This is a genomic window from Paraburkholderia piptadeniae (assembly GCF_900007165.1).
In the GTDB taxonomy this organism is placed as follows: domain Bacteria; phylum Pseudomonadota; class Gammaproteobacteria; order Burkholderiales; family Burkholderiaceae; genus Paraburkholderia; species Paraburkholderia piptadeniae.
Window position 1 is genome coordinate 1 of the sequence record NZ_CYGY02000085.1, and the last position, 57,069, is coordinate 57,069.

Here is a 57,069-nt window from a genome sequence, read left to right on the forward strand (position 1 = left end):
TCGCTATTTCAGCGTGCCGCGGGCATTCGCGATGCGTTGGTTTGCTTTGCTCTTCGCTGGCATCCGCGATGCGCCTCGCGGCGCGGGCGTTGCCCCTGTGCGGGGCGGCACCTACTTTTCTTTGCAGCGGCAAAGAAAAGTAGGCAAAAGAAAGCCGCTCACACCGCCAGTGCTTGACGGTTACCCACGGGCTCTCGACGTCCCCGTGCTTCGCGCTGCAAGGTGCGGGCCTATGTTGGCTGCCAACGCTCTGGCTAAACGCCTCACCCGCTTCATGCACACGTGGCACGGCTAAGGGTATCGAATGCTTCAGCGCCGCATGTCGGTAGTGAATGGAGGTTGCTGTGTCGTACAGGGCAACACCCGCACTTGTAGCGCCGTCGCGGAGCGAGGGTGTCCTGAGCGGTGCGAATGCCTACACACAGTTTGCCGCAAAGGGGCGCGGGGATATTCGATGTTGCGGGCCGCAATTCAGGTGCATGAAGCAGGGGAGGCGTTCAGGTAGCGCGCTGGCAATGAACATGGGCCATGTGTGTTGCCGGTTGAAGGATGGTGACGTTGAGAGCCCGTGGGTAATCGTCAAGCGCTGGCGGTGTGAGCCCGCTTTCTTTTGCCTACTTTTCTTTGCGGCGGCAAAGAAAAGTAGGTGCCGCCCCGCACAGGGGCAACGCCCGCGCCGCGAGGCGCATCGCGGATGCCCTCGAAGGGCAAAGCAGATCAACGCATTCGCAGACGCCCGCGATAAGGGAAAAAAAACCAACAGCGTCGCAGACAACAAAAAAAACTCAAACCGCCAAGGTCTCCTCACCCGCAAGCCGGTGCGAATGCACCCTCAGCAACTCGACGAAGCGCTGTGCCGGTTCGGCCAGCGCTTCATCCTTGCGCGTGAGGATGCCGAAGCCCGCGAGGCTCTTGCCGATCTCGACGGGTAGCGCGACGAGCAGCTTGCCGCGCACGTGATCGCGCACGACGGACTCCGGCAGCATCGCGATGGCGTCGTAGTTCTCGAGCAGTTGCAGCGTCGCGAAGATCGACGCGCATTCCGTCAGGTTCGCGGGCGTGCCGAGACCCGCGCGCGCCAGCTCTTCTTCGAACAGCATGCGCGCCGGACTCGTGATCGGCTGCGCGACCCACGGCCAGGCCATCAGCTCGGGCAGCGTGATCGACGTACGCTTTGCGAGCGGATGCACCGCGCGCACGACCAGCACGAGCGTCTCCCGCGCGAGCGGCTCGAAGCTGAAATCGTTGTGCTGCAGCGGATCAGTCAGACGTCCGAGCGCCAGATCGATTTCGCGGCGATGCAGCAACTGCACGACCTGATCGCTCGTTTCGCCGAGAATGCACACGTGCAGCAGCGGCCTTTCGGTTTTCAGCGCGGCGACGGCCATCGCGAGCAGATCGGGCGCGGCGCCCATGATTGCGCCGACGGTCAACTGCCCATGGCCGCCTTTGCGCTTCATGTCGAGGTCTTCGGCAAAGCGCGTGAGGTCCGCGAGCGCGCGCCGCGCGTAAGCGAGCGTGACGACGCCGAGCGGCGTCGGCTGCATGCCGCGCGCGTTGCGTTCGAACAGCAGAAAGCCGAGCGCTTCTTCGATGTCGCCGAGCATGCGGCTCGCGCTCGGCTGTGCGACGTTGATGGCGTCGGCGGCCTGATGGACGTTGCGGGCGTCGTCGAGGGCGACGAGCAGCGCAAGATGCTTGAACTTGAGCCGGTTGACGAGGGCGACGGTGGCGGCGTTCTGGCTCATGAGAGGTCGGCAGTATGGGACGGTCAGCGATTCGGTTTGCGTATCGCCCAATCCCAACAACGGATTGAGATGCTATCGACGCCCGAATTATAGTCGCATCGAGACGCTTCCTCAGAGAGCGCAACGTATAAATGAACAAGAGTGGAGACACGCCCGGCATGGAGACAATCGCTTTCCGGATGGTGCTGAACCCCGGCATGCGCGACGAGTACGAGCGCCGGCATCGGGAGATCTGGCCTGAGCTCGTCGATGCGCTGCATCAGGCGGGCGTGCGCGACTATCGCATCTTTCTCGACGAAGGCACGCAGCATCTGTTCGCGATCCTGACGCGCATGGCCGATCATTCGATGGAACGTCTTCCCGATCTCCCCGTGATGCGCAAATGGTGGGATTACATGGCCGACATCATGCAGACGGCGCCCGACCATACACCGCTGCAAGAGCCGCTCGTCCCTGTATTTGAATTGCAGCATCCCTTCAACTGATTCGCGACGCTCGCCGCGCACATGCGCCGGCGACGAAGGACGCGCCATGAAAGTTGTCGACCCGCACATTCACCTGTGGGATCTGAAGACGCATCACTACCTGTGGCTCGCCAATCCGGGCGTGTCGTTCGCCGGCGATGCGCGCGATCTGAAGCACGATTATCTGATCGCCGACCTGCTGAAAGACGCGGGCGATATCGAGCTGCTCAAGTGCGTGCACGTCGAGGCGAATCATGATCCCGCCGATCCCGTCGAGGAGACGCGCTGGCTGCAATCGGTTGCGCAGGCGCCGGGCTCGCGCTCGATGCCGAACGCTATTGTCGCGGGCGTCGATCTGTCGGCGAAGAACGCTGCACAGATTCTCGAAGGACACGCGGCGTTCGCCAATACGCGCGGCGTGCGGCAGATCCTCAACGTGCATCGCGACAAGCTGTATGACTATGTGGGCCGTCATTTCATACGCGAAGCGGCGTGGCGCGAAAACTTCGGGCTGCTGCGCCGACACGGAATGTCGTTCGACATGCAGCTCTATCCGTCGCAGATGGACGAAGCGGCTGCGCTCGCGAGCGAGCATCACGACACGCAATTCATCGTCAATCACGCGGGCATGTTCGTCGACCGCGATAGCGTCGCCGGCTATCGCGCATGGCGCGATGGGATGCGAACGCTCGCGCAATGTCCGAACATCGCGGTGAAGATCAGCGGCCTCGCGATGTTCGATCATCGGTGGACAGTGGAAAGCCTGCGCCCTTACGTACTCGAAACCATCGACACGTTCGGCGTCGAGCGCGCGATGTTCGCGTCGAACTTTCCGGTGGACCGGCAATTCGGTGCATATGGCGACTTGTGGCGCGCGTATGCGTCGATCGTCGGCGCGGCGAGCGACGCGGAAAAAGACGCGCTCTTCGTGCGCAACGCCGAACGGCTCTATCGCATCTGAAGCATCGGAGCATCGACGCATCCGACAACAACACGCGGTCGCAGCATGAAGGAGGAGAGGGTGCAGCTACACACTCAGGAAGTGCCGAGGCTGGAACTGCGGCATGCGAGCAAATCGTTCGGGCGCGTGCGCGCGCTGTCGGACGGCGAGCTGGTGCTATGGCCCGGAGAAGTGCACGCGCTGCTCGGCGAAAACGGCGCGGGCAAGTCGACGCTCGTAAAGATTCTTGCTGGCGTGCATCAGCCCGATACGGGCGAGCTTCGCATCGACGGCATCGAGCGCCGCTTCGCGACACCCGCCGAAGCGCGCGACGCCGGACTCGCTGTCATCTATCAGGAACCGACGCTGTTCTTCGATCTCTCGATTGCCGAGAACATCTTCATGGGACGGCAGCCAGTCGATCGCTTCGGGCGCATCCAGCACGACGCGATGCGCCGCGAAGTCGACAGCCTGCTTGCGTCGCTCGGCGTCGATCTGCGCGCGGACCGCCTCGTGCGCGGTCTGTCGATTGCCGACCAGCAGGTGATCGAGATTGCGAAGGCGCTGTCGTTGAACGCGAACGTGCTGATCATGGACGAGCCGACAGCCGCGCTGTCGCTGCCCGAAGTCGAGCGGCTCTTTGCGATCGTGCGCAAGCTGCGCGAGCGCGACGTCGCGATTCTGTTCATCACGCATCGGCTCGATGAAGTGTTCGCACTGACGCAGCACGTGACGATCATGCGTGACGGCGCAAAGGTGTTCGATGCGCCGACTTCGGAAATGACGACGGAATCGGTTGTCGCGAAGATGGTCGGGCGCGATCTGGAAACGTTCTATCCGAAGGCGGACGTGAAGCCTGGCGACGTGCGGTTGTCGGTGCGCAACCTGACGCGCATCGGCGTGTTTAAGGATGTGTCGTTCGACGTGCGCGCGGGCGAAATCGTCGCGCTCGCGGGGCTCGTCGGCGCGGGCCGCAGCGAAGTGGCGCGCGCGATCTTCGGCATCGATCCCATCGACTCGGGCGACGTGCATATCGCGGGCAAGCGTCTGAAGACGGGCAATCCCGCCGCGGCTGTGCGCGCGGGTCTCGCGCTCGTGCCCGAAGACCGCCGCCAGCAAGGGCTCGCACTCGAACTGAGCATCGCGCGCAATGCGTCGATGACGGTGCTCGGACGGCTCGTGCGCCACGGCCTGATCACGACGCGCAGCGAAACGCAGCTCGCTACGCGCTGGGGCACGCGGCTGCGGCTGAAGGCGAGCGATCCTTCAGCGCCCGTCGGCACGCTGTCGGGCGGCAATCAGCAGAAAGTGGTGCTCGGCAAATGGCTCGCGACGGGCCCGAAAGTGCTGATCATCGACGAGCCGACGCGCGGCATCGACGTCGGCGCGAAGGCGGAGGTGTATGGCGCGCTGTCCGAACTCGTGCAGGAAGGCATGGCCGTGCTGATGATTTCGAGCGAGCTGCCCGAAGTGCTCGGCATGGCTGACCGCGTGCTGGTAATGCACGAAGGCCGCATCAGCGCCGAGATCGCGCGCGCCGACGCGAGCGAAGAGCGCATCATGAGCGCGGCGCTCGGACAATCGGCGGCAATTCTGGGGCGCGCAGCATGATCCGGCATTCGGCTTCTTCACACGCGTCTTCACACGCGGCGCCCATCGGGCACGCGCCGCTGCAACACGCGCGCACGGGGCGCGGTGGCTTCGTCGCGACGATCGCGAAGAGCCGCGAGACGACGCTCTTTATCGTGCTGATCCTGCTGATACTGGGCACGTCGCTCGCGCGGCCGCAGTTCCTGAATCTGCAGAATCTGCGTGACGTGCTGCTCAATGTGGCGATCATCAGTTTGCTCACGGCGGGCATGACGGTCGTGATCCTGATGCGGCATATCGATCTGTCCGTTGGGTCGACGGTCGGGATCAGCGCGTATGCCGTCGGCAGCCTGTACGTCGCGTTTCCGCATATGCCCGTGCTCGTCGCGCTTCTTGCGGGCGTCGCGATCGGGCTCGTCGCGGGCGGCATCAACGCGCTGCTGATCGCAGTGGGGCGCGTGCCGTCTCTCGTCGCGACGCTCTCGACGCTCTACATCTTTCGAGGCGCGGACTACGCATGGGTGCACGGCGGCCAGATCAACGCGACGAGCCTGCCGGATGCGTACTCGCGTCTCGCGACGGGTACGCTGCTCGGGATTCCGACGCTCGCGCTGATTGCAGCCGTGGTGCTGCTCGCGCTGTCGTTCTATCTGAAGCATTTCCGCGCGGGACGCGAGCATTACGCGATCGGCTCGAACCCTGAAGCGGCGCGGCTCGCGGGTGTCAACGTCGAACGGCGCGTGATGTCGGGCTTTCTGCTGTCGGGCGCGATCGCCGGGTTTGCGGGCGCGTTGTGGCTCGCGCGCTTCGGCACCGTCGACGCGAGCACCGCGAAAGGGATCGAGCTTCAGGTCGTGGCGGCCGCCGTGGTCGGCAGCGTGGCGATCACGGGCGGCGTCGGCACGATACTAGGCGCGACGCTGGGCGCGCTGGTGCTCGGCGTGATCAGCATTGCGCTCGTCGTGCTGCACGTGTCGCCGTTCTGGGAGCAGGCTATCGAAGGCGCGCTGATCGTCGCGGCCATTGCCGCCGATACGCTGCTCGCCCGCTCCGTCGCCAAACGCATGATGAGGAAACGCGATCATGGCTAAACCCGATTCCGCGCTGCTCACACGCAAGCGTGAAACGCCGTTGCGCTGGGAAACGTTGCTCGTCGTCGTGCTGATCGCGTCGCTCGGGCTCGGGCGCGTGCTGTCGCCCGTGTTCCTGACGGGCGCGAATCTCAGCAACGTGCTCGCCGATCTGACCGAGATCGCGCTGATGGCGCTGCCGATGACGCTGATCATCGTCGCGGCGGAAATCGATCTCTCCGTGGCGTCGGTGCTCGGCGCATCGAGCGCGCTGATGGGCGTGCTGTGGCACATGGGTCTGCCGATGCCCGTCGTGATCGCGCTCGTGCTGCTTTTCGGCATGCTTGCGGGGCTGCTCAACGGGCTCGTGATCGTGAAGCTGAATCTGCCTTCGCTCGCGGTGACGATCGGCACGCTCGCGCTGTTTCGCGGGCTCGCTTACGTGTTGCTCGGCGATCAGGCCGTCGCGGATTTTCCGGCCGGCTATACCGCGTTCGGCATGGACACGCTCGGCGGCACGTTCGTTCCGCTGCCGTTCGTGATCGTGATCGTATGCGCGGTGCTCTTCACCGTTTTGTTGCAGGCGACGGCATTCGGCCGCAGCCTGTATGCGATCGGCGCGAACTCGACGGCGGCTGCGTTCTCGGGCATCGAGGTCGCGAAAGTGCGGCTGCGTCTCTTCGTATTGTCGGGGCTGGTGAGCGCGCTCGCGGGCATCGTCTACACGCTGCGCTTCACGAGCGCGCGCGGCGACAACGGCGAAGGCTTCGAGCTGTCGGTGATCGCGGCCGTGCTGTTCGGCGGCGTGAGCATTTTCGGCGGACGCGGATCGATGGTCGGCGTGCTGCTGTCGCTGTTGATCATCGGCGTGCTGAAGAATGCGTTGACGCTCGACGATGTATCCAGCGAAACGCTGACCATCGTGACGGGCGCGCTGCTGCTCGCATCGGTACTGATTCCGAACGTGGTCGCGCGCTGGCGCGCGATGCGCGACCGCAAGCTGATTGCCGCGCAAACGAAGGCCCTACCGTAGACGAAGGTAGAAGAAGGTAGAAGAAGCGTCAGACGGACAACGTGTTCAATCGACAAACCCGGACCGCACAAGTCCGATCCACCACCAGGAGACAACACATGAACAGACCACTGCGTCACGCGGGAGCGTTGATGCTCTGCGCGGCCTTGCTCGGCATCAGCGCCGCGGCGGGCGCGGCCGGCATCAAGTCCGGCCTGAAGATCGCGTTCGTGCCGAAGCAGATCAACAACCCGTACGAAGTGATCGCCGACGACGGCGGCATGGCCGCGATCAAGGAATTCAACGGCGCGGGCAAGGTGGTGGGACCGTCGGACGCGGGGGCTTCGTCGCAGGTGTCGTACATCAACACGCTGACGACGCAACGCCAGGACGCGATCGTGATCGCGGCGAACGACGCGAACGCGCTCGTGCCGTATCTGAAGAAGGCGATGTCGCAAGGCATCAAGGTCGTGACGTTCGACTCCGACACGGCGCCCGAGGGCCGTCAGCTGTTCGTGAATCAGGCGAACGCGGAGAGCATCGGGCGCGGCCAGATCCAGCTGGTGTCGAAGCTGATGGGCGGCGAGGGCGAGTTTGCGATCCTGTCCGCGACGCCGAACGCGACGAACCAGAACACGTGGATCAAGTGGATGCAGGAGGAGCTGAAGAAGCCCGAGTATTCGAAGATGAAGCTCGTGAAGATCGCGTACGGCAACGACGACGATCAGAAGTCGTTCGTCGAGACGCAAGGGCTGTTGCAGGCGTATCCGAACCTGAAGGCGATCGTCGCGCCGACGTCGGTGGGCATTGCGGCGGCGGCGCGGTATATCTCGTCGTCGTCGAGCAAGGGCAAGGTCGCTGTCACGGGCCTCGGCACGCCGAACCAGATGCGCGCGTTCGTCAAGAACGGCACCGTGAAGGCGTTCCAGTTGTGGGACCCGGGCCAGTTGGGCTATCTCGCCGCTTATGCGGCCGCCAGTCTCGCGTCGGGTGCGATCACGGGCAAAGAGGGTGAATCGTTCGACGCGGGCAAGCTCGGCAAGCGCACGATCGGCCCGCAAGGCGAGATCATTCTCGGGCCGCCGACCACGTTCGACGCGAACAATATCGACAACTTCAATTTCTGACGCGTTTCAGTTTGCTTGACGGAAGTAAGGCCGCTTGCGCGATGCAAGCGGCCTTTTTCTTTGCTGCGCACGTTGTGAGCGCGGCGAGCCGCGCAGCTGCATCAGGCGAGCCCGTGTTCGTGTGCGTATTTGACGAGATCGGCGTTCGTCTCCAGGCGGAGCTTCTTCATTGCCGTGCTCTTTTGCGTGGCGACCGTCGAGATCGACCGGTTCACCTGCCGCGCGATGTCGGTCAGCGATGCGCCTGCCGCGAAGTGCCGTATCACTTCCAACTCCTTCTTCGTCAGCATCGGCTTGCCGCCTTGCAGCGCGTCGCCGCCCACGCGACGCAGCAGGCGTGCGCGGATCTTCTGCGAAAAGTAAGGCCGTCGATGGCTGGTCACTTCGCGCACCGCGGCCTGGAATTCCGCGATCCCCTCGGTCTTGTCGACGATGCCGGACACACCGGAGCGGGACAGCCGGATCAGCGTGTCGTCGTTGTTGAGCATCGTAAACACGACGATGGGAATGCGCGGGCATTGCCTGCGCAGGCGAGCGATCAGGGCGAGTCCATCGGCATCGCGCTGCGTGCTGTCCATCGAAAAGTCCGTGACGATCAGGTCCCACTGGCCGCTGGACAGCGTCTCCAGCAGCTCCATTCCCGACTTCACGGCCGCGTTGACGGTAAAGCCGGGAAGACTGCTTAGCGCGTTGATGACAGCATGTCGGATCACCGGGTGGTCATCGGCAATGGCAATCCTGAACTCGCGTGTGGCGTTCATGATAGTAAGGCGGCGCGGGCCCTGCGGCCGCTGCATGCGGAAGATTTGAGATGAAGACCTGCTGATCGGTGGTGACTCGTCTGCAGTTCTGAAGTGACGCGGATTCTATATCGCCGTGTGCCGACGAATCAAACGTATGTCGTAAGGATGACGAAAATATACACGGATGAGCCTGTTATATCGCAATCGCTAGAAATTTCGAAGAAATCCGATACCGAAATGCATCAACGATCAGCATAATTTCGTCGGACGGTTCGAGGCACTTTCTGGTTGTGCAGATGCCGTCAAACAGTTTGCTGCTTCCCGATTCTATTTGTGAGAAAAAGATATGAAAGTCAAAAAGTCAGGACTGCTGATCGCGACGGCTATCGCTGCGGGCGCCGCGCTGCCGACGGCTTCGTTTGCGTCGGATGGGACGATCACGTTTACCGGCAACATCACGCCCAACACCTGCACGATCAGCGGTAACGGCGGTGGCCCGTCGTTCACCGTGCAGCTGCCGCCCGTGTCGGTGGGGTCGTTTACCGCCAGCAGCCCGGTTTCGGGCAAAACGCCGTTCAACATCGCTCTGACCAACTGCACTCCGAGTACGGGCTCTGCCAGCGTGTACTTCGAACCGGGCGCGAGCGTCGATCTGTCGACCGGTCAATTGAAGAACATGACGGGAACGGCGACGTACGTCCAGGTTCAACTGCTGGACAGCAACGAGCAGAAGGTGGTCATCGGTGCGGGCTACAGTCCGAGCAACCAGACATGGGTTTCCATCGTCAACGGCAGCGCAACGATGACCTACAAGGCTGCGTATGCAATGACGGGCACGGTCGGCGCGGGTACCGTGAACACCACGACGATGTACTCGATCGTTTACCAGTAAGCAATTGCAGTCGCAGGTTCATACCTGCGTTCCTTGCGGCCGTCATCTGGTTGAGGGGCGGCCGCGAGAAATCCATGGTGAACTCAGGTTCGCCGGTCCATGCGAGTGAAGTGAGATGGCGGTGCGGAAAAAGCTGGCGGCGGTTTTGACGGTGGTCGCGTTGGCGGCCGGTGTATCGAGTGTTCAGGCGAGCGTGGTCATTAACGGGACGCGTGTGGTTTATCCGTCCGACGAGCGCGAGGTGACGGTCAAGCTCGTCAACGAGGGTGCGGGCCCGGCGTTGGTTCAGGCCTGGCTAGATACGGGCGACCCCGCGACGCTGCCCGAAGATGCAAAGGTTCCGTTCAGTCTGTCGCCGCCGCTGTTCCGTCTCGACTCCAGGAAGGGGCAGAGCTTGCGTCTGGTGTACTCGCAAGAACCATTGGCGCAAGACAGAGAAACCCTGTACTGGCTCAACGTGCTCGACGTGCCGCCGGTCGTCAACGGCCCGGCCGCAGAAAAGAACAGTCTGCAGGTGGCATTTCGCACGCGCATCAAGGTATTTTTCCGGCCCGCGGGTCTGCCGGGCAACTCGCGCGAAGCGCCCGCGCAAGTCACCTGGAAATTCGTCAAGAGCGCCAAGGGTGGATACGCGCTGCAGGCAACCAATCCCACGCCCTATTACGTGACTTTTGCGCACGTTGGCGCGATGGCTGGCGGCAAGAAGTGGTTCAACGAAAAGGGCGGCATGGTCGATCCGGGTTCGACGGCGGAGTTCGAGATCGAAAGTCCAGCACCGTCGGTAGCCGTACCCGAAGAAGTCGACTATCGCTTCGTCGACGACTACGGCGCGGGCGTGGATGGCATTTACCGCGCGCCTGGCGCCCGATAAGCCGGCAACACGATTACACAGACCTTGGCGCACTGCACTTGTGCTGCGCCGGGACGAGTGTGCGCAGCGCATTTGTGCAGAACGAACAACGAACCAACCATGCGTACCAGAGAACAGTCCACTTTTGCATGTGAAAGTAGCAGGCCCGCCGTCAGGCGCAGCCACGCGCTGATGCTTGGCGCGCTTGCCGCGTCGGTGTCGGCCGTGGGTCACGCGCAAACGTCGACCGTCCCTGACGTTCGGTTCAACGACGACTTCCTGATGAAGCCACGCGGGCGGAACATCGACATTTCCCGCTTCGAGCGTGGCAATCCGATTCCTGCCGGCGACTATCCCGTCGACATTTACGTCAACGGTAACTGGAACGGCAAGGGGCTGGTGCGTTTCATTGCACAGGAAGGGAAGGACAGCGCCGTTCCTTGCATCGACAAGGCATTGCTGCAGCGCCTTGGGCTCAACTTCGACGTGTTGCCGGACGCCACACGCGCCGAGATTCAAAGGGCGGGGGCGGGAGCGTGCGTCGATCTTGCGGCCATCTCCGAGAGCGCTTCGTATCAGTTCGACATGTCGGATCTGCGCTTCGATGTCAGCTTGCCCCAGGCTATCGTGCTGCGTGCGCCACGAGGTTATGTGAGCCCGGAACTGTGGGATGAAGGCGTGCCGTCCGCGACGCTCGGCTACAACGCGAGCACGTTCCATTATTCAGGGCATGGTAATTCGGGCACGCAGTCGTTCATTGCGCTGAACGCGGGCATCAATATCGGCAGCTGGCATTTTCGCCAGCAGTCGTCATTGCAGCAGGCGACAGGCCATGGCACGACGTATCAGGACATCGCGACATATCTGCAGCACGATATTCCGTCGCTGAAGAGTCAGCTGATTCTCGGTGATTCGTATACCGACGGCGCGGTGTTCGACAGCATCGGCGTGCGCGGCGTGCAGCTCATAACCGATGACCGCATGCTGCCCGATTCGCTCCGGGGTTACGCGCCCGTGATTCGCGGCATCGCGACGTCGAATGCGCGCGTCACGGTAACGCAGAACGGCAACCGTCTGTATGAAACGGTCGTCGCACCGGGGGCGTTCGAAATCAACGATCTCTATGCGACCGGTTATGGCGGGAATCTGCTCGTCACCGTGACGGAGGCTGACGGTAGCCAGCACAGCTACACAGTTCCGTATGCCTCGGTGACGCAGTTGCTGCGTCCGGGCGCGACGCGCTACAACCTCATCGGTGGCGTGATCCGCGACGCGCAGATCGATCATCATAACGCGCTCGTGCAAGGCACGATTCAGCGAGGCATCAGCAACGCAGTCACCGGGTATGCAGGCACGATCCTCGCGGACGGATATATCGCCGGACTCGTCGGCGCGGCCTTCAATACGCCGTTTGGCGCATTGTCCGCCGACGTCACCGAAGCTCAGGCGAGCGTTCCTCACAGTCATCAGGGCACGACGGGGCAGAGCTTCCGTATCGGCTACAGCAAGTTCCTGCCGCGGACGGATACGAACCTGGCGGTGGCGGCGTATCGCTATTCGTCGAGCGGCTTTTGGACTTTGCGCGATGCGATGCTTGGCCGCGACTCGTCGCTTTCCGGGCAGGATCCGGCGCGTGTCGATCGTCAGCGCAATCAGATTCAGGTGACGCTCAATCAGAGTCTCGGCGAGAAAGCGGGCAACCTGTACGTCGTCGGCTCGACCGCGGACTACTGGAATCGGCGTGGCACGATGACGCAATTCCAGCTCGGCTATAACAACACGGCGCGGCTGTTCGAAACGCCCGTGAGCTACAACCTGTCGATGGGGCGTCAGTCGAATGGCGTAAACGGTCAGATCAGCAATCAGGTGTACGCGAGCGTGTCGGTGCCGCTCGGCAAGTCGCCTCGCGCGCCGCAGCTCACGACGAGCGTCGTGCACGACAGCAATTCGGGCTGGTCCGAGCAGGCCATGCTGACGGGTTCTGCTGGTGTGGACAGCCAGTTCAGCTATGGCGTCTTTGGCTCGCATATGCCGGGTTCGACGACGGGCGGCGGCAATGCGCAGTATCGCAGTCCATATGCGACGTTCGCGGGCAGCGCGAGCGGGGGCGCCGGCTACGCGCAGGCTTCCGCAGGCATTCAGGGTGCGATTGTGGCCCATCCGGGCGGTGTAACGCTTGCCAACTATCTTGGCGACACGATTGCCGTCGTCGAGGCAAAAGGCGCCGAGGGCGCGCGCGTCACGAACGGATCGGGCGTGCGCATCGATAGCCGCGGCTATGCCGTCGTGCCTTATCTGGCGCCTTACGCTCTCAATACCGTCGACATCGATCCGAAGGGCATTCCCCTTGACGTCGAATTCAAGGCGACGAGCCAGCAGATCGCGCCGCGTGCGAACTCCGTGGTCATGGTGCGTTTCCCCACGGTGATCGGACGGTCCGCCGTCATCTCCACGAAGCTGCCCAATGGCGCGTCGTTGCCGTTCGGCGCGACGGTCACGGACGACAAGGGCAATGCCGTCGGCGCGATCGGTCAGAACAGTCAGCTGTTCGTGAGCGGCGTCGCGGACGAAGGCACTCTGATTGCGAAGTGGGGCAGCGAGGCGGACCAGACATGCGAGATCGCGTACCGCTTGCCGCCGAAGTCCGAGGACAGAGGCGCGTATGCACATGCAACGGGTGTGTGCGGTGACGTCGGTATCGCATCGAATGGCGCATCGAAGCAGGCGGCTGCGTCCAAGCCCATTGTCGTCGAAAGCAAGCCCGTCGCGGCGATGGACGGTGCGCAGTCCGCCGGACATGCACCCGCCGCCGCGACTGCCGCGCCCAGCGCGCAGGAAGCTGCGCGCCGCACGTTGCCGGCGACACCGGTTGAGCCGGTGGCCGCAGCAACCGCGATCAGGCCTGTCGCTCTGGCGCCGACCTTCCCGACGCTCGCGCGAGCGGCTAACGCGCCGCTGCGCGTGCCGACAGAGGTCGTCAAGCGCACGTCGGCGTGGGACGACTGGCAGCCGAAGCCCGCCATCTCCACGGGCGAAAGCCAGCCGCCAGTCGATGCGGCGCCCGTGGTCAGCACGAGCTACGCGGCGCCCGCCATCGAAGAAACAGTGGCGTCCAATGTCGCGACGACCGACCAGACGGACGGCGCCGGGCGCCTGATGCAGTTGATGAGCGCTGCGCCAGTGACGATGAAGGCACGCGTCTCGACTTTGTCGATGGTGTCGATGGACAGCGGAGCCGGGCAATGACGCGGCGTTGCGCGGGATTGTACGGATGTCTGAATGTTTGCGATGCAAACATCGCACAGGCGGATGAAATCACAGAGGTGAATGAAATGCACGGATATCTGTATCGGGTGGCGCGAGCTACGTCGATGGCTGCTGCTTTCGCAGCGACAATAACCTTCGCGAGCAGTGCGCTGGCGAGCGGGCCTATGGTTGGACCGTTCACGCAGCAGTTCATGGCGGGCGGCGCAAACCCGCGTGGTCCCATCGTCACTCAGCGGGCAATCACGGCGGCACCTGTTGGCGCTTCTGCGGCGATTGCGAATCAGCCTGCCAATGCGGCTGCTCAGTCTTCACAACAGCAAGGCGGTAGGCGGGGCGGCGGGAGGGTGTTGTAATGCGTGCGTTTTTCTCGTACCTGGTCGCATGTTTTACGCAGAGAGAGCGGAAGGCGAGGCGGCTCGGGCTTGTTGCGCGCCTTCTGGTCTGTGCGTTGCTGCGCCGTTGGCGCACACGCGGCCACCTGCACGGCAAATCCCACGGCGTCCTTTTTGATGGCCTTTCCCGCCGCGATCGTCGTTCCGCGAGATCTTCCCATCAATTCCCCAATACCCGATGCATCGTTCAGTGTCAGTACCACAGTGCCGGCCGACGGAACGCATGGAGTCACATGCACGTTTACCGGTTCCGAAACCGTGCCCGCCGTTTTCACGAACTATCAAGGTGGTCTCTCGTCGGGGAACGTAACGCCGATTGGTAGTACAGGGATTGGCTACACACTGGTGTCGAACCTTGGCAGCACCTATGTGACGGGCACAAAGAACCTGGGCGCTGCCGTCTTCGCGACAAACTCGACATGTCTCGCGACGCCTTGTTACCTGACGTTGGGACCCACTGTGACAATGCAGCTTGTCAAATTGCAGCAGACGCTCAGCAACCCTATGCTGCCGGGCGGCGAGTATATGGACGTCACGATTGGCGGACTGGTGTCCACGACGATATCAGTCTCAAGTCCTATTCAGATCACCAGCCAGACCTGTTCGGTCACCACGCCGTCGATCAACGTGGATCTCGGAAGTGTACCCGTCAGGAAGTTCACAACGGTGGGGTCGTCGTCTGATCCGGTGAATTTCAACATCGGAGTCGATTGCACCGGGCTGACCACAAATCTGAATATCACGTTCACCGATGCGTTCAACCCGTCGAACCGGACGAACACGTTGCCGTTGAGTTCGACATCGATCGCCAGCGGCGTCGGCATCCAGATCTTGCGCAACGGGGCGGCTGTTTCATACGGACCTGATTCGAACATCGCTGGCACGACCAATCAGATCGCGATCGGACAGGTGACGGGCACCACAACCACAATCCCGCTGACCGCGCGCTACGTGCAGACAACATCAACCATCCGCGGCGGTTCGGCAAATGGAGCGGCCACGTTCACGATGTCGTATCAATAGCGATGGCCCATGGGACAAGCATTCAAGAATTGACAGGGATAGCAATATCGCTGTTGGTGTTAGCAGTAGAAGTAGTTGTGTCTTTTCATAATTTTTTTAGTAGGTAACAGAAAATGCAAAAAGTCGAACGTAACGTTTTGGAGCAATCGAAGATCGCAGGCGGTTGCTGCAAGTGCTGCAGCAAGCCGAAGACGCCGCCGGCACCGCCGGCAGGCGGCGGCAACAACAATGGCGGCAGCACGCTGTAATCGCCGATTCGGTGCATCTCGGTCATCTTTGACCTTGTAGCGCTGACATAGCCCCACGCCCCGAGCGTGGGGCTTTTTCGCTTGTTTGCCTGCATGTCGCGCAGACTTGCATCGATCCACGCAATAGCTCGCCGTTCACCGAACGGCTGTTATCCGATCCCGATCGCAGAATCTCTCACTTTATGATGTCGTGGAAGTCTCCGCTCGAGTGGCCTGGCGCCGTTCGGCGCCGCCTGGATCGCGCTTTCAAAAGCATCGGTCGTTTCGCACTTCGCGCGATGATGTCGCGCATTCCGCCCGGCGCGATCGAGCCGCTCGCCAGTGCAATCGTGTTCTGTCAAAAGTTATACAGTCCCAACATCCGCTGGAGCGGGATCGAGCGCCGCGAGTTCGCGCTAGATGTGATGAAGAAGGGCGGCCTGAGCACCCGTCGCCTGCTCGCAGCCCGCACCCTGGAAAAGCTGGTCGACCAGCGCCTTCACTTCGGCCGTCAACGCCGTTTCGCGGAAGCATGGCCCGACCTTCAACGCGTCGCCGGCACGCTTGCGCAGACCATCGCGCGACTGAAGAGCGAAGCGCCCGGACGCCCCATCATCGTTTCGCCGTTTCACTATGTGTCGCAGTACGCGAACATCTACGTGATCGACGATCTGCGCGCGAAGCTCGGCCTTGCGCGCATCGGCGTCGTATCCGGTGTGCAGCGCGATCTCTACGGCAGCGACGACGCGATGATCCCCAACGTGGATGTGCTGTACACGTATAGCCAGGACAATCGCAGCGGCCTTGGCCTGCAGGTCGCGCGCTCGCTCAGGCGCAATGGCGTCGTCGTGATCTTCGCCGACGTGCCGCCGTACACGTTGCATCGTTATCCGATGGAGACCGTCGGCGTGTCGATCTTCGGCCGCGCGGCGCGCATCCACAACGGCGTGTTCCGCATGGGAGCGCCGCTCGACGCGATCGTGTTGCCGTTCTATCTCCGCTTCGAGCGTGGCAGGTTCGACGGTACTGTTCTCGAGCCCATACGGCTCGCCGATCCCGACGCGCCGCAACGCGTCGCGCGCCAGATCGAACAGGCGCTCATGACCAATTTCGAGCGCTCTCTCGTCGCGGGGCATCCTTCCCTGTATGCGTTTGCGCCCGCGAAGTAGCACGTAAATAGCTCTTAGAGAATCAATGCGGGCTGTACCAGTCGCGCAGAACACTATGGAACCAACCCCTCTTCCTCAATTCAAGGACGTGCCGTGGCGATGGATTGCGTACTTTGCGTCAGGCATCGTCGTCGCGGCCGTCGCATTCGGATTTCTGCATCAGGTCGAACTCAAGCAGGACGTCCAGTGCGAAATCGTCTCGCCATCCGACGTGAAAGTACAGGGCTTGAACGGGCTCGTGTCGTCTGTCTATGTGCGTCCCGGCGAGCGTGTGATCGCGGGCATGCCGCTTTTCAGCGTGCAACGCGACCTGTCGCTTGCGAGCGATGGGCGCCAGCGGCCCATGTTCGACGAACAGATGCGCGATGAGCAGATCCGCACCGCCGATCAGCAGTACGAGCAACGCAAGGCGCAGTTGGGCGCGCAGCTCGACGCGTCAAATGCGACGGCCGAAAGCCGCCGCGCCGAGGTGGCCGCGCTCGACGAGCAAGTCGCGCAAAACCGGCAACTCGTCGCCGAGGCACAGCGCAAGCTGAGCCGGCTGCAATCGGTGTCCGACTACGTGAGCGCCGATCGCATCGAGCAGGCGAGCGCCGACATGCATCAGGCGAAGGTTGCGGTCGCGCAAGGTGTCGCGCGGCATGAGCAACTGAACGGCGAAATCGCGACGCTGCGCAGCACGCAAAGCGATCTGGCAGCACAGCTGAAGGAGAACGATGCCAGGCATGCTCGCGATGTTCAGGACATCCAGATGCGCTTCGAACAGACGCGCCAGAATTCCACGATTTCCGCGCCGAAGTCGGGTGTCGTCACGTTCTCCGCACTCGTGGCCGGTCGCACGCTGGACCCTGCCGATGTTGCGCTCGTGATTTCCACCGACGACAAAGGCGCGCTGCGCGCCGCGCTGCGCATCCCGTCGCGCCGCCGCGGCTTCGTGCAGACAGGACAGACGGTGCGTCTCAAGTTCGACGCATATCCCTACGTGAAATTCGGCACCTACGAAGCGCGCATCGACGCAATCTCGCAGACCTCGGTCCAGTCGCCGATGTCGCCATCGCTTGCGACGGCGATGGGGCAGAAGGACAACGGCGACGGCGATTTCATGGCGTGGGCGACTTTGCGCGGCAAGACGTTCGACTACGGCAAGCAGCACTTCGACATCCTGCCCGGCATGCGCGCGACGGCGAGCATCGTCGTCGAGCGCAGAACGATTGCGGAGTGGGTACTTGAGCCGTTGTTTCGCATGATCAGAGGTTGAAGGAATGCGCACGATCTATCAAAACGAAGTCGCGGAATGCGGCTACGCGTGTCTTGCGATGGTGCTCACGCATCTCGGCCGCGCAACCGAAGTGCGCGAGCTGTCTGCGTATCGGCCCATCTCCGCGAACGGCCTCTCGTTGATGGACCTCTATGACATGGCCACCGAGTTCGGACTGGCGGTGCAGGCCTATCGTTTCGGACTCGAAGACGTGCCAACCATCAGGCGCGGCTCGATCCTTCATTTCGGCGGCGCGCATTTTGTCGTCTTCGAGAAGTGCGGGCGTGGCTATGTGCAGGTCATCGACCCGGCGACGGGGCGGCGGCGTATTTCGATGGACACCTTCGCGGCCGCCGTGTCGGGCTTCCTGCTCGAATGTTCGCCGACACCCGGCATGCCGCGCGTGAAGGTGAAATCCCAGGTTCCGAAAGCACTGGCGCGCGTGCGTGCGCTCAATCCGGATCTGCGCAGGCATCTCGCGAAAGTGATGTTCGTGATGCTCGGCAGCCAGTTCGCGATTCTCGCGGCGCCGTACCTCGGCAGCCTGGTGCTCGACTATGTCGTCGCGGCCGACAACGTCGATCTGTTGAACGTGCTTGCGCTGACGTTCGCGGGCATTTTTGCCGTCGGGGCGTTGAGCCAATACGTGGAAACGCGGCTGATCGAACTGCTGCATCAGCGCACGCAGATCAACACGACGGAAGGGCTGCTGGGGAAGCTATTGCGCAATCCGATGTCGTGGTTCGAAAAGCGCCATGTCGGCGACGTTTTTGCGCGTCTCAAGGCACAGGACGAAATCAGCGTTCAGGCCGTCCGCACTTTCACGCATATGTGCGTGGACACGGCCGTCGGCGTGCTCGCGCTCGCGCTGATGCTGATCCAAAGCCCACGGTTGACGGCCTTCGCGCTGGCGATCTTCGTGGTCTATCTGTCGATTGCGCTGGGCATGTTCGCTCGGATGCGCGACAACCATGCGCTCGTGCTCGAAACTTCCGCGCGCTGCGACGATGCGCTGATCGAGACGATACGCGCCGCGTCGCTGATCAAGCTCGCGCAAGGCGAGACGCGGCGAACGGCAATCTTCATGACGAAGTATCGCGAGTATGTCGCGGCGCTCTTGACCGACAACCGCTTGAGCAGCGCGCGCGATGCCATCCTCAAAGCGGTGCAGTACGCCGATACGCTCGCGATCACCTGGTTTTCCGCACGGCTGATGCTGGGCGGCAAGGTATCGGTCGGCGTGTTCTATTCGTTTTTGATCTACAAGTCGCTGATGTCCGAGCGCTTTGCGCGCACCGTCAACGGCGTGTTCTCGCATTTCATGCTCAGCGTGCCCGTGGCGCGCGTGGACGATATCGCCGAGTGTGAAGAAGAGCGCTATACGCCGGCCGCCGATACGAATCGCGCAACGGAAGTGCGTGCGTTCGAGCGCATCGACGTGCGCGATGTCACGTTCAGCTATGGCGTGTCCGATCAGCCTGTGCTGAAGAACGCGAGCATTGAGATTAACGTGGGCGACAAGATCGCGATCACGGGGCCATCGGGCGCGGGCAAGTCGACGCTCTTCAAGCTGCTTTCAGCCGCGGAACCTCTTCAACAAGGGCATATTTCGCTCAACGGCATCGCATGGCCGAACCTCACCGTCGACGAAATCCGCCGTCACGCAGCGCACATGCGGCAGGGCGATCTGATCCTGCACGGCTCGATCGCGGATAACGTGTCGCTGTTCTCGGGCAATATCGACGAGGCGCGCGTGCAATCGGTACTCGAAGACGTGGGCCTGTGGAACGACGTGATGCGTTTGCCGATGCGCACGCGCACCGTTATCAGCGACACGATCGCCAACATCTCCGCGGGGCAGCGTCAACGCCTGTTGCTTGCCCGTGCGCTCTATCAGCAGCGCAGCCTGTTGCTGCTCGACGAGCCCACGTCGAATCTCGATCCTGCATCCGTCAAGCACATCGGCGCGCTGCTGCAGCGCCTCGATTGCACGGTCGTCGCGATTACACACGACATGTCGCTTGCCGCGAGCTTCGGCACGCGCTACCGGCTCATCGACGGCGCGTTGATGCGCGAGCCGTCAAATCATGGTCATATCGAAGTGGAACCGTTGCATGCGTAGTTTCAAACACTCAATCGGGATGGCGGCAGCACTCTGTTTGCTCAACGCGAGCGCAAGCGCTCAGGCCACCGATCTCGTCACCGTCGTGCAGCAGGCGCTCGGGCGCGATGCCGATCTGGCGCAGGCGCGGGCCGCTCAGGTCGCTTCGAAAGAGGCGGTGCCGCAAGCGCGCGCAGCTCTTTTGCCGCAGATATCCGGGGGCTGGGGACGCACGTACAACAGCATCGCGACGCAAGGTTTCCCGCGCACGTCGTACTGGCAGAACGGCTGGACCGTGTCGCTCACGCAGCCGATCTTCGACTGGACCAAATGGGAGGCATACAGGCAGGCCGACTACGTCGAGGCGTTGGGCGCGGTCAATGTGGACTTCGCGCAGCAGACGGCATTACTGCGCGCCGTGCGCGCCTACTTCGACGAACTCGCGGCGGAGGACGAAGTGAAGCGCGCGTCCGACTACGGCGCCGCCGTCGATGCGCAGATCCAGATTCTGCAGCGCAACCGCGTGGCCGGCGAGGCGACCGTCATCGACATGCGCGAAGCGCTGACGGCGCGCGAGCAGGTCACGTTGCAGCAGTCGGAAGCGCAAAGCGCGCTTGCCGCGAAGCGCCGCGCGCTGGAACAGGTGACAGGCGTGCCGTTCGGCGCGCCGTCGCGTTTGCCCGATACGCTTGCGCTGCCGCGTCTCGCACCCGAGGACGCCGATGCGTGGGCGAATCAGGCAAAGGATCATGGCTATCCGGTGCAACAGAAGCAGCTCGAATGGCAAGTCGCGAAATTCGATGTCGGCAAGGCGAAGGGCGAGCATTATCCGTCCGTCTTTCTGACGGGCAGTTATACGCCGTCGGGCGCGGCATCCGGCTACGCACGACCGACGACGACGGCAACGGGTATGCTCGCCGTGTCGATACCGCTTTACTCGGGCGGGGCGACGCAATCGAAAGTCAGGCAAACCGAGGCGCTGCAGGACGAGGCGATGCAAGCGCTCGTCGGCGCGACGCGCACGGCCGACGCATCCGCTCGCGACAACTACGCGCGCTATCAGCAAGGCCGCGCACGCGTGGACATGCTCGTGCATCTGCTCGCGTCGTGCCGCGAAATGCTCGCGGCCACACGGGTCGGCTACAAGGTCGGCACGCGCACGAGCACCGATGTCTTGCGCGCGATCGATACGCTGTATTCGACGCAGCGCGATCTGCTTGCCGCACGCTACGACGCCGTCGTCACGTTGTTGCAGCTAAAAGGCGATACGTCGACGCTGAGTCTCACGGATGTCGTCGAGATCAACACGATGCTTCGTTGAACTTCAACTGTTCGTCAAGAACTGTCAAAAATGAAGGGGCGGGGGGAAAGGCGTCAACGCTTTGTCAGGCGAGGCGTTTAGAGCGATGACCTATCAGGTCGGCGGCCCGTGAGCCGTTTAATCAACGCAAGGTTTTGAGGAATCAAGTCAATGAACAAGCACATCATCGCTGCCGCCCTGGCAGGTCTGTTCTCGGTCGCCGCATTCGCGCAGGCATCGGCTCCCGCCGCCACGGAACAGGCACCGGCTGTTGCATCGGCGCCCGCCGCAAAGCATCACGCAAAGAAGCATCACGCCAAGAAGCACCACGCTCACAAGGCAGCGCCGAAGGCAGCCAGCGACGAAGCAGCATCGGCAGCGCAGTAACGAGCGCGCCACGCTGAGGCTGAAGGGGGAAGCGCGCGAGCGTCTTCCCCCTTTGTACTTGCGTCAGATGCGCGTTGGGCGCTGGTCCGCGAACGGACCGAGTCGGCTCGCAAACCGGCGCGCGCATTCGAGTCCAAACGCGGTCGGACGCATGCCGCGATCATGAACGACGTCGAAACCCATCCGCCACGCGGCGATCCGTTTGCCGTAGCACGTCAATGCGTCGAGCGATTGCATCACGAATACGATGGACGACAGGATGCCTTCATACAGCGCTCCTGCCGTCGCGTGATCGTCTCCGGCAAAAGCATCATAAATGGCGGCTTGCCAGTCGAATGTATCGGGTGCAACGATCAGTCCCGCACAACCGGCGCGCAGATTGTCGACTAGCTCCTGTCCGCCGCGTCCATTGAAGACGGGCAGTGGACCGCCTTGTTCCCGCAGGCGTTCTATCGTCGATTGAATGACTGTGGCAGGACCTTCGCCCTTTAGCCACTGGAATTGCGGGCACTGCGCCGAAAGCTCGACGAGCGACTGTACCGACAACCCTACGCCCAGATACTCAGGTGCGTTCTGAATGCCCACGGGCACGCGCACGCGCTGCATGATGTCGGCAAAGAAATCGAAGTAGAACGATTCGGGTTTGTCGCGCGCGGAAGGCGGCTGAAGGATCAGCGACGACGCGCCGTGTTCCACTGCGTAATCCGCCAGCGCGAGATGCGCATCGACGGTATCGCCCGTGATCGTGACGGCCAGAGGAACGCGTTCGTCGATGTGTGCGCTAGTCCATTCGATAAAGCGCCGCTTCTCTTCAAGCGACAGACGGTTCACTTCAGTCGCAAGGCCAAGAATCACGATACCGCTTGCGCCCGCTTCGATCGTGCGATCGATCTGCGTGTGAGTCGCGCATCGGTCGAGCGCGTTGTCGGCGTCGAAATACGCGTAGAGCACGGGCCATATGCCGCGCGGCGAAAAAGAATCGAGGCGTGACGTCATGATCGATGCCATATCAATGCGATTCGCGCGGCACGGGCGCGCCGCTTGCGCCGACGAGGAAGTCGAGATCGGCGCCCTGGTCGGCCTGCAACACGTGCTCGACGTATAGCCGGTAGTAGCCGCGCGCCGGCGGTTCAGGCGCTTGCCATGCGGCGCGGCGCCGTTCGAGTTCTTCATCGGATACATCGAGATGCAGGCGCCGCGCGTCGACGTCGAGTTCGATCATGTCGCCTGTCTGCACCAGTGCGAGCGGACCACCTGCCGCCGCTTCGGGCGACACGTGCAGCACGACTGTTCCGTAGGCCGTGCCGCTCATGCGGCCATCGGAAATGCGGACCATGTCGGTAATGCCTTTTTGCAGGACCTTTTTCGGCAACGGCATGTTGCCGACTTCCGCGAAGCCCGGATAGCCTTTCGGGCCCGCGCCTTTGAGCACCATCACGCAGTGCTCGTCGATGTCGAGCGAGTCGTCGTCGATTTTCGCGTGCAGTTCTTCGACGTTCTCGAATACCACGGCGCGGCCACGATGTTTGAGCAACGAAGTCGTCGCTGCCGATGGCTTGATGACGGCGCCGTTCGGCGCGAGATTGCCTCTGAGCACGGCGATGCCCGCATGCGGCTTGAACGACTCGGCGAAGGTCGTGATGACTTTCTGATCGTAGTTGGGCGCGTCGCAGACGTTGTCCCAGATCGACTTGCCGTTGACGGTCAATGCATCGCGATGCAGAAGACCTTGCTCGCCCAGTTGACGCAACACCGCGGGCAAGCCGCCCGCGTAGTAGAAATCTTCCATCAGGTACTCGCCCGACGGCTGCAGATTCACGAGGCACGGTACGCTCGATCCGAGTTCCCAGTCTTCGAGCTTGAGATCGACGCCGATGCGCTTCGCGAGCGCGATCAGATGCACGACGGCATTCGTCGATCCGCCAATGGCAGCGTTCGTGCGGATCGCGTTCTCGAAGGCTTCGCGCGTGAGGATCTTGTCCATCGTCACATCGTCGCGCACCATCTCGACGATGCGCCGTCCCGCGAGATGCGCGAGCACCTGGCGGCGCGCATCGACGGCGGGAATCGCCGCGTTGTGCGGCAGGCCCATGCCGAGCGATTCGACCATCGACGCCATCGTCGATGCCGTGCCCATCGTCATGCAATGGCCGCGCGAGCGGTTCATGCACGATTCGGCATCGATGAATTCCTGCTGGCTCATCGTGCCCGCGCGCACTTCCTCGGACATCTGCCACACGCCCGTGCCCGAGCCGAGCGTGCTTCCGCGATAGCGGCCGTTAAGCATCGGCCCACCTGATACCGCCAGCGCGGGCAGATTGCAGGACGCCGCGCCCATCAGCAGCGCAGGCGTGGTCTTGTCGCAGCCGACCAGCAGGATCACGCCGTCGATCGGGTTGCCGCGTATCGACTCCTCGACATCCATCGAAGCCAGGTTGCGGAACAGCATCGCCGTGGGCCGCAGATTCGATTCGCCGAGCGACATCACGGGGAATTCGAGCGGCAGGCCGCCCGCTTCGCGCACGCCGCGTTTCACGTACTCGGCGAGCTCGCGAAAGTGGGCGTTGCAGGGCGTCAGTTCGGACCACGTATTGCAGATGCCGATGACGGGGCGGCCGTCGAATTCGTCGTGAGGAATGCCCTGGCTTTTCATCCACGAGCGGTGAATGAAGCCGTCCTTGTCGTTGCCGCCGAACCAGCTCTGCGAGCGAAGTTTGCGCATGATGTCTCCTGGGTCTGCTTCGTTTTGCCTGCTTCTTCGTTGTCCTGTCGCTGCAAGGTGAGCTTAGCCGATTCCCCGCGCGATGCATGCACCGATGCCGTAGCGGCTCGCATCACGAAGCACGGCAGTTGCATTGCAGCAGAGCGCGAGCGAGGACAAAACCGTATCGACACTGCTGCTGTCCTGTGGCAAGGCGCGGCCGTACAAGCCGCACGACGCAACGCCTGAATCGCTGAACGGACGCGGACCTTTCCACAAGCGACATGCGCATCCGCTCATCACGCACTGCACCATCGTCACAAACCCTTGCTGGGCAAGCCTCGCGGCCATCCTCTAACGGCCGTTCGCTTTTGCGCGTGTCGTATTTCCGCAAGCGTCTGTCGCAATTAGTCGGCTAGCCGGGGTTTTTTCTGGCAACTATGTAGTCACACTGTGCGGGCCGGCGCCTGCACCACGAGGAGATGGACTCAATGAAATCCCCAAAGGTCGTGGTCGAAGGTTTATGTAAGGTTTTCGGGCCCAACCCGAAAATGGCTCAGGACATGCTCTCGCGAGGCGCGTCGAAAGACGAGGTGTTCGCCAAAACGGGGCATGTCGTGGGCGTTCACAACGCGTCCTTCGACGTGCAGGAAGGCGAGATTTTCGTGCTGATGGGCCTGTCGGGTTCCGGCAAGTCCACGCTGATCCGTCTCATCAACCGGCTCGTCGAACCGACGGCCGGCAAGGTCATCATCGATGGTCGCGATGTGGCGGCCATCAAGCGGTCCGAGCTGACGTCGCTGCGCCGCACCGACATGAGCATGGTGTTCCAGTCGTTCGCGCTGATGCCGCAACGCACGGTGCTGGCGAATGCTGCGTTCGGACTCGAAGTGGCGGGCATGGGACGCAAGGAGCGCGAGAAGCGCGCGCTCGACGTGCTCGAGCAGGTGGGCCTCGCGACGTTCGCGGGCAAGCTGCCGGCGGAACTGTCGGGCGGCATGCAGCAGCGCGTGGGTCTTGCGCGTGCGCTTGCCGTGAACCCGTCGCTGATGATCATGGACGAAGCGTTCTCCGCGCTCGATCCGTTGAAGCGCAAGGAAATGCAGAACGTGCTGCTGGAGCTGCAAAAGAACCAGCGCCGCACGATCCTGTTCGTGTCTCACGATCTGGAAGAGGCGCTGCGCATCGGCAGCCGCATCGCGATCATGGAGGGCGGCCGCGTGGTGCAGATCGGCACGCCGCAGGACATCATCGCGAATCCCGCCGACGACTACGTGCGCGCGTTCTTCGAAGGCGTCGATACGAGCCGCTATCTGACGGCGGGCGATCTGATGCAGGCGAACGGCGTGCCCACCTTGCGCGATCTCGACCAGACGAGCGTCGCCGAGTCGCTGAACGGCAGCGCCGAATACGCGTTCGTGCTCGATGCGGAGCGGCGCATTCGCGGCTTCGTCACGCGCGATGCGATGGGTAACATGAGTAACGGGACACCGTCGCTCAAGAAGATCGAATGCATTTCGCGCGGCGCGCCGCTCGAACATGTGGTGTCGCGCGTGTGCGCGAGCACGACCGCGCTGCCTGTGGTCGACGACGAAGACCGCTATTGCGGTTCCGTCGATCAGGCGGCAGTTTTGAAAGTCATTACGCGCAATCGAGGTGGTGCCCATGTCTGAGATCATTCCACTCGGCCGTTGGGTCGACCAGTCCGTTCACTATCTGCTCGACCACGACGCGAGCACGTTCGATTCGATCGGCAAGGCGATCGAGAGCTTCGCCGCGATGATCGAGCATGGCCTGCAAGCCATTCCGATGTGGGCATTGATGGCGTTCTTCATCGCGATCGGTTTGTGGCGCGTGGGCTGGCGTTTCGCGATATTCGCCACCGCTTCGCTGTTGCTGATCTACGCGACCGGCTTCTGGGACCAGACGGTCATCACATTGGGCCTCACGTTGTCGTCGACGCTGATCAGTCTCGTCTTCGGTATTCCGCTCGGCATCTGGGCCGCGAAGAACAAGCACGTGCAGATGGTCGTGCGCCCGATTCTCGACCTGATGCAGACGATGCCCGCCTTCGTCTACCTGATTCCTGCCGCGATGCTGTTTGGCCTGGGCCGCGTGCCTGGGATTCTCTCCACCGTGATCTTCGCGATGCCGCCCGCCGTGCGTCTGACGAGCCTCGGCATCAAGCACGTGAACCGCGAAATCGTCGAAGCAGGGCAGGCGTTCGGCTGCACGCCGTGGCAGCTGCTCTACAAGGTGCAGTTCCCGAACGCGCTGCCATCGATCATGCAGGGCGTGAACCAGACGATCATGATGGCGCTGTCGATGGTGATCATCGCGTCGATGGTGGGCGCCGGCGGTCTGGGCAACGACGTGCTCGCGAGCATTCAGCGACTCGATATCGGCCTCGGATTCGAAAGCGGTTTGTCCGTCGTGCTGCTCGCAATCATTCTGGACCGCATCACCGAGAGCTTCGGCCGCTCGCCCGGCTCGGCTGCCGCGCCGCGCTTCGCCGGTCTGCGCAGCGTGATGCGCGTGCGCCGCGAACAGGCGGTGGTCGCGCAAAGCTAAATCGCAGTCGTATCGACACTGGCGCCAAATCTCCGGCGCGCCTGCAATACAACCAATAAGTGATCGTCCCGCGAGAGCCTCAGGGCTCTCGCGGTGGCCGAACACATTCTTCTTTGTGCATCACGGAGCGCAACGTGACGTCTATCAGGGCCGAAGCGGCGTTGTCGAATCTTGCGCATGTGGGCTTTCTGACGTTGCCCAGTTTTTCGATGATCGCGTTCACGAGCGCGGTCGAAGTGCTGCGAATGGCGAACTATGTGTCGCGCGCGCAGCACTATCGCTGGTCGGTCCTCACGCATGACGGCGTGCCCGTGCGGGCGAGCAACGGCATGACGGTGAAGCCGACTTGCTCGCTCGAAGAAGCGGGTATGCCTGATGTGCTGATCGTCTGCGGCGGCACGCAGATCCGCAACGCGGTCGATGCGAACATCAGGACCTTGCTCGCGGATGTCGCCGCGCAAGGCGTGCCATTGGGCGGCATCTGCACGGGCGCGTATGCGCTGATGGCGGCGGGGCTGCTCGACGGATATAGCTGCGCGGTGCATTGGGAAGATATGTCCGTGCTGCACAAGGAATATCCGCACGTGCGCTTCGCCGACGAACTGTTCGTGATCGATCGCGACCGCTTGACCTGCACGGGCGGCACCGCGCCGCTCGACCTGATGCTGAATCTCGTCGGCAGCCGCTTTGGCCAGAACCTCGCGGCGCAGGTGTCGGAGCAGTTCATTCTCGAACGCATCCGCAGCGCGAGCGATCCGCAGCCGATACCCGTCGATGCGCGCGTCGGCTTTTCGCGCGCCGAACTGATCGAAGTCGTGCGGCTGATGGAAGCGAATATCGAAGAGCCTCTATCGCTCGAAGAACTCGCGCGGCTCGTGCAACTGTCGCAACGTCATTTGCAGCGCATGTTCAAGGTCTATCTGAACGTGTCGCCGACCCACTATTACCTGTCGCTGCGTTTGCGGCGTGCGCGCGATCTGCTGCGCACGACGGACGCATCGATTGCACGCGTGACGGCCGTGTGCGGTTTTCACTCGCCGTGTCATTTCAGCAAGGCTTATCGCGCGCAGTTCGGCCATGCGCCGAGCGTCGAACGACGTCAGGCGAGCTAACAGAATTATTCCGAGGAGAATGCAATGAAACGCAAGCTGATGATGGCGGCTGCCCTGCTGGGCACGGCCGCCGCGACCGCGCACGCCGCCGATCCCGCCGTGTGCCGCAACGTCCGTTTCGCCGACGTCGGCTGGACCGACATCGCCGCGACGACGGGCCTCGCGTCGACGATCTTCCAGGGACTCGGCTACAACCCGACGAAAACGATTGCGTCCGTGCCGATCACGTTCGCGGGCATCAAGAGCAAGCAGATCGACGTATTCCTCGGCTATTGGGCGCCGACGATGGACCCGATCATCCAGCCGTTCGTGAAGGCAGGCTCGATCAAGGTGCTCGCGACGCCGAACCTGACGGGCGCGAAATACACACTCGCCGTGCCTGACTATGTGTATAACGGCGGCCTGAAGAACTTCAGCGATATCCAGAAGTACGCGGACAAGCTCGACGGCAAGGTCTACGGCATCGAGCCGGGCAACGACGGCAATGCGCTGATCAAGAAAATGATCGACGGCAACCAGTACGGGCTCGGCAAGTTCAAGCTGGTCGAGTCGAGCGAGGCGGGCATGCTGGTCGAAGTGAACCGCGCGATTCGCGAGAAGAAATGGATCGTGTTCCTGGGCTGGGAGCCGCATCCGATGAACGTGCAGATGAAGATCGACTACCTTGCCGGCGGCGACGATGTATTCGGGCCGAACTACGGCGAGGCGAAAGTCTTCACTGCCACGCCGCCCGATTACGCGCAGCGTTGCCCGAATGCGGCGAAGCTCGTGTCGAACCTGCAATTCACGACGACGATCGAGAATCACGTGATGGTCCCGATCATGAACAAGGAAGACGCGAACAAGGCCGCGCTTGAATGGCTGAAGGCGAATCCGCAAGCGCTGGATAAGTGGCTCGCGGGTGTGCAGACGATCGATGGGAAGGATGGATTGCCGGCCGTGAAGGCTTATATCGCGGCGCATTGAGTCTTGTTGTCTGCGACGCTGCCTGGTTTCTGTTCTTTTTGGATTGCCGCTGTAATTCGCGTGGCGGTCAGCGTGTTGTAGTTCGTCGCGCAGAGATGGCACCTGTACAGGTTGCGCGCAGTATTGCCTCCCTTGCGAACGCGTAGCTTGCGCTTCGCGCTACCGCATTGGGGGCAGCACATCGGGTTCGTGTCATCGACCGAGCGCAGCCATTCGAGAATCCCGTTGCCTGTTCATGCAGTTCGGAAAGCAGATGCCGCAACGGGTCAATTCCTTGCAGAACCTCGTCAACCTTGTTGGCCGGAATGCCCGGATTGGGATTCATCTTGCGCGGCGTTCGCACGTGAACTGTTGCGGACCCGTCCTGTTTAACCGTAACGTCCGTTTTCATCCGGCGAGACTGGAGATGAGGTGACAGCCGCACCTTGCCTTGTGCCCGTGACGGGCGGCGGGCACGCCTGCATCTGTGACGTTTTCGTCGCCTTCCAGAAGGAGGTTAGGGTTGATGTCGAGATGAAGCGGGCACGTGACCGCATCGCCCTTGCGGGCCACGCGACGGCCGCCGTAGCGCATGGTTTCGGAGGCGGTGATGACTTCGCCGCCGTGGTCGGTGGAGTCACCAAGGCGAATAAAATCAATCATAGAATCGACCCCGTCGCTTGTTGACCGCCGGGAACGGGTCCACGAGGTCAGATGAGCGCACCCAGCCGGTAGTGACCCGTCCATAGGAGTCAGCATTCAATCTGGGATCAGCAAAGCGCACCAACGAAAACTGGTTACGCGTTTCAAGAACAACAACCACGTTCCATTTTATCAAGTAACTTTTTGTGGCGATAAATTTTCTACTACGATAATCATGTATGATTGATTTACCTGATACAAGACGAATGCCAATAGCGGCAATTTTCTTCGCAACTACGTATTTAGTCGCCTCCAAGCTCCCAAGTTTGAAAATAAACCCTCCCGCTGCATTCTCACACCCAGCCTGAGCGCTTGACGTCTTGATCACCCATTCGTTTCCGCTGCGATACAGATCGCCCTTTATGTCAAATGATTTGTCTCTGCGTGAAAATTCGAAAGACTTATCACTTGGTACGAATGTAAGTAATTTCGTATCGGTATAGCCGTCAAGATTGGGGGGGTGCAATTCTTCGTTATCTTGCAAGAAAAAAAAAGAGCACGAAAATTTTTCGTTTTCGGCATCATAAAAACCGGAAATTCGACCATCATCAACATACCCGACCAAGCTCGGGTCGTCGAACAGGATCGCCTCCCCGGCAAACCCGGGCGTAGTTAGGCCCAACATCATCACTACACCCATAAAGATTTTACTTATATTGATCATAATATTTGCCCAAGTTACTAGCATAGTCAGGATTTTGCTTGCGCCAACTGGCACCGTTATACGATGCAGCCACCTTCTCCCAATCATGTTCTTTTAAACCAGCAACCGCTCTCGGTTTTACATTCTTCATAAAGGAAATGAAAATCTTCGCTTGCCCGTCTGTACCGGACAGGAAGGTATTAACAAACTCAAACACTGTCGCGCAACCGCAAGATGCATAATATTCGCCAAGTATCTGAAAGCCGCCCCAAGAACAGGCTTTTAATGCAATTTCAAAATCCAGCGCCGCCGCACGCGCAAGTTTTTCGTATTGATGCAGACCGCCCGCCCCATAATTATCGGGACCTTTAAAGCATAAATCTGGGTGCTCGGGATACGGATTCGTAGGCGGTTTTTTATTTTTTATATTTTGTCGCGAACCATGCTTTCCATCCCGTTTCGCTACTGCGAGATCGAAAAAATGTCGCCTTTCATACAGAATAGGCGGAAGCCCATTCTCCAAAAACGGATGTCCCTGCGACTCCTGCTGAACAATCGCCTTGATTGCCGCAACCTCAACCCCGAGGTGTGTTGCCATATCCGTGAATTGGGCCTCGGTGAAAGTCTCCGGCTTGGGATAATTCAACCGCGACCCAAGAACATTCAGCGTAACTGTGTGCGGCTTGCCCGTATCAACGATCTTGTAATGGTGCTCGATCGTGATGGTTGTCTTTTGCTTTTTTGTCTTTTCATCAGTAGCCGTCTCCTTGTGCCTTGTCGGGAAGTCCTTCTTGACCTTTCCCTGTTCTGTAACTTTCTGCGACCAGCCGATGTACGGCCCGAACTCCCGCACGAGCCGTTCGATGGTCATTACTTCCCCTTGCTTCAGGACAGGAAGATTCAGGTCCTGCTCGAACTCGTCTTTCGGCGTGAGCTTCGTTGTGGCCTCCAGGTGATATTCGGGGCTGTTAACGGTGAATGCACAGATGTCCTTCTTGGGTATAACCGTCGCTTTCCACACATACTCTCCGCGACGGTTCTTCACCAGCACATCAATCGGCTGGTTTCGTGCAGCGTTATGAATTGTGGCCGCATAGCCGTCCCTATCCGTCGTCACCTGGATGTCGTTGGCAACCATCGGCGGCATTGACGCGTTCGGCCCTGACGCTGCCATAGCAACCGAGGCAGGGCCAGGAGCTGCGGCAGCGCCGGAAGTCGCGGCGGAATCGGTGTCACTGTCCGGTCCCGTTATCCATGCGGGCGCGGGCTGCGCACCTGCGCCCGCCTTGATCTGTACGGACAACCCTTCGATAGGCATTTGCAGTACGTCGCGAAAGACGATCGTAGCTTGCACATACGGGTTGGACGGTGCCTTGGGCGCGGGCTGACTGGATGAGTGATGGTGAGCCATGGAAGTTGCTGTGTTGTCTTTTCAGTTCGAGTGCACTGGTTACGCCCCTGCGTCATCATCGACGGTCAGTTCGTGGCGGTCGTAAGCGTCCTCGGCGACGCTCCAGTCGCCCGCACCGATTTCGCACTTGACCTTGGTTGATGTAGACGTACTGACGGTCAATGTAGAGCCTTCAGTCAGCATGCCTTGCTGCTGGATCGTGCCGTCAGGCAGATACACGCGATAAGGCTGGTCAGCAAGCTTCGGCCCGATGCCCCGGTTCTCGGCAACAGTACTGACATCGAAAGTCTGCGAGTAGATCTCTGCCGGATTCTGCGCGAGCGGTGTCAGGGGGAGAACCGGCAGCGGCGCGCGCACGGACGATGCACCCGGCACGTCCCACGACGGCGTCTTTTCAAGGATTGGCCCCGGCGAGCCGTTGATGATCCCGCTGCCGTTGATCTGGATATACGAGCCGCCCGCGCCAATCCACACTTCCTTCGAGGCGGTAATGACGACCCTGCCGTCCGTGCTGCTGACCGTAACGTCCTTCAATGCCGCGAGCGCCATTTCATCGCTCTGCGCCTGCACCTCGACCTTTCCCTTCGCGGCGATCAGTTTCAGCCCGAGCTGGTAGGCGAACATCGAGATCGCGCCGCGCACCGATGCGAGGAACGAGCGGCCGGACGACACGCTCACGTCACGGCCCGCCGTGATTGCATGGTCGTGATAGCTGGCCATGTGCGTGCCGTCAGCCGCAGTCATCGCGATGCCTGCGCTGCTCGCGACCAAAAGGTCCGGCCGCGTCATTTCCGGCGATGGATCGTCGCGCGACTTCGCTCTGCCCCTGATCGCATCGTTCTGCGTCTTGATCGTGCCGGTCGCGTCGTGCTGGTTCGCTTCCGCTGATTGCGCCTTGTGCCGCTGCGCAAGCTGCGCGAGGTCCTCATGCTGCTCACGCGCCTGTGTGAGCCGCTGCACCGTCTCGCCCATGTCCTTCACGGGCGACAGTGCCCCGGCGCGCGTCTCGGTTGTCACCAGCAGACCCCGGTTCGCGCGCAGCACGCCATGCGCTTCTGTTGCAAGTTCAAACCCTTCGCCGCGTGCCAGGTCGCGTCCGTTGTGCCCATCGATGCGCGTGTTGTGCCCCAGCACCAGCCGCGACTGCGCATGGTCGCTCGCCACCTGCACCTGGAGCTTGCCGGGCGTATCGTCCGTCATGACGCTGTTGGCCGACTCGCCACCCAGTTCCTGGCTGCGCCAGCCCGACAGCGCGTCGTTCTTCGGCAGCTTCCACGGTCCCTTGTGGAACTCGGTCATATGCCCGGAAATCACATAGGGCCGGTCCGGGTCGCTGTCGTAGTAGCCGACCAGCACGTGATGCCCGGTGCGCGGCATCCACATCGCGCCGTGCTCGACGCCGTGCCAGGGCGACGCGACGCGCAGCCAGCAGCTTGAGTTCTCGTTTTTCGGGCCGAGCCGGTCCCAGATGAAGTGAACCTTGACGCGTCCCAGATGATCGTCGTAAACCGGTTCTTCTCCATAGCCCGTGACGATCGCCGTCTCCGCATAGGCGCGCGGCTTCTGCGCCTTCTGCGGCGTGCGGTAGAACGTGCTGGCGGGCACGGCCGCAAACGTCGTCGTGCAGCTGTACAGGCGGTCGATTCCGCCGTGCTGCGTGACCGTATCGTTGCTGACGATCTCGGTCTTCGTCGAAACGACGAGATATTCGCCATCGCCCGGTGTGAGCGGATAATCTTCGAGCGTGAACGTGTAGCCCGTCATCAGCCCGCGCAGGTTACCCTTGCCCTTCGCGCGCAGGCTCTTCGCACGGTGCGCCTCCACCTTCACACGCGCCAGGTGCCGGCCGTCGAACTCGGGATCGCTACGCCATGCCGGGTCCGTGCCCATCGGACCCTCGCCGGGCTGCGAGTAGTCGCCCCAGGCGTACTCTTCGGCGTTGTCGAACGCGCGCTTGCTATGGTCCGACTGCGTATGGGTCAGCTTCGCCAGCGACTGTGTATAGTCGTAATCGACCAGCGTCACCTGGCCTGTCGTAATCTGCCGGGCGACACGAAACGCGTGAACGTGTTCCTCGTCGATGCGCTGCCCGTCGCGGTCGAGAAAGCGCAGGGTCTCATAGGCGGGCGGGTGCTTTTTGTACGCGCCGGGCGAATCGCACAGCACCAGCGTGCTGCCGTCGTAGAAGAACGTGATGCCCCATTCCTGCCACAGACGGTTGAGGTAAGAGAAATCCGATTCCCACCACTGCCGCTGGTACTCGCGCCTGGGATACGGGCGGCGGCGCACGCCAGGACCGGCCAGCCGCATCTCGAACGGGTACGGATATTTCTGCAGCACGTCGCGCGTTATCTCGATGATGTCGCGGTTCATCCAGAGCCTGCTGTCACGGTTCAACGTGGCCAGCCAGAGCCAGGGGCGGAGCTTCAGCCGGTAGAACGCACGCCGGTCGTCCGCCCCCACGCACTGCGCGCAGACGATCAGGCCCGTGAGCTTGCGCACGTCGGCCCCGAAATTCGCCGCTGCGCCGCCGGTTTTTCCCTGCTCCCAGGTCCCGTTACCCTCAATGGCAATCCTCACCGTCACTTCCTTGCCGATGAGCGCATCCACGTCGACGAGCGCCTGCGCTTCAGTTGCGGTCAGTGTCTCGTCGTAACGGGTGCTGACCTCGACATCGTATTCATACAGGTGACCGAGCTTTTCCCGGCCGGAGAGCCGTGAGACGACGAACAGCGGCTCGCCCGCCCATTGCGGCAGCGCCTCGCTGGTGATCTCCAGCGTACGCGGCTGTTTGAACCATGACATCAGCGTCTCCCTTTTGTTGTGGTCAACATGTGTCTGCGTTGAGCCGCCCGCGTTTCGCGCGTGCCCGTGGTGGTTGCCACGCCCCTCGCATGGGCCACTTCGAACAGGATGCAGTGGCTTGGCAGCCCGCGAGCCAAGCTCGCAGCCGGTCGAAACCAGCGAGACTCATATGAACGCACTATTGATGCGGCGCGGGCCCAAGCTCATCCAGGCAGTTCACACCGTTTGAACAGGCATGGTCGTGGTCATAGAATCAGTTCCGTCGACCACGCAAGCCATCTGACGGGCTGACTACGACCATCGAGATGACATCCTGAATATTTGATCGCTATCTGCAGCGGCGCACTATCAGGAAGCTCCGAAATTTGCGCAGGATTTTTCTCTCAACCGCAACGTCCTTGATGCAGGATGAAAAAAGCCCTCGCTATGAACTGCACGCCAAAAAGTTGGACATCGATCCAACCGTTGGCGTGTTTTCATGGCGAAGTACGACAAGGAATTCGAGCAGAAGTTAGTCGATGCGTATCGAGTCCCAGGATTGCCAGTGCGGTATATGGGAACGTCAAAAGCGCGAGGCTGAGAAAGACCGGCTGCGACGCCTGATTAATTCCGCCGCTTTTTAGCATCGGGACGTCGATAGTGCGACGGCAATAACCAGCACAGGTGGTACTAGGCTGCTTGCCTTATAGCGGCACATCGAACGAAAGTCCCTTACGAGGACAAAGAAAGCCAGTGCCGCCCCGCACAGGTGGCCTTCGCACTGGTATGAGCAACGCGGATGCCGGTCGGCGCGCTGCGAAAACCGAAGCGTCGCAGACAATCCCCTTCACGCCCTGATCGCGAATTCCTTCACATACGCCTCGTCGGCAATGCCATTCCATTCGCGTCCATCGATCAACAGCGAAGAGGGCGATTGCGCGGAGACAATCACGCCCACATTCGCGGCTGCCTGACGATAGAGTTCGGTCTGACTGACCTCGCTCGCGATCCGCGCGAAATCCGCACGCCAGTCCGTCATTCGCCAGCGCGCAAATTGCGCAAGGAACCATGCGCCCTCTGACGGATGCGGGTAATTCACCGTACCGTCTTCGAAGAACTCCACAGGGCGGCGCTTCGCATCCGAACCTGCCCTGAGCAACCGCGCCGTGATCGAACCAGCAGGCACGCCGACGAACTCATCGGCAGCGAGCCAGCGCGCGATCTCCGCGCGATGCTCGTCATCGTCGAGCCAGCGGCACGCTTCGAGCATCGTTTGCACGAGCGCGCGCGCGGTGTTCGGATAGCGCGTGACGAAATCGCGCCGGCTCGCGAGCACTTTCTCCGGATGATCGGGCCACACTTCGCTCGTCGCCGCGATCGTTCTGCCGACGCCTCGCTCCTGCGCAACGGCATTCCACGGCTCGCCGACACACAGCCCGTCGAGCCGGTCCTGCGCGAGCGCATCGACCATCTGCGGCGGCGGGATGACCACGCTTTCGATATCGCGCAACGGATGCACGCCTTGCGACGCGAGCCAGTAGTAGAGCCACATCGCGTGCGTGCCCGTCGGGAACGTCTGCGCGAAAACGGGCTTGCGGCCGAGCGTCGCGAGCGCGGCGGGCAACGTCTTGTGTTCGTCGAGCGCGGCGGCGAGACGCTTCGATACCGTAATTCCCTGGCCGTTGCGGTTGAGCACCATCAGCACGGCCATATCGGTTTGCGGTCCGCCGAGGCCGAGCTGCACGCCATACACGAGTCCGTAGAGCGCATGCGCGGCATCGAGATCGCCGGACAGCAGCTTGTCGCGGATCGCGGCCCACGACGGCTGCTTCAGCAATTCGATCGTGAGTCCGTGCGCGTGGCCGAATTCAAGCAGCTTCGCGGCGACGAGCGGCGCGGCATCGCTGAGCGCGACGAAGCCCAGGCGCAAGTGAGTTTTCTCGAGCTTGCCCGTTTCGTCGGACGAGGGGATGTGTGAGGAAGTGTTCATGGGCAGCGCTTCAATCTGGCGAGCCGGCTGCGGCGACGATCTGGCGCGCGACCTCGACGAGCTTCACGCCCTGATTCATCGCGCGCTTGCGCATCGTCGCGTAGGCGGCGTGTTCGGTCATCTTCTGCGAGTCCATCAGCAGGCGTTTGGCGCGGTCGATCAGCTTGCGCTCGGCGAGTTCGTTCTCGACCTGCGCGAGCCGCTCGCGCAATTGCGACTCTTGCGCAAAGCGCGCGAGCGCGACTTCGAGGATCGGCGCAAGGCGCTCCGTCGCGAGCCCTTCGACGAGATACGCGGTGACGCCCGCGCTGACGGCGTCGCGAATCAGCTGCTGGTTCGCGTCGTTGCTGAACATCAGCACGGGGCGCGGCGCCGTCGCGTTCATCACGGCAAGCTGTTCGAGCGTATCGCGCGACGGCGATTCGGTGTCGATGATGATGACGTCCGGCCGTTCGCTTTCGACGGTCTTGTGCAGCGCTTGTGGCGAAGCCGTGGCGGCGAGCATGTCATAGCCGAGCCGCGCGAGCACGTCGCGCAACTCGCCGATCGGCTTGTCGGTGTCAGTTACGAGCAAAACGCGCAGCATGGATGGCACGGCATCGAGTGGTGTGGTTCAAGCAGATTCATTGCGTCGGATGGCGGGGTTCTGCCCTGCGCTTTCAACTGGCGACAGCAGCAGTCTCGCACATTCGCTTCAGTTCCGGCACACACGATCCGCACTCCGTGCCGCAACCGAGCGTCGCTTTCAGTTCGGGCACCGTCGCGCCGTGCGCGATGGCCTCGTTGATGCGCGATTCCTTCACCTGCTTGCAACTGCACACGACACGATCGCGCGGCGCGGCATGCTGGCGTTGCGCGGAGAACGCGGCGAAGCGCGGGCCGAGCCACGGCTGCGCGGCGCGCAGTTGCTCCATTAGCGTGTCGCCGTTCGCGATATCGCCCGCGAGCACGAAGCCGTCGATCACGTTGTCGTGCCAGATCACGCGCTTGTCCGTTTGACGCCGCGCGTCGCGGTACTCGAGCGTGTCGTCGCCCTTGGGCAGATCGAGCGCCGCGTAGACGCGTTCGAGCCAGCCTTGCGGCGCTTCGGCGTGAGCGGCGCGCAGCACGATCAGATCGCCTTCCTCGAACGACACCGATGCATACGCGCATTCCGCGAGCAGCGGCTGCACGGCGGCGTGCATCGCGAGGGTGTCGCCGCGGCGCGCGGCGAGCACGCGCCAGGGCAGTTCGGCGCGTTCGATGCGCACCGCCGCATGCTTCAGTTCCGGCTGCTTCGAATGCGGATCGACGGCGCCATGCGTCGTTTCGTTGATGCCGCCGCTGGCGAGGAACTGGCCGTTCCAGTGCATCGGCGCGTACACGGTGCCCGAGGACACGTCGCCGGAAAGCTGCAAGGGCAGCACGAGCGCGCCGCGGCGGCTCGCGATGCGCACGAGGTCGCCTTCGCTCAGGCCGCGCCGCGTGGCGTCCGCGCGTTGCATCGTAAGCGCGGGCTCCGGCGCATGCGAGAACAGTTTGCCGACGCGCCCCGTGCGGCTCATGCCGTGCCACTGGTCGCGCAGCCGGCCCGTGGTCAGGCGGAACGGATAGCGCGCGTTGACGGCATCGGCGACGCCCAGATACGGCGTCGCGTGAAAGCGCGCCTTGCCGTTGTCGGTCGCGAACACGCCGCCTGTATAGCGGCGCGCTTCGCCTTCCTTTGCATCGGCGCGATAGGGCCATTGCTGCGGACCCGCTTCGTCGAGCAGCGCGTAGCTGATGCCCGTGATGTCGAGATCGCGGCCCTGCGTCAGCGTGCGATGCTCGTCGAAGACCGCTTGCGTCGATGCATAGCCGAACAGCGCCGAGCCTGCATCCGCGATGCGCTTTTCGAGGCGTTGTGCGATTTCGTTGGCGATCCACCAGTCGGGCTTCGCATCTCCGGCGGGCTCGACGGCGGCGCGCACGCGCGAAATGCGGCGCTCGGAATTCGTGACCGTGCCCGACTTCTCGCCCCATGTCGCCGCGGGCAGCACGACGTCAGCGAACGGAACGGTGTCTGTTTGCATGAACGCTTCCTGCACGACGACGAATTCCGCTTTCCTCAATGCTTCGCGCACCTTCGCGATATCGGGCATCGAATGAGCGGGGTTCGTGCATGCGATCCACACGGCCTTGATCTTGCCGCTGCGCATCGCCTCGAACATCTCGACGGCGGGCAGGCCAGGGCGATCGGACAGGCGCGCGGCGTCGGCGAGGCCCCAGAGCTTCGCCACTTCCTCGCGATGCGCGGCGTTGCCGATATCGCGATGCGCAGCCAGCATCGTCGCCATGCCGCCGACTTCGCGGCCGCCCATCGCGTTTGGCTGACCCGTCAGCGAAAATGGGCCCGCGCCGCGTTTGCCGATCTGGCGCGTCGCGAGATGCAGATCGATCAGCGCGAGATTCTTGTCGGTGCCGTGGCTCGACTGGTTCAGGCCCATGCAATAGAGCGACAGTGCGGCATCGCTCGCGCCGAACCACTCGGCTGCCTGCATCAGATCGTGTTCGGCGATGCCGCACAGTTCGGCCGCCGCGCGCGGCGTGAACTCGCGCACGAGACGCTTCAGTGCATCGAAGCCTTCCGTATGACGCTCGATGTAATCGCGATCGATCAGCCCTTCCCAGATCAGGTGATGCAGCATGCCGTTGAAGAGCGCGACGTCGGTGCCGGGCTGGATCTGCAGATGCAGGTCCGCCATCGACGCCGTATCGGTGCGGCGCGGATCGACGACGATCCAGCGCACGGCCGGGTTCTTCGCCTTCGCGTCTTCGAGCCGGCGGAACAGCACGGGATGCGCCCACGCCATGTTGCTGCCCGCGAACAGCACGGTCTGCGCATGTTCGAGATCGTCGTAGCAGGTGGGCGGGCCGTCCGCGCCGAGCGCCATCTTGTACGCGGCGACGGCGCTCGACATGCACAGCCGCGAATTCGTATCGATGTTGTTCGTGCCGATCAAGCCCTTCGCGAGCTTGTTGAACACGTAATAGTCTTCCGTCAGCAACTGGCCCGACACATAGAACGCGACGGCGTCCGGACCATGCCGTTCGATCACGTCGGCAAAGCGCGCGGCGACGTGATCGAGCGCATCGTTCCATTCGACGGGGCGGCGCTCTTCCGCGCGATGAATGCGCATTTCTGGGCGCAGCGCGCGGCCCGTCAGGTTCTGTGCCGTCGACGCGAGCGCGAGCCCCTTGCTGCACAGCCTGCCGAAATTCGCGGGATGCTCGGGGTCGCCGTGAACGTCCGTGATGCGGCCGTTCTCCGCTTCGATCAGCACGCCACAGCCGACGCCACAATAGCAGCAGGTGGACCGGGTAACGGTTTTCATCGTGACTCCATGTTGCCGCGACGACACTCAGGCAAGGTCCAGCCACACTGCGCCGTCGCTGTCGACGCGCACGGGAAAATGACGCGCGCAGCCTTCATCGGGAGCTTTCGCGGTGCCGCTCGCGAGATCGATATTCCACGCGTGCAGCGGGCACGTGACCGTCTCGCCGTGCACGATGCCTTGCGACAGCGCACCGCCCTTGTGCGGGCAATGGTCGAGCAGCGCGAAGACTTTGTCGGTGGCCGAGCGGAAGATCGCGACGTTGCCGCCGTCGCGTTCGAGCACGCGGCTGCCCAGGCGCGGAATATCGGCGACGTCGCACACGCGCGTCCAGGAGTGAGTGACCTGCATGTCCATGGGTTTGTCCTTTGCGTTGTTCTGCACCGCGTATCAGGCGACGACCTTGAGCGGAATGTATTCGTGCTTCTGCTTGCCGCCGATGCGCGCTTCCCACGGATCGGGCAAGCCTTCGAGCGAATAGAGCAGGCGCTCGTACAGTGCCTTGCGATTCGCCGCATCGTCGACCACTTTCTGCTTCACGTAGTCGAGCCCGACTCGCGCGATGTAATGCACGGTGCGATCGAGGTAATACGCTTCCTCGCGATACAGCTGCAGGAACGCGCCCGTGAATTCCTTCACTTCGTCGGCAGTCTTCACTTTCGCCAGAAACTGCGCGACTTCCGTCTTGATGCCGCCGTTGCCGCCGACGTACAGTTCCCAGCCGCTGTCGACGGCGATCACGCCGACGTCCTTGATGCCCGCTTCGGCGCAGTTGCGCGGGCAGCCGGATACGGCGAGCTTCACCTTATGCGGCGACCACATGTTCGCGAGCATCGTTTCCAGATCGATGCCCATTTGCGTGCTGTTCTGCGTGCCGAAGCGGCAGAACTCGCTGCCCACGCACGTCTTCACGGTGCGGATCGACTTGCCGTATGCGTGCCCTGACTTCATGCCGAGGTCCTTCCATACGTTCGGCAGGTCTTCCTTCTTCACGCCGAGCAGGTCGATGCGCTGGCCGCCCGTCACCTTGACCATCGGCACGTTGTATTTGTCCGCGACATCGGCGATGCGGCGCAATTCCGCCGGATTGGTCACGCCGCCCTTCATCTGCGGGATGACGGAGAACGTGTTGTCCTTCTGGATGTTCGCGTGCACGCGCTCGTTGACGAAGCGGCTTTGCGGATCGTCGACGGCTTCGCGCGGCCAGGTCGACAGCAGGTAATAGTTGATCGCGGGGCGGCACGTCGCGCAGCCGTTCGGCGTGCGCCATTCGAGGAAGTCGTACACGTCGCGATGCGTGAGCAGATGCTGGTCGCGGATCGCCTTGCGCACTTCGCCGTGATTGCGGTCCGTGCACGCACAAATGGCCTTGGTTTTAGGGGGTTCCTGAAAGTCGGAGCCGACGGTGCTCATCAGGATCTGCTCGACGAGACCAGTGCACGAGCCACATGAGCTCGCGGCCTTCGTGTGCTTCTTCACGTCGTCGACCGTGAAGAGGCCTTTTTCGGTGATCGCCTTGACGATGGTGCCCTTGCATACGCCGTTGCAGCCGCACACTTCATCGCTGTCGGCCATCGCGGCGGCGCGGCTCTGGCCTTGCACGCCCGCATCGCCGACGCTCGACTCGCCGAACATGATGTGATCGCGCAATTCGCCGAGCTTGCGGCCTTCGCGCAGCAGCTTGAAGTACCACGCGCCGTCGGCGGTATCGCCGTAGAGGCACGCGCCGACCAGCTGATCGTCCTTGATCACGAGCTTCTTGTAGACCCCGCCCGACGGGTCCGACAGCACGATTTCCTCGGTGCCTTCGGTGCCCATGAAGTCGCCGGCCGAGAAGAGGTCGATGCCCGTTACCTTGAGCTTGGTCGACATCACCGAGCCCTTGTAGCTGCCGATGCCCATCAGCGCGAGATGATTCGCGCACACCTTCGCCTGCTCGAAGAGGGGCGCGACGAGACCATACGCGATGCCGCGATGGCTCACGCATTCGCCGACGGCATAGATGCGCGGATCGTACGTTTGCAGCGCATCGCTCACGACGATGCCGCGATTGCAATAGAGACCCGCCGCTTCGGCGAGCGCGGTGTTCGGACGAATGCCCGCTGCCATCACGACGAGATCGGTCGGGAGCGTATCGCCGTTTTTGAAGCGCACGCCCGACACTTCGCCCGCATCGTTGCCGAGAATCTCCGTCGTCGCCGTGCTCAACAGAAAGTCGAGGCCGCGCGCTTCGAGCGAGCGTTGCAGCAGGTTGCCCGCCGTCGCGTCGAGCTGGCGTTCGAGCAGCGTGTCGGCGAGATGCACGACGGTCACGTCCATGCCGCGCAGCTTCAGGCCGTTCGCCGCCTCGAGCCCGAGCAGCCCGCCGCCGATCACCACTGCGCGCTTTTTCACGGCGGCCGTATCGATCATCGCTTGCGTGTCGTAGATGTCGCGATACGTGATCACGCCTTTGAGCGTGTTGCCGGGGATGGGCAGGATGAAGGGCGTCGAGCCCGTCGCGATCAGCAGGCGGTCATAGTGCGCCTCGGTGCCGTCGCTCGCGACGACCTTGCGGCGCACGCGGTCGATGCGCTCGACGGTCTTGCCCATGTGCAGCGCAATGCCGTTCTCTTCGTACCATTCCAGCGGATTGAGAACGATGTCGTTGAACGTCTGCTCGCCCGCGAGCACGGGCGAAAGAAGAATGCGGTTGTAGTTCGGATGCGGCTCGGCGCCGAAGACGGTGATGTCGTAATGGTCGGGCGCGATCGTCAGCAACTCTTCGAGCGTGCGGATGCCGGCCATGCCATTGCCGATGACGACGAGTCGGGGTTTGCTCATGATCGATGTTCTGTCGTGGATCGCGCCGGGGTGCGTTGCCCGATGCGACGAACGTCGAACGTCATTGCCCGACCGATTGCGGCTCTCTACGGCTCTCTGTCCCTTCGCGCGATGCAGCGCGCGGGAGGGTGCCGCGTTGCCAGATTCCTGCGTGGCCGCGCTTTCCAGTCGCCGCCACTCGTGCCGCCTTGCGCCCTTGCAAGCAGCGCTCACCTATTCGCAACTTGCATGCCATCGGGCAGCAATCGCTGGGAGGCTTGCTGGGCAAGGCTTTGCGACCCTGGTCCGCAGGTTCTTGTATTGCACCGCAGCAGTGCGCGATGCGGCCTGCTGCACTCATTTAGCGCGGGGAAGCGCACTGACGGCGCGCGCATCGCGTTGCGTGGGCGTTGTGTTTTGTGCGTGAAGCGGAGCGTTATCGCGGCCCGAGCCAGCGCCCGTAGCTGCGCGGCGAGAACGCGAAGGTCAGCGCGATCATCGCTGCGATGCAGACCGCGAGCATGATCCACGCGGCGGCGAAGCTGCCCGTCAGATCGCGCAGACGCCCCGCGATCACGGGCGAAATCGCCGCGACGATAAAGCCGATGCCCTGCACGAACGCAACGAGCCGCCCGGCGATGCGGTGATCGTCGGCGTGATCGAGGGCGGTCACGAGCGTCAGCGAGAACGTCCCGCCAAGCCCCGCGCCGGCGATCGCGATCCACGCGAGCGGCGCATCGTCGGGAAACGCTAGCAAGCCGACGATGCCGAGCAGCTGTGCCGACAGACCCGCGACGAGCCACGGCCTGCGGTCGCGGAACGACGAAGCGGCGAGCGGCAGCAGCAATGCGGATGCGGCCTGGAACACGGTCATCGCCGCGAGCAGCGAGCCGCTGTGCGCGACGCTCGCGCCTCGCTGCTGATAGTACGCGGGCAGCCAGGCGACGAGCGTCGTATAGCCACCGTTGACGAGGCCGAAGTGCAGCCCGAGCGACCACGCGCGGCGCTTGCGCCACATCGCGACGTGTGGCGCGCGGGGCATCGGGTCCGCCGCACGCACGGCGCGAGTGTCGCCCGACGACGCCGCCGATCGATGCAGCGCGAGCCAGCATGCACATGCGAGCGCGGCGGGCGCGGCCCAGACGGCGAGGCCCGCATGCCACGAATCGAAGGCTCGCGCGATGTAGGGGCTCAGGCTCGCGCCGAGTCCGCCGCCGCCCATGATCGATGCGGAGAACAGGCCCATCGCGAGCGGCACGCGCGCATGAAAGCGCTGCTTCATCACGCCGGGCAGCAGCGCCTGAATGGCGGCGACGCCGATGCCGGCGAGCAGCGCCGTCATCAGCAAGGCCGTGCCGCTCGATGCGGTAAAGCGCGCGCCGCACGCGAGCGCGATGCCGAGCAGCCCCAGCGCGACGCCGCGCGTCTCGCCGACCACGCGCGTGAGCATGCCCGCGCCGAGCGCGCCAAACCCCATCGCGACGACAGGCAGGCTCGTCAGAAGCGATACGCCGGAAAAGCTCAGACCTGTGGCGGCGCGAATCGTCGCCATCAACGGACTGACCGACGTCAGCAGCGGACGCAGATTGAGGCCGATCGCGACGATCGCGGCAAGCCAGATGCCGTCGCTCCACGATAGGCCCGTGGTTGCCTTGGGGCGCGAGATCTGCGTGGTGTCGATGCCGGGAGTCTGGTTCACTGGAGTGCCTTGCAAGAGAAGCGGGATTTTGGTTAACCATAATAGCAAAAAATGGTTAACCATTTTTCCGTGAGCCGATATGGCCGGTATTTGCGCCGGCATCGTCCGATGCTGGATGCAGCCACGCGCGCCGATGGCTACAATACGGCCGCTTCAGGCGCTTTTTTGCCGCTGCCTGCGCGGCTCGTTGCCAGGCTACTTCCGCTTACCTCAAATCATCATGGCCTCACGCCCGAAAACTCCGCCACCCGCCGACGGCGACGACAACGTCGAGGAACGCATCTACGCGTCGATCACGAAGGCGCTGCTCGAAGGACGTCTGCGTCCGGGCGCGCAGCTCGTCGAGCGCGATCTCGCAGCCGCGTTCGGTTGCACGCGCGGCGCGCTGCGCAAGGTGCTCGCGCGGCTCGGGTTCGAAGGCAAGCTGGTGCTCGAAGCGAATCGCGGCGCGTTCGTGCCGTCGCCGTCGGAGGATGACGTGCGGCAGGTCTATCGCGCGCGGCAGATCGTCGAGGCGGGCATTGTCACGGCGCTATGCGGCGCGTTGTCGGCGCAGGACAGGCGTCTGCTGAAGGCGCATGTCGCGAGTGAGAAGAAGGTCTTGAAGCAAGGGCGCGTGGACGAGCAGGTGCGCCTTGCGGGGCAGTTTCATGTGCTGCTCACGCAGATCGCGGGTGGCGCCGAGTTGCAGGGCTTCGTCGCGCAACTGGTTGCGAAGACGGAGCTGTACAAGGCGCTCTACGATCCGTCGAAGGGCACGACCTGTTCCGCCGATGAGCACGCGCAGCTCGTCGAGGCGCTCGACAGCGGTGATCTGCCTGCTGCGCTCGAAGCAATGCGCTTGCATCTCGCGGAACTGGAAGAGCGCGTCGTGACGCGCATGCAGACGGGCGCGAGCGACGATATGAGTGCCGTGTTCCGCGCGTGAGGCGGGTGGGATGGGTTGCGCGCGATGCGTCGCCGGTATTGCCAACGCGTCGCCAGCCCTTCGCCAGCGCAGCGTCGACGCACCATGCGCATGCATCGTGCGCCAAAGCGTTGTCAGCGTCCGGCCGTGTCAGGCGCGACGCGCGTGAGTGAATGAGAAACGGTGAGAGAGGACGTCAGCGGCGGCGCATGGGTGCGCTACGCGGTGCGCTGCTGCGCTCGTCCTTGTGGCGGAAGTTGATGCGCCCTTTGGTCAGGTCGTAGACCGACAGTTCGAGCGTCACGCGGTCGCCCGCGAGGATACGGATGTGATTCTTGCGCATGCGGCCCGACGCATACGCGCCCACGACGACGCCGTTATCCAGCGTCACGCGATAGCGGCTATCGGGCAGTACTTCGTCGACAATGCCGTCCAGTTCAATGAGGTCTTCTTTCGCCATGCAAACTCCTGGTCGATGAGGGAAGGGAGCCGCGCGCGGCGCGCAGCGTGTCTTGCGCGGCAGCCCGTACGCTGTCGCGGTGATGCGTGTGAAGCAGGTGGAACGCGCCTTGTGTGGCGCGCGTACGTCAGAGGTCGGAAACGGATTGACCGTCGACCTGACCGTCGATCACCTGCGCCGCATGTTCCATGCAGGCCATGCGTGCCTTGCCCGCGCCTTCGAACGGCCGGAACTGCGCGATGCGGAACACGCGGCCTTCGTCGGCGGCACTCGCGCCGACGCGGCAAATGCGCACCGACGCGTCGTAGCCGCCATCGATCGAATTGCGATTCGTCACGCCGCTCGCCGTGCGGCGCGGATAGACGAGCGGATGAATCTCATAGCCCTTGTAGGTCTTGATCATATGCGTACTCCTGTCGTGCGGGCTGCCTACGCGCAATGGAAGAGCGATGCGCGGCGAACGGGGCAACCGGCGGCGCGGCAATATGAGCGCGCCGCAATGGAAAAATGTTGGCGTGAGCCGTAAGCGCTGACTCGAACGCAGCCGCGATACACGCGGAACCATGGAGACACTACGTTGATGCCGCGAAGGCACCGGACGCATGACGAATGTCACCCTGTTTGGTATTGGCGCGTAGCGCGTTGCCGGAGTGACGGGGACCGCCGACGCCCGTCGCCTGTATTTATTGCGGTGGCTGAACGGCTGCGAGGTAACGCGATTAGCTCAACGATTCGTGCAACCTGGTGCAACGCGATGAAGACGTTTGAACAGCATTGAAACGTTGCGATCAGGCAGATCGCCAGATGATGCCTGCCGGCGAATTACTTCAATACACATATTATGCCTTAAAAACAGGCCTCTGTGTAGCACAGGCTTTCCCATGCCGGCATCCGCCGGGCGAAACGGATCGAGCGGCGGCCACAGCGCACGCGATGGATGGGCTTATTGCGCGTCCTGGGCCGTGCGCTTTTGCAGCTCGCGCGCCGCGGCGAGGGGAATGCGCGCGTCGTCCCATTTCGGGAGCCATTCGACTTCCTTCGACGTGAAGATCTGGCCGTGATTGCGCAGCGCATATTGCAGCGAATCGATGATGTGATTGCGGATGATCTCGGGCGTGCGTGCATCGTCGAGCACGGTACGAAACGCTTCGAGCGTAGCCATCGGTTGCCTCTTGTCGGTGAATGCTTGTGAAGGACTCGACCCTTATCGCACGTCAAAAAGCGCGGTGCCATGCGGTCAAAATTCGCGCGCGTGCGCATGACGCGCGATTCACGCACACGCATGAGATGTTGGGTACGACCCTTGGTGTGGCACTCGATCGTCGATCAAATCCCCGGAACGAAGTCCATCACTTCAAGCTCGAAGTCTGCGGTCCCAGGACTCATACTCAAGCCGGATAAACCTGATGCCCCAGGCGACACGAGGCACTTCATGACATTCAGAACGATTGCGCCCCTCGCGCTATGGACGGTCGCTCAACTGTCGGTCGCGGCGACGGGCGATGCATCCTGCGGCGTGCTGTCGGGCTCGAGCGGCGGCGCGGCCGCGTCGGGCGCATCGAGCGTCGCGGCGGCCGGTGGCTTTGCATTGCGCGACGGCGAACCCGTCGATTTCATCGCGGGCGGCAAGACGGTGCGCGGCACGCTGCATGTGATGTCGGATGGCGGCGTTTATCGCGCGTACTGGCAGCCGCAAGGCCGCCCCGAGCGCTACGTGCTCGCGAATGCGGGCACGGATGCCGTGCGCCTGATCGCGATGCCGGTGCAAGGCACGCCTGCCACGAACGGCCTGCCCGGCACGACCGTCAATGCGCAGCAGGTGTTGTCGTGCCCGGCCTTATGAGCTTTGCGGGTCTTATGAGCTTATGGTGCTTATGAGCGATGCGCGGGCCACCAGGTCCAGCCGCGCTCGCCGCGCTGCAATTCGACGATCGAAAGCGGCGCGATCTCGATCCGCGCGAACGCATCGGATGGCGCGCACAGCACGTGCAGCAGCGCCGCGCGAATCACGGGCGCGTGCGTGATCGCGACTGTGATGCCGTCGCGTTCGAACGCATCGAGCCAGCGGCCCACGCGGAGCGTCAGCGCGTCGAACGATTCGCCGCCATGCGGTGCCGCCGACGGATCGCGCGTCCATGCCGCGAGCGCTTCTGACTCTTCGTTTGCAAGGTCGCTCAGACGTCGGCCGCGCCATCGACCATAGTCGATATCGGCCAGATCCGGCGTGATGGCGGCGTCGAGCCCGAGCGCCCGTGCGGTGTCGAGCGCGCACGCAGCGGGGCTGCTCAGCACGGCATCGGCGTTCAGCAGGTTGCCGTTCGACGCGCGAAAGCGCGCCGCGTCGGCGATGGCGCGCGCGTCGAGCGGTTCGTCGGCGGGGAATGCGCCTTTGCGCTGTGCGGCCGTAGCCGGGTGGCTGATCAACAACAGGCGTGTGCGCATGACAGGCTGTTATCCAGGGAACGGGAAGAAAATGGAAAGCGTCCGCGAGTTTAGCGCGTAGAATAGACGCCACTCGAAGCGCGGAAGCCGGTGCAAGCCCGGCGCGGTCGCGCCACTGTAATCGGTAGTGAATGCGTACACAGACATGCAGTACACAAGCCGGAAGCCAGACCCAAGCTTCGACTTCATCCTCAATCGACTATCGGGGCGCGCAACCCCAAGGAGATGTCCGTCATGAACGACGCCGTTCTCGACCACGCCGGTCAATCCGCTCAGCCTGCTCAACCCACGCCGATCCCGCTGCGCGAACTGCTGCCGTGGGTGATCTTCGGCGGGCTGCTGTTGCTGCTCGCGCTGTATTTCATCGGCGCCGAACAGGGCGCGACTTCGCTGATTCCCGGCATGTACGTGCATGAGTTCGTGCACGACGGCCGCCATCTGCTCGGTTTTCCTTGCCACTGATCGGCCGTTGATCGCATAGGGGAGTCATCACCATGGTTGGGAAGCTGTTGATGCGAGGGATGCTCGCAGGCATCGTCGCGGGCCTGCTCACGTTCGCGTTCGCGCGCATCGCTGGCGAGCCGCTGGTCGATACGGCGATATCGTTCGAAGAAAAGATGCATGCGGCGCACGATCACGGCGACGGGCACGAAGAAGAGCTCGTCAGTCGCGGCACGCAGGCGGGGCTCGGCTTGCTGACGGGCGTCGTCGCGTATGGCATGGCGTTCGGCGGGTTGTTCGCGCTGACCTTTGCGTATCTGCATGGCCGCGTGGGACGACTCGGCGCGCGCGCGCTGTCGGCATGGCTCGCGCTCGGCGCCTTCGTCGCCGTCGTGCTCGTGCCGACCATCAAGTATCCGGCGAATCCGCCTTCCGTCGGCGACCCGGATACCATCGGCATGCGCACCGGGCTCTTCTTTCTGATGATCGTCACGTCGCTCGTCGTGATGGTGTTCGCGATGAAAGTCCGCAAGCATCTGCTGCCTCGGCTCGGGCAGTGGAACGCGTCGATCGTGGGCGGCATCGTGTTCGTGGCGATCATCGCCGCGATCCAGATCGCGCTGCCGACCGTCAACGAAGTGCCCGAAGCGTTCCCGGCCGTCGTGCTGTGGAAGTTCCGCATGACGGCGCTCGGCATGCAGGCGCTCATGTGGGCGACCATCGGCCTGCTGTTCGGCGCGATGGTCGAGCGTAGCCAACGCATTGCGCGCGCGTCGGGCACGGCGGCGCGCAAGTCGGCTTATCAGTAACGCGTCATCGCCGCGTCCGCGCACGAACGCGCGGGCGCGCGCCGCTGTCCTTTCCGCTTCCTTTTCCGCTTCCCTTCCGTTCGACCACCATCGCCAGAAACCGCGCAAGACACGGATTGCGGTTCGACGGCGACCACACGAGCAACTGCGAAATCGTCGGCGCATCGACGAGCGGCCTGAACACCACGCCCGGCAGTTGCGCCTTGCGCATCGACTCGGGCACGAGCGCGATGCCCACGCCTTCGTCGACGAGACTCAGCACCGTCTGTTGCAACTGCACTTCGAAGCGCACATCAGGCGTGAAGCCGCCTTGCAGGCAATGATCGACGATGGTCGCGCGCAGGCTCGGCGCGACGGCCTCCGACGCCATCACGAACGGCTCGCGCGCGAGTTGCGCGATCTTCAGATGCCGCGCGCGAGCGAGAGCATGATCGCGCGATAACGCGACGCACAGCGGCTCGGTGAAGATCGTGCGCGTGTCGAGCCCCTTGTCGGGCGCGCCCGGAAACATGATCGCCGCGTCGATCTGCGCATTGAGCACCTGCGAGGCGAGATCGTTCGACACGACTTCGCGAAGGTTGAGCGTCACGTCGGGATGCGCGCTGCCATAGGCGCGCGCATAGGCGGGCAGCACGCTATACGCGGCGCACATCGTGAAGCCGATGGTCAGCTGTCCCGTATCGCCGACGGATGCCGCGCGCGCATTCTTCGCGGCCTGTTCGATCGACGCGAGGATCGCTTTCGCGTCGGCGTAAAAGCGCTCGCCCGCGGCCGTCAGCGTGACGCTGCGCGGAGTGCGCTCGATCAGCGTGACGCCGAGCGCCGCTTCCAGCGACGCGAGTTGCCGGCTCAGCGGCGGTTGCGACAGGTTGAGGCGGGCAGCCGCGCGGCCGAAGTGCAGCGTCTGCGCGAGCGTGACGAAATAGCGAAGCGGCTTGACGTCGAGCATGATGCAGAAAAGGTATCGTCGAGGGTTTCAATCAGTATTGGATTGTATCGGGGTAAACGGCTTACGCTTGCACGTCTGCGCTTTCGCACATTTCCGCACGCCGTCACTCTTCATGCTGTCCACGCTCGAAATCCTGCTGCCCGTGTTCGCGCTGATCTTTGCGGGCTTCTTTTGCCGCCGCCGCAATCTGCTAGGCCCGTCGGCCGCTTCCGAACTGAACCGCTTCGTCGTGTGGCTCGCGTTGCCCGCGCTGCTGTTCGACACGATGGCGCATTCGACGTGGCGGCAGCTCGATCAGCCCGCGTTTATCGCAACGTTTTCGATTGCGTGCGCGGGCGTGTTCGTCGTCGTGCTGATAGCGCGGCTGGCGAGCGGGCGGCATCTCGCGGATGCAAGCGTCGACGCGATCGCGGCGTCGTATCCGAATACGGGCTACATCGGCTTTCCGCTCGGGCTGCTCGCGTTCGGCAAGGCCAGTCTCACGCCGACGACGATCGCCACGATCCTCGTCGCGTGCGTGCTGTTCGCGCTCGCGATCGTGCTGATCGAAGCGGGCCTGCAGACGGAGCGCACGCCGCACAAGCTCGGCGCGAAGGTGCTGTGGCGGCTCGTGAAGAATCCGCTGATCGCATCGCCGATCATCGGCGTGCTGGTCGCGGGCGCGGGCGTGAGCTTGCCGCAAAGCGCCGAGACGTTCCTTAAGCTGTTGAGCGGCGCCGCGAGTCCTTGCGCGCTGGTGAGCCTCGGGCTCTTTCTCGCGGAAAGGCGTCCGGCGGCGGAGGGCTCGTCCGGGTCCGTCACGTCGCTGGTGCTGACGGCCATCAAGCTGATCGCGCAGCCCGCGCTCGCATGGTGGATCGCCGCGCGTGTCTTTTCGCTGCCCGCGCCCGTCGTCGATATGGCTGTGCTGCTCGCCGCGCTGCCGACGGGCACGGGCCCCTACATGCTCGCCGAGTTCTACCAGCGCGAGGCGCACATCACGTCGCAGACCATTTTGCTGTCGACGCTGGGCTCGCTGGTGTCGTTGTCGCTGCTGCTGTTCTATCTGCGCGCGCCAGGCTGATATCTCGCGCGAAGCCTAGCCGAAGCGTTCCGCGCGATAGGGCTTCGGATCGGTGAAGGGCGTCGCGCCCGTCATCATCTCCGCGAGCAGGCGGCCCGTGACGGGCCCGAGCGTCAGCCCATGATGGTTGTGCCCGAACGCGAACCACAGGCCGCGATGGCGCGGCGCGGGGCCGATCACGGGGCGCATGTCCGGCGTGCAGGGCCGCATGCCGAGCCACGGCTTGTCGTCGACGCGTTCGCCCAGGCCGAACGTCGCGCGCGCGAGCGGCTCGACGCGTTCGAGCTGGATGCCCGTCGGCGGCGCGCCGCGCTGCGCGATCTCGACGCCCGTCGTCAGGCGCAGGCGGTTGCCTTCCATCGGCGCGACCACGTAGCCGCGTTCCGTATCGACGATGGGCACCGACAGCATCTGCCGCGCGGGGCGATAGTGCATGTGATAGCCGCGCTTCGCGCGCAGCGGAATGCGATAGCCGAGCGGCCCGAACACGGTATCGGACCACGGCCCGAGCGCGATCACGACTTCCTTCGCGCTAATCGTGCCGTGTTGCGTGTCGACGGTCCACGCATCGCCTGATGAACGCAAGGTCGTCGCGTCGCCGGTGACGAACGCGCCGCCTTCTGCTTCGAAAAGCCGTGCATAGGCTTTGACGAGCGCGCCCGGATTCTTCACGCTCTTCGGGTCCTTCCAGTGCAGCGCGCCGCAGAGACCTTCGCCCACGCCCGGCTCCTGCGCGCGCAGCGCGGCCGCGTCGAGCACGCTCACGCGCAGGCCATGCTCGCGGATCGCGTCTTCCGACGCTCTCGCTTCGTTGTCGAATTCGGCGCGCGTGCGGAACGCCTCGATCCAGCCGCCGTCGTGCACCAGCTCGCCGACGTTCGCGCGCGCGATCAGCCGGTCGTGTTCCTCGACGCACGCGCCGATCAGCGGCAGCATGTCGTGCGCGGCGCCCGCGAGCCGCTGCGGCGCCGATTCCCACCAGAAGCGCGCAAGCCACGTCGCGTAAGAGGGCAGCGCCTTGTAGTCCCAGTAGAGATCCGTCGACTGGTTGCGCGCGTAGCGCAGCAGCGTGCCGAGCTTGCGCGGAAAGCCGTACGGCACGATCGACGAGCGCTCGATCAGGCCCGCGTTGCCAAAGCTCGTTTCTTCGCCGGGCGCGCGCCGGTCGACGAGCGCGACGCGCCGTCCGCGATCCTGCAGATGCAACGCCGACGATACGCCGACAATCCCGGCTCCCAGCACGATGACGTCGAAATCCATAGCGATCAGAGTGGTCTTTGATGTGACTTGTGATGGAGCCCAAAGCGCAGCGAGCGCGTGTCGCCACGCGCTCGCGCATTGAATCCGAGGCATCCGGCCCCGGCTCGAAAGCGTATCACTTCGCGATGATGTCGCGCTTGAAGTATTTCTGCGAGAGCGCCGTCAGCGTGCCGTCTTTTTTGAGCGCGTCGAGCGCGGCGTCGACCTTCGCCTGCAACGCCTTGTCGCCCTTGCGCAGGCCGAAGCCCGTGCCTTCGCCGAGCGTCGACGGGTCTTTCAGCGGCTCGCCGACCATCTCGTAGCCCGCGCCCGCCGGCTTGCCAAGAAAGCCGTCCTGGGCCGTCTGCGCTTCCTGCACGGCGGCATCCAGCCGACCGGCGACGAGATCCGCATACACCTGGTCCTGATCCTGATACGAGACGACCTGCACGCCCGCATTCGCCCAGTGTGCCTTGAGGAAGTCCTCCTGCGACGAGCCTTGCAGCACGCCGACGCGCTTGCCTTGCAGGCTCTTCACGTTCGGCTGCAAGCCGGAGCCGTGCTTCGCGATCGTCACGATGGGCACGACATAGATGGGCGGCGTGAACGCGATGCTTTCCTTGCGCTTGGCCGTGATGTTCATCGCCGAATTGATCACGTCGAACTTGCGCGCCTGCAGCGCGGGAATCAGGCCGTCGAATGCATTCTCGACCCACACGCATTTCATTTTCAGTTTCGCGCAGACTGCGTTGCCGACGTCCACATCGAAGCCTTCGAGCTGGCCCGATGCCGTCTTGCTTTCGAACGGAGGGTAGGCGGCTTCGATGCCGAAGCGCAGCGTATCGGATTGCGCGTGGGCGGCGCCAGCCGTCATCGCGAGGACGGCGGCGGCGAGGGAGAGCTTCAGGTTCATGACGGTTCCTGTCGTTGATGATCGGTGCGGACGCGGCAGGCGGCGCAGGTGAAATATAGACGGAAAGTCCAGTATGGACTATAGGGAATACGATAGTCCAGTGATCAAAAATGCTCGTTCACACCGCGCGGCGCCTTACCGGACGCGGGAGAGAGCCACGCAAAGGCTCGTTGAGCGGCCTGATGGCGCTCGCGAAACAGGTGTCTTGATGGAGATTTTTTGTCCACGCTTTGAAAAGTCTCAAGTAGACTATAAGTCTACATTTGACGCATCACTCGCTGCTGAAGGAGACAGATCCGATGATGACCGCCTTGCCACTTGCCGTCGACGAACGTGCGGTTCGGGAAGCGCTGCCCGCGCTCGACGTGCGCGGCGCGCTGACCGCGATGTTCCGCGCGCTTGCTTCCGCCGAGGCCGTGCAGCCGCCGCAGACGCTGACGCTGTTTCCGAACGGTGCCGGCGACTTCATTACCTATCTTGGCGCGCTCGGCGATGCGAAAGTGTTCGGCGCGAAGCTCTCGCCGTATATCGTCACGGGCGTCAAGCCGATCATCACGGGGTGGACGGCGCTGATGTCAATGGAAACGGGCCAGCCGTTGATGTGGTGCGAGGCGGGCCTGCTGACGACGGAACGCACGGCGGGCACGACGGCGCTCGCCGTCGACCGGCTCGCGCGCGCCGACGCGACGCGGCTGGCGATCGTCGGCGCGGGCGCTGTCGCGCTCGCGCATCTGCGGCATGTCGCGCCGCTGCGCGCGTGGCAGTCGATTCGCGTCTGGTCGCCCGGTCTCGCGAGCGACGAAGCGAAGCGCGCCGCGTTCAAGGCCGCCGACGCGCGCGCGGCCGCCAGCGCGAGCATCGAAGACTGCGTGAAGGATGCGGATGTCGTGATGCTGTGCACGTCGTCGGGCACGCCCGTTCTGCCGCGCGGCGCATTGACGAAGGCCGCGCTGATCACGTCGATCAGCACGAACGCCGCGAACGCGCATGAAATCGACCCGGCGTGGCTGCCCGAGATGGACGTGTACTGCGACTATCGAGCGACGACGCCCGGCAGCGCGGGCGAAATGAAGCTCGCCGCTCAGCACGGCTGGTCGCCGGAGATGCTGAAGGGCGATCTGCCGTCGCTCGTTGCGGGCACTTGCGGCAAGCCAAACTATGAGCGGCACGCGTTCTTCCGCTCGATCGGCCTGGGCCTCGAGGACGTCGCGATCGCCAGCGAGCTCTATCGCCATCTGACGCGTGATCGGGCGCACGCACAATAGCTACAATGTCGATCAGCCGCCGCTGCGCGCCGTTCTTGTGTCAGGCGCGCGCGGCATCACGAGGAACACCGCAGAGAGAGACACTGCGATCACTGCCACTGCCCGCCGATGCGCAAGAAGAAAACGTCTCCCGTCAAGGACCTGCTGCTGACCCGCTACGCGCCGATTGCGGACGGCATCGCTGCGCTGTTCTTCCCGTACGCGGAAGTCGTGATCCACGATCTGCACGACCAGACGGTGCTGTATCTGGCGAACAACCTGTCGAAGCGGGAGATCGGCGACGATTCCGCGCTCGAAGAGATCGACCATTCGGCGCGCGAGCGCGTGATCGGCCCGTATGAAAAGCTCAACTGGGACGGCCGCCGCATGCGCTGCGTGAGCAACATCCTGTTCGACGACATCGGGCAGCCGGCGGGCATGATGTGCATTAACTTCAACATCGCCGTGTTCGAAGACGTGCGCTCGACGCTCGATCTGTTCATCAAGGGCGCGGGCGTCGTCGCGCAGCCGGAAGAGCTGTTCCGCGACGACTGGCAGGAGCGCATCAACACGTTCCTGCACGCATGGTTGCGCGAGCGGCAGATCGGCCTGAACGGCCTCACGCGCGAGCATCGGCGCGAACTGGTCGAAGCGCTCTATGCGGAAGGCGCGTTTCGCGGCAAGAGTTCGGCCAACTATGTCGCGAACGTGCTTGGCATGGGGCGTGCGACGGTTTATAAGCATCTGAAGCAGATGAAAGAGGGCGCGAGCTGACGGCTGTTGCGGCGCGCTGCCCGCGCTGCTTCATCCGTTCCAGACACCTTCGAGGACACGACCGTGACCGTGCGTTATCGACACTACAAAGGCGGTATCTACGAATTCATCTGCGAAGCGACGCTCGAATCTGATCCGAGCATTACGATGATCGTCTATCGCGCCGAAAACGGCACGATCTGGACGCGGCCGGCGTCGGTGTTCTTCGAGGTGATCGAGCACGAAGGCGACAAGGTTCCGCGGTTTTCGCCGATCAATTAGTGGTTTCGGCTTACGGCTCGTTCGCGCCGGTGCGGATCTATCACCGCGGCGCGGGCGTCGGCAAATCGACAGCATCGGGCGCTTCGATCACGAGATCGCTCTGCGCGATAGCCACGCACGGCAGGATATAGCCCTCCGCCTTTTCTTCGATGCTCACGCCCGGCCACTCGACCGTGTAGCGCACGCGGCCCGACGTCATTTTGCACAGGCAGGTCCGGCACGTGCCATTGCGGCACATGCGCGGCAGATGAAGATTCGCGAAGCCCGCCGCCTCGAGCACGGTCAGCGATTCGGGCGCGTCGAACGTGCGGCCGAGCGGCTCGACGCGCACCTCGAAGGTTTGTTCCTGTCGTTGCGGCCCGTCGCGGGACAGTTCTTCGCTCGCCATTGCACTCACGAAATCGACACGCCCAGCAGCCGCCCGACGCCGAATGTGAAGGCCGCCGCGATGAGCCCGATCACGATCTGACGAAACGCCGAGAACGCCGCGCTGCGTCCGTTGAACAGCGAAGTGAAGACGCCGACGGCCGCGAGCCCGAAGGCGCTCAGCGCGACGCACTGCAAGATCGCGGGCGTGCCGTGCGCCCACAGGAACGGCATCGCCGGAAAAATCGCGCCGAGCGAGAACAGGCAGAACGACACGCCCGCCGCCGTCCACGGATTGCCGCCCAGTTCCGCCGGATCGAGGCCCAGTTCTTCGCGCGCCAGCGTATCGAGCGCCTTGTTCCTGTCGCGCATCACCTGCTCGGCGACGCGTTTCGCCTCGCTTGCGTCGATTCCTTTCGACTGGAAGATCAGCGCCAGCTCGCGCTGTTCGGCTTCGGGCGTGTGCTCGATTTCGTCCGCTTCCTTCGCGATCTGCGTGCGCGCCAGCTCGCGCGCGTTCGTCACCGACAGCCACTCGCCGAGCGCCATCGAGCACGCGCCCGCGATCAGCCCGGCAAGGCCCGTCAGCAGGATCGCCTTGTTGCCCGTGCCTGCGCCCGCGACGCCCATGATCAGGCAGAAGTTCGACACGAGGCCGTCGTTCGCGCCGAGCACGGCCGCGCGCAGGTCGTTGCCCGAGGTCACGTTCTTGTGCCACGACTCGGCGCCGGCAATCTGCGCGCCTATCGACGGCGGCCGCTCATTGCCTTTGACGTCCGCGACCATCTGCTGCATCACGGCCGCGTGATGCTGTTCGTCTTTCGACAACTGCGCGGCGTCGGGCTGGTTCGCGTACTTGTCGCGGTCCGCATATTCGGCGGCGGCGAGCGACGGCAGCACGTAGTTCGGCCCGAGCGTGTGGATCAGG

52 protein-coding genes (1 of these 52 only partly in view) are annotated in these 57,069 nt (G+C 63.1%); 27 read left to right on the forward strand and 25 right to left on the reverse strand.

Annotated elements, in window-relative coordinates; genetic code table 11:
- Positions 1-785: 785 nt before the first annotated feature.
- Positions 786-1,748, reverse strand: coding sequence for a LysR family transcriptional regulator (locus tag BN2476_RS37525; protein ID WP_087739258.1), 963 nt, complete (start codon positions 1,746-1,748; stop codon positions 786-788).
- Between the two features lie 158 nt (positions 1,749-1,906).
- On the opposite strand from BN2476_RS37525, the gene BN2476_RS37530 reads away from it, so the two are divergent.
- The 6 genes from BN2476_RS37530 to rhaS all read left to right on the forward strand — a co-directional run bounded on the left by BN2476_RS37530 (position 1,907) and on the right by rhaS (position 7,951).
- On the forward strand, positions 1,907-2,233 hold the full coding sequence (locus tag BN2476_RS37530) for an L-rhamnose mutarotase (protein ID WP_087739303.1): 327 nt from the start codon (positions 1,907-1,909) through the stop codon (positions 2,231-2,233).
- Positions 2,234-2,279: 46 nt separating this feature from the next.
- Positions 2,280-3,173: an amidohydrolase family protein gene (locus BN2476_RS37535; protein WP_087739259.1), complete on the forward strand. Its 894-nt coding sequence runs from the start codon at positions 2,280-2,282 to the stop codon at positions 3,171-3,173.
- A 45-nt stretch (positions 3,174-3,218) separates the two neighbouring features.
- Positions 3,219-4,763, forward strand: a complete 1,545-nt coding sequence (locus tag BN2476_RS37540; protein WP_087739260.1) for a sugar ABC transporter ATP-binding protein — start codon at positions 3,219-3,221, stop codon at positions 4,761-4,763.
- Complete coding sequence (locus BN2476_RS37545; protein WP_087739261.1) at positions 4,760-5,833, forward strand: ABC transporter permease; 1,074 nt, start codon at positions 4,760-4,762, stop codon at positions 5,831-5,833. Before BN2476_RS37540 ends, BN2476_RS37545 begins: the two co-directional genes overlap by 4 nt.
- Positions 5,826-6,845 carry an ABC transporter permease gene (locus tag BN2476_RS37550; RefSeq protein ID WP_087739262.1) on the forward strand — a complete coding sequence of 340 codons (1,020 nt, stop codon included), beginning with the start codon at positions 5,826-5,828 and terminating at the stop codon, positions 6,843-6,845. Before BN2476_RS37545 ends, BN2476_RS37550 begins: the two co-directional genes overlap by 8 nt.
- A 98-nt stretch (positions 6,846-6,943) precedes the next feature.
- On the forward strand, positions 6,944-7,951 hold the full coding sequence (gene rhaS, locus BN2476_RS37555) for a rhamnose ABC transporter substrate-binding protein (RefSeq protein WP_087739263.1): 1,008 nt from the start codon (positions 6,944-6,946) through the stop codon (positions 7,949-7,951).
- Between the two features lie 101 nt (positions 7,952-8,052).
- On the opposite strand, the gene BN2476_RS37560 is transcribed toward rhaS, so the two are convergent.
- Positions 8,053-8,712: a response regulator gene (locus BN2476_RS37560; protein ID WP_087739304.1), complete on the reverse strand. Its 660-nt coding sequence runs from the start codon at positions 8,710-8,712 to the stop codon at positions 8,053-8,055.
- A gap of 328 nt (positions 8,713-9,040) precedes the next feature.
- Between BN2476_RS37560 and BN2476_RS37565 the strand changes: the two genes are divergently transcribed.
- From BN2476_RS37565 to BN2476_RS37585, 4 genes are all read left to right on the forward strand, one after another.
- Positions 9,041-9,586: a fimbrial protein gene (locus BN2476_RS37565; RefSeq protein WP_087739264.1), complete on the forward strand. Its 546-nt coding sequence runs from the start codon at positions 9,041-9,043 to the stop codon at positions 9,584-9,586.
- A 115-nt stretch (positions 9,587-9,701) separates the two neighbouring features.
- Positions 9,702-10,457, forward strand: a complete 756-nt coding sequence (locus BN2476_RS37570; protein WP_087739265.1) for a fimbrial biogenesis chaperone — start codon at positions 9,702-9,704, stop codon at positions 10,455-10,457.
- Between the two features lie 99 nt (positions 10,458-10,556).
- The gene (locus tag BN2476_RS37575; RefSeq protein WP_087739266.1) at positions 10,557-13,682 is read left to right on the forward strand and encodes a fimbria/pilus outer membrane usher protein; all 3,126 of its coding nucleotides are present in this window, start codon (positions 10,557-10,559) and stop codon (positions 13,680-13,682) included.
- Positions 13,683-14,212: 530 nt separating this feature from the next.
- Positions 14,213-15,118 carry a fimbrial protein gene (locus BN2476_RS37585; RefSeq protein WP_143811134.1) on the forward strand — a complete coding sequence of 302 codons (906 nt, stop codon included), beginning with the start codon at positions 14,213-14,215 and terminating at the stop codon, positions 15,116-15,118.
- Between the two features lie 85 nt (positions 15,119-15,203).
- On the opposite strand, the gene BN2476_RS45960 is transcribed toward BN2476_RS37585, so the two are convergent.
- Entirely contained in the window at positions 15,204-15,392 is a 189-nt protein-coding gene (locus BN2476_RS45960) for a hypothetical protein (protein ID WP_160111830.1), read from the reverse strand.
- Between the two features lie 252 nt (positions 15,393-15,644).
- On the opposite strand from BN2476_RS45960, the gene BN2476_RS37590 reads away from it, so the two are divergent.
- From BN2476_RS37590 to BN2476_RS37610, 5 genes are all read left to right on the forward strand, one after another.
- Positions 15,645-16,514 carry a lysophospholipid acyltransferase family protein gene (locus tag BN2476_RS37590; RefSeq protein WP_235851136.1) on the forward strand — a complete coding sequence of 290 codons (870 nt, stop codon included), beginning with the start codon at positions 15,645-15,647 and terminating at the stop codon, positions 16,512-16,514.
- A gap of 55 nt (positions 16,515-16,569) precedes the next feature.
- Positions 16,570-17,772: an HlyD family secretion protein gene (locus tag BN2476_RS37595; RefSeq protein ID WP_087739269.1), complete on the forward strand. Its 1,203-nt coding sequence runs from the start codon at positions 16,570-16,572 to the stop codon at positions 17,770-17,772.
- Positions 17,773-17,776: 4 nt separating this feature from the next.
- Positions 17,777-19,894 carry a peptidase domain-containing ABC transporter gene (locus BN2476_RS37600; protein ID WP_087739270.1) on the forward strand — a complete coding sequence of 706 codons (2,118 nt, stop codon included), beginning with the start codon at positions 17,777-17,779 and terminating at the stop codon, positions 19,892-19,894.
- On the forward strand, positions 19,887-21,194 hold the full coding sequence (locus BN2476_RS37605; protein ID WP_087739271.1) for a TolC family outer membrane protein: 1,308 nt from the start codon (positions 19,887-19,889) through the stop codon (positions 21,192-21,194). Before BN2476_RS37600 ends, BN2476_RS37605 begins: the two co-directional genes overlap by 8 nt.
- A 150-nt stretch (positions 21,195-21,344) precedes the next feature.
- Positions 21,345-21,560, forward strand: coding sequence for a hypothetical protein (locus BN2476_RS37610; protein ID WP_087739272.1), 216 nt, complete (start codon positions 21,345-21,347; stop codon positions 21,558-21,560).
- A 63-nt stretch (positions 21,561-21,623) separates the two neighbouring features.
- Here the strand turns inward: BN2476_RS37610 and BN2476_RS37615 are convergent, their stop codons facing one another.
- Both BN2476_RS37615 and BN2476_RS37620 read right to left on the reverse strand, forming a co-directional pair.
- Entirely contained in the window at positions 21,624-22,556 is a 933-nt protein-coding gene (locus tag BN2476_RS37615; RefSeq protein WP_235851137.1) for a dihydrodipicolinate synthase family protein, read from the reverse strand.
- Between the two features lie 13 nt (positions 22,557-22,569).
- Positions 22,570-24,282 carry an IlvD/Edd family dehydratase gene (locus BN2476_RS37620; RefSeq protein WP_087739273.1) on the reverse strand — a complete coding sequence of 571 codons (1,713 nt, stop codon included), beginning with the start codon at positions 24,280-24,282 and terminating at the stop codon, positions 22,570-22,572.
- A gap of 470 nt (positions 24,283-24,752) precedes the next feature.
- Between BN2476_RS37620 and BN2476_RS37630 the strand changes: the two genes are divergently transcribed.
- From BN2476_RS37630 to BN2476_RS37645, 4 genes are all read left to right on the forward strand, one after another.
- Positions 24,753-25,934, forward strand: coding sequence for a quaternary amine ABC transporter ATP-binding protein (locus tag BN2476_RS37630; RefSeq protein ID WP_087739307.1), 1,182 nt, complete (start codon positions 24,753-24,755; stop codon positions 25,932-25,934).
- On the forward strand, positions 25,927-26,832 hold the full coding sequence (choW, locus tag BN2476_RS37635) for a choline ABC transporter permease subunit (protein WP_087739275.1): 906 nt from the start codon (positions 25,927-25,929) through the stop codon (positions 26,830-26,832). Before BN2476_RS37630 ends, choW begins: the two co-directional genes overlap by 8 nt.
- Before the next feature lie 134 nt (positions 26,833-26,966).
- Complete coding sequence (locus tag BN2476_RS37640; protein ID WP_162497906.1) at positions 26,967-27,944, forward strand: GlxA family transcriptional regulator; 978 nt, start codon at positions 26,967-26,969, stop codon at positions 27,942-27,944.
- Between the two features lie 24 nt (positions 27,945-27,968).
- A complete protein-coding gene (locus BN2476_RS37645; protein ID WP_087739276.1) occupies positions 27,969-28,910 on the forward strand; it encodes a choline ABC transporter substrate-binding protein in 942 nt (313 codons plus the stop codon).
- Here the strand turns inward: BN2476_RS37645 and BN2476_RS50005 are convergent.
- The 11 genes from BN2476_RS50005 to BN2476_RS37695 form a co-directional block, all read right to left on the reverse strand.
- Positions 28,892-29,092 (reverse strand): hypothetical protein, encoded by a 201-nt coding sequence (locus tag BN2476_RS50005; protein ID WP_438942933.1) that lies wholly within the window; start codon positions 29,090-29,092, stop codon positions 28,892-28,894. The two genes, BN2476_RS37645 and BN2476_RS50005, sit on opposite strands and share 19 nt — an antisense overlap.
- 205 nt (positions 29,093-29,297) lie before the next feature.
- Positions 29,298-29,552: a PAAR domain-containing protein gene (locus BN2476_RS37650; RefSeq protein WP_087739277.1), complete on the reverse strand. Its 255-nt coding sequence runs from the start codon at positions 29,550-29,552 to the stop codon at positions 29,298-29,300.
- On the reverse strand, positions 29,545-30,255 hold the full coding sequence (locus BN2476_RS37655) for a hypothetical protein (RefSeq protein ID WP_218274579.1): 711 nt from the start codon (positions 30,253-30,255) through the stop codon (positions 29,545-29,547). Before BN2476_RS37655 ends, BN2476_RS37650 begins: the two co-directional genes overlap by 8 nt.
- Positions 30,239-31,645, reverse strand: a complete 1,407-nt coding sequence (locus BN2476_RS37660) for an N-acetylmuramidase family protein (protein WP_087739279.1) — start codon at positions 31,643-31,645, stop codon at positions 30,239-30,241. The genes BN2476_RS37655 and BN2476_RS37660 overlap by 17 nt, the downstream gene beginning before the upstream one ends.
- A 39-nt stretch (positions 31,646-31,684) precedes the next feature.
- Positions 31,685-34,450, reverse strand: coding sequence for a type VI secretion system Vgr family protein (locus BN2476_RS37665; RefSeq protein WP_087739280.1), 2,766 nt, complete (start codon positions 34,448-34,450; stop codon positions 31,685-31,687).
- 826 nt (positions 34,451-35,276) lie between these two features.
- Positions 35,277-36,419, reverse strand: a complete 1,143-nt coding sequence (locus BN2476_RS37670) for a CmpA/NrtA family ABC transporter substrate-binding protein (RefSeq protein WP_087739281.1) — start codon at positions 36,417-36,419, stop codon at positions 35,277-35,279.
- Between the two features lie 10 nt (positions 36,420-36,429).
- Positions 36,430-37,005 (reverse strand): ANTAR domain-containing response regulator, encoded by a 576-nt coding sequence (locus tag BN2476_RS37675; protein ID WP_087739282.1) that lies wholly within the window; start codon positions 37,003-37,005, stop codon positions 36,430-36,432.
- 73 nt (positions 37,006-37,078) lie between these two features.
- The gene (locus BN2476_RS37680; protein WP_087739283.1) at positions 37,079-39,772 is read right to left on the reverse strand and encodes a nitrate reductase; all 2,694 of its coding nucleotides are present in this window, start codon (positions 39,770-39,772) and stop codon (positions 37,079-37,081) included.
- Between the two features lie 27 nt (positions 39,773-39,799).
- Positions 39,800-40,129 (reverse strand): nitrite reductase small subunit NirD, encoded by a 330-nt coding sequence (nirD, locus tag BN2476_RS37685; RefSeq protein WP_218274580.1) that lies wholly within the window; start codon positions 40,127-40,129, stop codon positions 39,800-39,802.
- 33 nt (positions 40,130-40,162) lie between these two features.
- Positions 40,163-42,595, reverse strand: a complete 2,433-nt coding sequence (gene nirB, locus BN2476_RS37690; protein WP_087739284.1) for a nitrite reductase large subunit NirB — start codon at positions 42,593-42,595, stop codon at positions 40,163-40,165.
- Positions 42,596-43,010: 415 nt separating this feature from the next.
- On the reverse strand, positions 43,011-44,273 hold the full coding sequence (locus tag BN2476_RS37695) for a cyanate transporter (protein WP_087739285.1): 1,263 nt from the start codon (positions 44,271-44,273) through the stop codon (positions 43,011-43,013).
- Positions 44,274-44,493: 220 nt separating this feature from the next.
- Here BN2476_RS37695 and BN2476_RS37700 point away from each other — a divergent pair, with 220 nt between their 5' ends.
- A complete protein-coding gene (locus BN2476_RS37700; RefSeq protein WP_087739286.1) occupies positions 44,494-45,201 on the forward strand; it encodes a GntR family transcriptional regulator in 708 nt (235 codons plus the stop codon).
- 175 nt (positions 45,202-45,376) lie between these two features.
- On the opposite strand, the gene infA is transcribed toward BN2476_RS37700, so the two are convergent.
- From infA to BN2476_RS37715, 3 genes are all read right to left on the reverse strand, one after another.
- On the reverse strand, positions 45,377-45,640 hold the full coding sequence (infA, locus tag BN2476_RS37705; protein WP_087739287.1) for a translation initiation factor IF-1: 264 nt from the start codon (positions 45,638-45,640) through the stop codon (positions 45,377-45,379).
- A 127-nt stretch (positions 45,641-45,767) separates the two neighbouring features.
- On the reverse strand, positions 45,768-46,043 hold the full coding sequence (locus BN2476_RS37710) for a hypothetical protein (RefSeq protein ID WP_087739288.1): 276 nt from the start codon (positions 46,041-46,043) through the stop codon (positions 45,768-45,770).
- A gap of 540 nt (positions 46,044-46,583) precedes the next feature.
- Positions 46,584-46,802, reverse strand: coding sequence for a hypothetical protein (locus BN2476_RS37715; RefSeq protein ID WP_087739289.1), 219 nt, complete (start codon positions 46,800-46,802; stop codon positions 46,584-46,586).
- 270 nt (positions 46,803-47,072) lie between these two features.
- On the opposite strand from BN2476_RS37715, the gene BN2476_RS37720 reads away from it, so the two are divergent.
- A complete protein-coding gene (locus BN2476_RS37720) occupies positions 47,073-47,483 on the forward strand; it encodes a hypothetical protein (protein ID WP_087739290.1) in 411 nt (136 codons plus the stop codon).
- 29 nt (positions 47,484-47,512) lie between these two features.
- Here BN2476_RS37720 and BN2476_RS37725 read toward each other — a convergent pair whose 3' ends face one another.
- On the reverse strand, positions 47,513-48,082 hold the full coding sequence (locus tag BN2476_RS37725) for a histidine phosphatase family protein (protein WP_087739291.1): 570 nt from the start codon (positions 48,080-48,082) through the stop codon (positions 47,513-47,515).
- A 234-nt stretch (positions 48,083-48,316) separates the two neighbouring features.
- Here BN2476_RS37725 and BN2476_RS37730 point away from each other — a divergent pair, with 234 nt between their 5' ends.
- Positions 48,317-48,544, forward strand: a complete 228-nt coding sequence (locus BN2476_RS37730; protein WP_087739310.1) for a CbtB domain-containing protein — start codon at positions 48,317-48,319, stop codon at positions 48,542-48,544.
- A 32-nt stretch (positions 48,545-48,576) separates the two neighbouring features.
- The gene (locus BN2476_RS37735; RefSeq protein WP_087739292.1) at positions 48,577-49,332 is read left to right on the forward strand and encodes a CbtA family protein; all 756 of its coding nucleotides are present in this window, start codon (positions 48,577-48,579) and stop codon (positions 49,330-49,332) included.
- A 4-nt stretch (positions 49,333-49,336) separates the two neighbouring features.
- On the opposite strand, the gene BN2476_RS37740 is transcribed toward BN2476_RS37735, so the two are convergent.
- A complete protein-coding gene (locus BN2476_RS37740; protein WP_173819711.1) occupies positions 49,337-50,281 on the reverse strand; it encodes a LysR substrate-binding domain-containing protein in 945 nt (314 codons plus the stop codon).
- A 112-nt stretch (positions 50,282-50,393) separates the two neighbouring features.
- Between BN2476_RS37740 and BN2476_RS37745 the strand changes: the two genes are divergently transcribed.
- On the forward strand, positions 50,394-51,344 hold the full coding sequence (locus tag BN2476_RS37745) for an AEC family transporter (protein WP_087739293.1): 951 nt from the start codon (positions 50,394-50,396) through the stop codon (positions 51,342-51,344).
- Positions 51,345-51,359: 15 nt separating this feature from the next.
- Here the strand turns inward: BN2476_RS37745 and BN2476_RS37750 are convergent, their stop codons facing one another.
- Positions 51,360-52,604, reverse strand: coding sequence for an NAD(P)/FAD-dependent oxidoreductase (locus BN2476_RS37750; RefSeq protein ID WP_087739294.1), 1,245 nt, complete (start codon positions 52,602-52,604; stop codon positions 51,360-51,362).
- Between the two features lie 115 nt (positions 52,605-52,719).
- The gene (locus tag BN2476_RS37755; RefSeq protein WP_087739295.1) at positions 52,720-53,496 is read right to left on the reverse strand and encodes an ABC transporter substrate-binding protein; all 777 of its coding nucleotides are present in this window, start codon (positions 53,494-53,496) and stop codon (positions 52,720-52,722) included.
- A 299-nt stretch (positions 53,497-53,795) separates the two neighbouring features.
- On the opposite strand from BN2476_RS37755, the gene BN2476_RS37760 reads away from it, so the two are divergent.
- From BN2476_RS37760 to BN2476_RS37770, 3 genes are all read left to right on the forward strand, one after another.
- Positions 53,796-54,761, forward strand: coding sequence for an ornithine cyclodeaminase family protein (locus BN2476_RS37760; RefSeq protein WP_087739311.1), 966 nt, complete (start codon positions 53,796-53,798; stop codon positions 54,759-54,761).
- A 108-nt stretch (positions 54,762-54,869) separates the two neighbouring features.
- Positions 54,870-55,514, forward strand: a complete 645-nt coding sequence (locus BN2476_RS37765; RefSeq protein WP_087739296.1) for a helix-turn-helix transcriptional regulator — start codon at positions 54,870-54,872, stop codon at positions 55,512-55,514.
- A 63-nt stretch (positions 55,515-55,577) separates the two neighbouring features.
- Positions 55,578-55,775 carry a DUF1653 domain-containing protein gene (locus BN2476_RS37770; RefSeq protein WP_087739297.1) on the forward strand — a complete coding sequence of 66 codons (198 nt, stop codon included), beginning with the start codon at positions 55,578-55,580 and terminating at the stop codon, positions 55,773-55,775.
- A gap of 40 nt (positions 55,776-55,815) precedes the next feature.
- On the opposite strand, the gene BN2476_RS37775 is transcribed toward BN2476_RS37770, so the two are convergent.
- Both BN2476_RS37775 and BN2476_RS37780 read right to left on the reverse strand, forming a co-directional pair.
- Positions 55,816-56,163, reverse strand: coding sequence for a 2Fe-2S iron-sulfur cluster-binding protein (locus BN2476_RS37775; RefSeq protein WP_087739298.1), 348 nt, complete (start codon positions 56,161-56,163; stop codon positions 55,816-55,818).
- A 5-nt stretch (positions 56,164-56,168) separates the two neighbouring features.
- On the reverse strand, positions 56,169-57,069 hold the 3' portion of the coding sequence (locus BN2476_RS37780) for a VIT1/CCC1 transporter family protein (RefSeq protein WP_087739299.1). Its footprint extends 236 nt past the window's final position; the window shows 901 of its 1,137 coding nt (coding positions 237-1,137); its start codon lies off the right edge, out of view; it ends in the stop codon at positions 56,169-56,171.

Bases quoted from the DNA above. Each gene is read 5' to 3' on its own strand.
- BN2476_RS37750 (WP_087739294.1), bottom strand. From the start codon at position 52,604: ATGGATTTCGACGTCATCGTGCTGGGAGCCGGGATTGTCGGCGTATCG.
- BN2476_RS37615 (WP_235851137.1), bottom strand. From the start codon at position 22,556: ATGACGTCACGCCTCGATTCTTTTTCGCCGCGCGGCATATGGCCCGTG.
- BN2476_RS37590 (WP_235851136.1), top strand. From the start codon at position 15,645: ATGATGTCGCGCATTCCGCCCGGCGCGATCGAGCCGCTCGCCAGTGCA.
- BN2476_RS37715 (WP_087739289.1), bottom strand. From the start codon at position 46,802: ATGGCTACGCTCGAAGCGTTTCGTACCGTGCTCGACGATGCACGCACG.
- BN2476_RS37700 (WP_087739286.1), top strand. From the start codon at position 44,494: ATGGCCTCACGCCCGAAAACTCCGCCACCCGCCGACGGCGACGACAAC.
- infA (WP_087739287.1), bottom strand. From the start codon at position 45,640: ATGGCGAAAGAAGACCTCATTGAACTGGACGGCATTGTCGACGAAGTA.
- BN2476_RS37755 (WP_087739295.1), bottom strand. From the start codon at position 53,496: ATGAACCTGAAGCTCTCCCTCGCCGCCGCCGTCCTCGCGATGACGGCT.
- BN2476_RS50005 (WP_438942933.1), bottom strand. From the start codon at position 29,092: ATGTGCTGCCCCCAATGCGGTAGCGCGAAGCGCAAGCTACGCGTTCGC.
- choW (WP_087739275.1), top strand. From the start codon at position 25,927: ATGTCTGAGATCATTCCACTCGGCCGTTGGGTCGACCAGTCCGTTCAC.
- BN2476_RS37660 (WP_087739279.1), bottom strand. From the start codon at position 31,645: ATGGCTCACCATCACTCATCCAGTCAGCCCGCGCCCAAGGCACCGTCC.
- BN2476_RS37540 (WP_087739260.1), top strand. From the start codon at position 3,219: ATGAAGGAGGAGAGGGTGCAGCTACACACTCAGGAAGTGCCGAGGCTG.
- BN2476_RS37735 (WP_087739292.1), top strand. From the start codon at position 48,577: ATGGTTGGGAAGCTGTTGATGCGAGGGATGCTCGCAGGCATCGTCGCG.
- BN2476_RS37550 (WP_087739262.1), top strand. From the start codon at position 5,826: ATGGCTAAACCCGATTCCGCGCTGCTCACACGCAAGCGTGAAACGCCG.
- BN2476_RS37585 (WP_143811134.1), top strand. From the start codon at position 14,213: ATGGCCTTTCCCGCCGCGATCGTCGTTCCGCGAGATCTTCCCATCAAT.
- BN2476_RS37565 (WP_087739264.1), top strand. From the start codon at position 9,041: ATGAAAGTCAAAAAGTCAGGACTGCTGATCGCGACGGCTATCGCTGCG.
- BN2476_RS37545 (WP_087739261.1), top strand. From the start codon at position 4,760: ATGATCCGGCATTCGGCTTCTTCACACGCGTCTTCACACGCGGCGCCC.
- BN2476_RS37610 (WP_087739272.1), top strand. From the start codon at position 21,345: ATGAACAAGCACATCATCGCTGCCGCCCTGGCAGGTCTGTTCTCGGTC.
- BN2476_RS37720 (WP_087739290.1), top strand. From the start codon at position 47,073: ATGACATTCAGAACGATTGCGCCCCTCGCGCTATGGACGGTCGCTCAA.
- BN2476_RS37595 (WP_087739269.1), top strand. From the start codon at position 16,570: ATGGAACCAACCCCTCTTCCTCAATTCAAGGACGTGCCGTGGCGATGG.
- BN2476_RS37655 (WP_218274579.1), bottom strand. From the start codon at position 30,255: ATGATCAATATAAGTAAAATCTTTATGGGTGTAGTGATGATGTTGGGC.
- BN2476_RS37570 (WP_087739265.1), top strand. From the start codon at position 9,702: ATGGCGGTGCGGAAAAAGCTGGCGGCGGTTTTGACGGTGGTCGCGTTG.
- BN2476_RS37680 (WP_087739283.1), bottom strand. From the start codon at position 39,772: ATGAAAACCGTTACCCGGTCCACCTGCTGCTATTGTGGCGTCGGCTGT.
- BN2476_RS37535 (WP_087739259.1), top strand. From the start codon at position 2,280: ATGAAAGTTGTCGACCCGCACATTCACCTGTGGGATCTGAAGACGCAT.
- nirD (WP_218274580.1), bottom strand. From the start codon at position 40,129: ATGGACATGCAGGTCACTCACTCCTGGACGCGCGTGTGCGACGTCGCC.
- BN2476_RS37710 (WP_087739288.1), bottom strand. From the start codon at position 46,043: ATGATCAAGACCTACAAGGGCTATGAGATTCATCCGCTCGTCTATCCG.
- BN2476_RS37745 (WP_087739293.1), top strand. From the start codon at position 50,394: ATGCTGTCCACGCTCGAAATCCTGCTGCCCGTGTTCGCGCTGATCTTT.
- BN2476_RS37760 (WP_087739311.1), top strand. From the start codon at position 53,796: ATGATGACCGCCTTGCCACTTGCCGTCGACGAACGTGCGGTTCGGGAA.
- BN2476_RS37575 (WP_087739266.1), top strand. From the start codon at position 10,557: ATGCGTACCAGAGAACAGTCCACTTTTGCATGTGAAAGTAGCAGGCCC.
- BN2476_RS37775 (WP_087739298.1), bottom strand. From the start codon at position 56,163: ATGGCGAGCGAAGAACTGTCCCGCGACGGGCCGCAACGACAGGAACAA.
- BN2476_RS37620 (WP_087739273.1), bottom strand. From the start codon at position 24,282: ATGCGCAAACTTCGCTCGCAGAGCTGGTTCGGCGGCAACGACAAGGAC.
- BN2476_RS37675 (WP_087739282.1), bottom strand. From the start codon at position 37,005: ATGCTGCGCGTTTTGCTCGTAACTGACACCGACAAGCCGATCGGCGAG.
- BN2476_RS37730 (WP_087739310.1), top strand. From the start codon at position 48,317: ATGAACGACGCCGTTCTCGACCACGCCGGTCAATCCGCTCAGCCTGCT.
- BN2476_RS37600 (WP_087739270.1), top strand. From the start codon at position 17,777: ATGCGCACGATCTATCAAAACGAAGTCGCGGAATGCGGCTACGCGTGT.
- BN2476_RS37725 (WP_087739291.1), bottom strand. From the start codon at position 48,082: ATGCGCACACGCCTGTTGTTGATCAGCCACCCGGCTACGGCCGCACAG.
- BN2476_RS37665 (WP_087739280.1), bottom strand. From the start codon at position 34,450: ATGTCATGGTTCAAACAGCCGCGTACGCTGGAGATCACCAGCGAGGCG.
- rhaS (WP_087739263.1), top strand. From the start codon at position 6,944: ATGAACAGACCACTGCGTCACGCGGGAGCGTTGATGCTCTGCGCGGCC.
- BN2476_RS37525 (WP_087739258.1), bottom strand. From the start codon at position 1,748: ATGAGCCAGAACGCCGCCACCGTCGCCCTCGTCAACCGGCTCAAGTTC.
- BN2476_RS37765 (WP_087739296.1), top strand. From the start codon at position 54,870: ATGCGCAAGAAGAAAACGTCTCCCGTCAAGGACCTGCTGCTGACCCGC.
- nirB (WP_087739284.1), bottom strand. From the start codon at position 42,595: ATGAGCAAACCCCGACTCGTCGTCATCGGCAATGGCATGGCCGGCATC.
- BN2476_RS37560 (WP_087739304.1), bottom strand. From the start codon at position 8,712: ATGAACGCCACACGCGAGTTCAGGATTGCCATTGCCGATGACCACCCG.
- BN2476_RS37740 (WP_173819711.1), bottom strand. From the start codon at position 50,281: ATGCTCGACGTCAAGCCGCTTCGCTATTTCGTCACGCTCGCGCAGACG.
- BN2476_RS37630 (WP_087739307.1), top strand. From the start codon at position 24,753: ATGAAATCCCCAAAGGTCGTGGTCGAAGGTTTATGTAAGGTTTTCGGG.
- BN2476_RS37670 (WP_087739281.1), bottom strand. From the start codon at position 36,419: ATGAACACTTCCTCACACATCCCCTCGTCCGACGAAACGGGCAAGCTC.
- BN2476_RS37645 (WP_087739276.1), top strand. From the start codon at position 27,969: ATGAAACGCAAGCTGATGATGGCGGCTGCCCTGCTGGGCACGGCCGCC.
- BN2476_RS45960 (WP_160111830.1), bottom strand. From the start codon at position 15,392: ATGACCGAGATGCACCGAATCGGCGATTACAGCGTGCTGCCGCCATTG.
- BN2476_RS37605 (WP_087739271.1), top strand. From the start codon at position 19,887: ATGCGTAGTTTCAAACACTCAATCGGGATGGCGGCAGCACTCTGTTTG.
- BN2476_RS37530 (WP_087739303.1), top strand. From the start codon at position 1,907: ATGGAGACAATCGCTTTCCGGATGGTGCTGAACCCCGGCATGCGCGAC.
- BN2476_RS37650 (WP_087739277.1), bottom strand. From the start codon at position 29,552: ATGATTGATTTTATTCGCCTTGGTGACTCCACCGACCACGGCGGCGAA.